Genomic DNA, 56009 nt, shown 5'->3' with positions numbered 1-56009 from the left:
CTCCCCAAGCAGTTCTTCGGTCCCGACTACCAGTCTGGCTCGGGTGGAGCCTTCGTGTTCTTCGACAACAACGCAGCGATGTGGGCTAGTCATGCGACCAGCCTAGCGACACCTCGCGGGCTGTGCGCAGCTGCGCACGCGCACTCACGTCGGCTTCCCTGCAGGTTGGTAAGGATTTTCCTCGGCCAAGGGATCGGGCTCATCGAACTCGTCGAAGGATTCAGGGTGGTCCCACACCGGGATGAGGTCCTCGTCTCCGACCGGGACTTTTCCGTACGTGTAGGGGTCCTTCCACTGCCCCATTGCCCCGTCGCGGATGGGCAGCTGGCGGCTTGCTGAGGTGAATGATTCCCCGCCGGGGAGCCGGAAGCGGAGGATGCTGGGCGCCTGATCATCTGCGACGATGGTCATGGCGCCGGAGGTTACCAGCGCATGGCATCCGGAGCAGAGGGGAACGAGGTTATCGAGGTTGGTGAGCCCGCCTTTAGACCACTCGTGGATGTGGTGAAACTCCAGGAAGTGAGTGTGATTGCAGCCCGGTGTGGCGCATTGGTGCCCCCAGAGGGTGAGGAGTGCGACCTCCTGAGCGGAGCTGACTGTTCGCGCGCTGCGGGTGAGCTTGAGGTGGAGGCCATCTTTATCCAGCAGGTGGTAGCGCTGCGATCCATTGACAATGCTTCGGATCAAGTCAGAGGACTGGGCGGCAGGTTGCCCGGGGAGGGTGGCGCGGCCGTCAAGCGTTGTGAGCACGTTGACCTGCGCACCGGGCGCGCGCACGCTGCTGCGGGGCTGGCAGCGCACCACGTTGATCATGCCGAGGAAGGCGTGCAGCATGCTGTCCAACATGGGTACCCCGAAGCGTGTCGTCGAAGGCTGCTCGGGAGTGTCAGGTTTCGCTGCGTCCAAGAGCTTGTCCACGCCTTCGCCTTCTAAGTCTTGTGGCGTGATCCCGTTGAGCCCGCGGAGGTTTGCCAGCTCCCCGATCTTCATGGAGGCCAGAAACCGGGCCGCGTTGTCGGGATCCAGCTCGCCCCAGTAGCGCAGAGAACCGGTCTCCTCATCTATGACCACGCGCAGAGTGTTGCGCGCTTTCCGCTTGGACGTGCGTTCGCGGCCGCTGAGTGCCTGTTCGAGCTCGGGGTAGGCGTGTAGTTTGGCCAGCGCGACGAGTTCCTCTTCGTTCTCGCTGGTGAGGTAACGCAGTAAGAGGCGGACTTTGGAATAGGAGATGTCTCCGCTGAGAAATCCGGCACTGAGCAGGGGGTACTCCCCCAGACGGTTGCCCACGTTGATGTACTCGAGGGCAGTTCGGCGGGATAGGTCCTGGGTGCGCATGAGCCAGGTGGCGGTGTTTGGGGCACCGTGCTTCTTGGACAGTGCACGAAGGTGGAATTGGGCCACCATGAGGATGAATTGAGCCTTGTGGATGGTGAGGGTGCGGTGGGCGGAGGAGATGGCTTTGGTGAGGTCGGAGTTGCTCATTGCGGTGATGGTGGAAAGCATCAGGGCATCCTTGGGGAGCTCGTTGTTGTTAGCAATTTACTCGAACAACTGCACGATAACATGGGGTCCCGACATGAGATTTCCGAAGCTGTTTAGACTGGTCAGGGGCCTAAGGTGTGCGCAGCTGCGCACCCTTTTCCTTCGCGAATGGCGTACTGTTATCCGCATGCCTAGACCCTCACGTTCCTTGGTTGTGATCGCCCTGGCGGTCTACCTCACCGTCATGGTGTCCTTGACCATGCTCAAGGCGTTCTACCGGATCGGATACCTGTGGGATCCCGCGAGGCAGCGGCAGCGAACCCTGCGCCTCATCCCCTTCGAGGACATCATGACCGCCAAGAGTTGGTTCGCCCCACTCTTCGGCTACGTGGGCAATTTGGGCTTCTTCATTCCCTTCGGCATCCTCGTTTATGTCCTCGTGTACCAAGTGGTGGCCCGCCCGGTTGTCACCACGGTGCTCGCGGGCCTGGCAACCAGCCTGACCATCGAGGTAGCGCAATACATATTCTCGCTGGGTTATTCGGACGTAGACGATCTCCTTATGAATACCCTCGGCGGCTTTCTCGGTGCCGTCGTTGCGCGCGCCATGGGCCCTCGTTTCCACCTGCTGTGGGTCTGGCTGGCGTTGATCTTGGGGTTGGTATTCGTCGTGCTCGTGGGGTTCGGGGAGCGGCTGGGCGATTCGTCGAAGGTAGTCAACGTCGAATAGTGACTCGCCTCACTTTCCGGCGGGGTAGGCTCGGAAATAGTCGGACTACCAAGGGAGATTTACCATGTCCATCGTCAATGAGAAGGCCCGCCAGCTTCTGGAGGAGGCCTGCGCTGCCGAGAACGGGCGCGCGGCGAAACTGCTGGTCAACGACGGTCCCCTCCGTCAAACCGTCATCGCCTTGAAAAAGGGAACAACCCTGCAGGAGCACAATTCCCCTCCCGCCGCTTCCCTGTTCATGTTCAGCGGCACTATTGCGGTGCAGGGTGAAGAGGAGTCGACGATTGGCGAGGGCCAGCTGGTCACCTTCATTCACCAGCGCCACGCCATCGCGGCTCTCGAGGATTCCGTGTTCCTCTTGACCACGGTCACGGGTATCTAATCGACGGATGGATCCACTCGATGAACTTCGCGCCCGCCGACTGATCGCTCAGGGCCTTGCGCCCTCCGCCGCCGCCCCGCGGCTCGACTCCGCCACCGCGGTCACCACGCACCTCCTCGCGCTGCAGGGACAAAACTATCGCGCGGGGATCCGCGCCATCGCACTGCGGTGTTCGCTTGACGACGCCGCGGTGCTCGCGGCCGTCGATAAGCATCGGGTAGTGCGGGGGTGGCCGCAACGCGGCACCCTGCACTTCATGCCGGCGGAGGACGTGCGGTGGATGATGGGCCTGTGCAGCGTCCGGATCGCGCGTGGTTTGGCGCGCTGGTCGGAACAGATGGGGTTGTCCCCCACGGCCGTGGATGAGGCGCGGGCGGCCTTCCATGCCGAGCTGAAGCAGAGGGGTCCGCACGATCCTCTCCCCCGCCTGGAGGCTTATGGTGTGCTGGCGGCGGCGGGAGTTGATCCCGGCGACGGTCGGGGGCCTCACTTGATGCGAGCTTTTGGCGGTGAGGGCGATGTGGTGCAGGGGCCACGAATGGGCGCGCAGGATACGTTTATGCACGTAGACCAGCTTCCCGTTGCGCAACGGGAGGTAGAGGACCCGTTGGAAGAGATGGGAACCCGTTACGCACGATCGCATGGGCCGGTGTCCGCGAAGGATCTGGTGTGGTGGTCCGGGCTGACAGTGCGGCAGTCGCGGGCGGCGCTGGCTGCGGCGCGTGGGGTCATGGCCTGGGGTGAGGATTATGTCATGGCCGATTGGCAAGCGGACGTCACCACCGCGGAGCTCGCGGAAGCGCTTGACCGCGAGTACACCTTGCCAGCGTTTGATGAAATCTTGCTTGGATATGGGGATAAGTCGCTCATTTTGGCAGATGAGCACCGGCCCAATGTTCTCACCAAAAATGGGTTGAGCTGGCCCTTTACAGTGGCAAATGGGGTCGTCACCGGTCGGGCCGCGCAAGCCTAGAAGATGTAAATCAGGAGAGCGATGATCAGCAAAATGCCGACGATGGTCCAAATGAGTCCGCTTCCGCGCATGTCCTTCTCCTTTCTAAGGGGAATGTTTCTTCCATATTACCCGAGGACTATTGCAAGGCAGCTTATGGGTTGGTGAGGTAGGCGGTCGCGTGGGGGATTGCTTCGGCAATCCGCGACGCCGACGTGGGCGCCGGACCGTAGGGGGTTTGGGCGGATAGCCAGGCCGCGATGCTGTGAATACTTGCCCCAACGGAGGCCATTGCCTGCGCATGGGACGATGCCATTAGCGCGCCGAGAATGCCCGCGAGTACGTCACCTGAGCCGGCGGTGGCTCCCCACGACGAACCAGCATCCACCGAATTTACGTGGCCAAGTGGGGATGCGATTACGGTGTGTCGGCCTTTGAGAAGTACATCGCACTCTAGGTTCCGTGCCAGAGCGAGAACCGCGCCGATTCGATCTACTTCCGGATCCGGGATGTCAGCCTCTAGGGAATCGGCGAGGCGGCGGAATTCTCCGAGGTGGGGAGTTAATAGAGTATTCGCAGGTCGGGACCGCAAAAGTGTGCGCAGCTGCGCACTTTTGGAGAGGAGAGTGAGGGCATCTGCGTCGATAACCACAGGCTCGGGGCACCCGAGGAGTTCTGCTAGTTCGGCTTCTGCCACGGCATCGGTACCTCGCCCGGGGCCGACGACCCAGGCCTGTACGTGGCCGGTTTTGCTCACTGATTCGGAAATCACTACCTCCGGTAGAGCTCGCACGATGTCGTCTTTTAGCGGACCTACATACCGCACCATCGACGGCGTGGAGCGAACTGCGGCGGAGGTGGCCAGGTAGCCCGCCCCCGGGTAAGCGGCGCTTCCCGCACAAATTCCGACGACCCCGCCGGAATACTTGTCATCGTCGGGGCGTGGTTCGAGGGATCGGAGGTGAGAGGGCATCAACGTGCGCAGGGGCTCGGGCCAGTTGAACTGGTCAGCCGGAGCGGCTCGCCACGCGAGCAGAGGTTGTTGTTCTTCTTGCCTAGCGGTCGTCCACAGGGCTTGCGCCAAGGACCGACCCTCGCAACGGAGGTCCGCGTAGATAACCTCGCCGCACGCGGGAGAAACAGCGTGGGCGCGCCGCAAGCCCCCGAACGTGACAGTGACGTCGGCGCGGACGTGTTGAGGAATCGGCCGTCCGAGGGTTTTGCCGTGGGTGAAATTCAAGGGCACCGCCGATGCTGGGACAGACCCATAATCGGTATCCACGCCGGATGGCACATCGACGGATAAAATGGGGAGCGAAAATTCCTCAGCATCCGAGAGCCAGTGTGCCAAGTTCTCTCCGAGTCCACCGGAACCGCCGATCCCGACGATGCCATCGATTACCAGGCGGAAAGGCCTGAGATCGCTTGGGAGGGCATCCAGCACGGTGCCGCCGGCGGAGGTGAATGCCTCGAGTGCGCGCTCATGCACACGCCCGAATCGACCAAGAAGAACCGCGTCGACTCGATGGGTGTTGCAGAGCTCGGCCCCGGCGTAGAGTGCGTCGCCCCCATTGCCACCCGCGCCGACGAGCAGTAGAACTCGGCCGTCATCTGACGGCTCGCACATCGTGCGAGCCGCAACCGCAACGATGTGCGCCGCCTGGCGCATGAGCTGATCGGGGGCTGACTGGGCGTCGATAAGCTGTTGTTCCGCCGCGCGGACCTGGGCAACCGTGTAGACGTAGGTCATGTGGGCGAGTGTAGTTAGCGGTAACGTGTGTCACCATGATGCAGCCCTACAGTGCGGAGCACTGGTCAGCGTTGGCCGCCACGGTGGTGGTTACTGTTGTGCTCCTGAGTTACGCGCGGCGCAATGGAGACGGAAATTACGTCACCATTACCGGATGGGTGCTGTTGATCGTGTCGGTGGCGTGGTCCTGCTGGGATATGCAGCCCGCGCTTTTCGATGTTCACCGTTCCCTGCCTTTTCACCTCTCCGACCTGACCCGCGTTCTCGCGTCACTGGCGCTGATTACGCGCCACTGGTGGTTCCTCGCCCCGACGTATTACTGGGGGCTGACGCTAAATACGCAGTCGATAATCACCCCCGACCTCAGCTACGCGTTTCACCCACTTTCGGAATACATCATGTATTGGGTGCTGCACATAGCCGTGTTCACGGTGCCCCTGGTTATGGTCTTTGGCCTGGGGCATCGCCCGAGGTGGCGCTGGTTGCGGGCCACCGCCTGGTGGTCAGCCGGGTGGATGGGCGCGACGATGGCCTTCAACGCTGTCACTAACAGCAACTACGGTTACCTCAACGGCCGCCCGCCCGTTCCATCCGCACTGGACTACATGGGTCCGTGGCCCTGGTACCTCGCTGTCGGGCTGGGACTGCTCGGCACTGTCTGGGCTGGAGTGATGACGTGGCCTTTCGAGCGTCGGGCTGGCTCAGCTCAGCGCCAATTCGCGTAGGTAGTGTTCACCTTCTCCACGAGGGTAAGCACGTCATAGGACGCGACCAGCTCATCATCCTGGTTGAACAATTGGGCATCCCAGCAGACCTCGCCGTACTCATCGGTGACACGCGGGGTGATGCGCTTTGCGGTTAGCTCCACCCGCACGGAATCGCCATAGGTGACCGGGGTAATGAAGCGCAGATTTTCCAGCCCATAGTTCGCCAACACGGGCCCCGGGGTCGGCTCGACGAACAGGCCAGCCGCCCAGGACACGAGCAGGTAGCCATGTGCCACGCGCCGGGGGAAGAAGGGATTGGCGGTCGCTGCCTCCTCATCAACGTGTGCGTAGAAGGTATCTCCGGTGGTCTGGGCAAACTCGAGGATCTCATCCAGGGTGACAGTGCGCAGGTCAGAGGCGAATTGATCCCCAAGCTGCAACGTAGCCAAGTCCTTGCGGAAGGGATGGATGGCGGTGCCGTTGGCAACATCTGCACGGGTGACCTTGTTCACGGCCGCCCCCCGCACCCACTCGCCAGTGATTGCCGTCAGGTGATCGGGGGAGCCTTGGATGGCCGTGCGCTGCATGTAGTGCTTCACTCCGCGAATGCCGCCGAGTTCCTCCCCACCGCCTGCGCGACCGGGGCCGCCGTGGACGAGGTGGGGAAGGGGAGAGCCGTGACCCGTGGAGGAGGCAGCATCGTCGCGGTCGAGGAAGTGTAGACGACCGTGGTGGGCACCAATGCCGTGCGCGAATCGGGCGGCCAGCGCGGGGGAGTGAGTGATCACGGAGGCCACGAGCGAGCCGCAGCCACGGGCGGCCAGCCGGATGGCGTCGTCGGTGTCGGTGTAGCCAAGGATGGAGACGAGGGGCCCGAAGGCTTCCACTTCGTGTACGGCGTCCACGTCCGGGTCGGTGAAGGAGAGGATGGTCGGGGCGAAGAACGCGCCCTCCCGCAGGTTGCTGCCGCCGGTCACCACCGTGCCGCCAGCCGAAATAAGCTTATCGACGGCCGCCCCCACGTCGTTGCGCTGTTCCACCGACACCAGCGGTCCCAGAGTTTTCGCTTCCACCCGCTCGCGGAGGGCTTGGGCAACGGTGTCGACGAGGGCGGTGGGGACGATGGCGCGACGCACGGCGGTGCACTTTTGCCCCGCCTTGGCGGTCATCTCCACGTAGAGGGTCTTGATAAACGCGTCGAACTCGGGGGAGTCGACGGTGACGTCCTCGCCGAGGATGGCGGCGTTGAGCGAGTCGGCCTCGGCGGTGAAGCGGACGCCGTTGTGCAAGACGTTGTCGTGGGAGCGCAGCGTGGCGGCGGTGGCGGCGGAGCCGGTGAAGGCGACGTGATCGCGGTAGTCGAGGTGATCGAGGAGGTCGCGGGCGGAGCCGGAAATGAGTTGCAAGGATCCCTCGGGGAGGATGCCGGACTCGGCCATGAGGCGCACGCAGGCGGCGGTGACGTACCCGGTCGGAGTGGCGGGCTTCACCAGCGTGGGCATCCCGGCGATGAAGGCGGGAGCGAACTTCTCCAACATGCCCCAAACGGGGAAGTTGAAGGCATTGATCTGCACGGCGACGCCGGGGAGGGTGGTGTAGATGTGGCTGGCCACAAAGGAATTATCGCGGGAAAGCACCTCGGTGGGGCCATCGATGATGACGTGCCCGTTGGGCAGCTCGCGACGGCCTTTCGAGGAGTAGGTGAACAGCGTGGAAATGCCGCCGTCGATGTCAATGGCGTTGTCGCGAGGGGTGGCGCCCGTCTTCGCAGCCAGTTGGTAAAGCTCGTCCTTGTGCTCGTCGAGGTAGAGGGCGAGCTCCTTGAGTTTGAGGGCGCGTTCATGGATAGTGAGCTCGCGGAGGTGCCGTTGGCCGACGTCGCGGGCGTAATCGATGGCGCCGGCGAGGTCGAGGCCCTCGGTGGAGACGGTGGCCACGAGCTCACCCGTAGTGGCGTCAAGGACGTCCGTGACGCGGGATGGTTGGGTCGGGGTGACCCACGATCCGGAAAGGTAGCTGGGGACGAGGTGAGACATGGTTGTCCTTCCTAAACTAATTAGTGACCGACCGTACGGTAGGGATTGCGGGTTAGTATAATCTAGATCACAAAAGAATGGAGCAGCATGGAACCGTGGACCATTGAACTGGGAGAACTCGACAAGAAGATGGGTGTCACTGTCATCGAGCAGTCCCCCGAGAAGGTGGTGGCCACCATGCCTATCGACGGAAACCGCCAGTCACTGGGACTACTCCACGGAGGGGCGATGGTCGCGATCGCGGAGGCCGTCGGATCCTGGGCCGCGGTCATCCACGCTTCGACCATGGGCAAGGTGGCCGTCGGGGTGGATATCAACGCCACCCACCACGCTTCCGGCCGGGAGGGGATGGTCACCGCCACCGCCACCGCCATCCGCCTGGGTAGGACGCTGACCAGCCACGAGGTGACCATCACAGACGACGCAGGGCGGCGGCTGTGTACGGCACGGATCACCAACGCGATCGTCGATAAGCATTAGCGATATTCGTAGAAACCCTTGCCGGACTTGCGACCGAGTTCACCGCGGGCGACCATATCGCGCATGAGCTGCGGCGGAGCGAAGCGGGCGCCCAAGGAAGACTCGAGGTATTCCGCGATGCCCAAACGCACGTCGAGGCCGACGATATCGGTGAGCGCGAGCGGACCGACCGGGAACTTGTAGCCGAGAACCATGGCCTTGTCGATGTCTTCCGCGCTGGCCACGCCCTCCTCGACCATGCGGATTGCCTCAATGGCGATGGCAACACCGAGGCGGGATGAAGCGAAACCGGGGGAGTCCTTGACCACGATCGGTGTCTTGCCCAGGCCCTCCACCCAGGATTTCGCATCGGAGACCAGGGAGGGGGGCGTGGAGTCGGCGACGACGATTTCCACGAGCTTCGAGGCGGGCACCGGGTTGAAAAAATGCAGGCCGATGACGTCATTGTCTACTATCCCCGCCAGGTCGGTGACGGAAAGCGACGAGGTATTCGTGGCAATGACTGCAGCAGGGGTGTGTTCGGCGATCGTCCGGAAAGAACTAATCTTCAGCTCGATGGACTCGGGCACCGCTTCGATGACCAGGGGATGGAAGGCGAAAGCTGCGGGGTCGGTGGTCACGGTGAGTCGATCCATCCACTCCTCCGGGGACCCCTCCGCGCCACGGGCAAAGGAACCGGCGACGTCCTGAGCAATGCGCTCGCGGGCGGCGGTGACGGCGGCGTCATTGACATCAACGACCGTCACGGAAGCACCGGCGGCGAGGAAAGAATGGGCGATTCCCGCGCCCATGCGGCCGCCACCGAGGACGCCGACTTGTTTGGGGATACTCATGCTACTTCTTCTTTCGGTCGAGGAATGCCTGCATACGGTCGAACTTCGCGTCCGATTCGAAGAGGATGGCCTGGGCAATGTTGTCCACCACCGGGTGAGCGGCCGCCGGCATCGCCATCACCTGCTTGCTCAGGCGCACGGCGAGCGGATCGAGGGCGGCGATGCGATCGGCTAGGCGCTGCGCGGCGTCGAGGAGGTCGGCGGGGGAGTGCAGCTCCGTGACCAGGTGGAGTTCCAATGCCTCGCGGCCGGACAGCAGGCGACCAGCCAGGAGGATCTCCTTGGCCACTGCTACGCCGACGAGCTCCTTGAGCCGCCAGAGCCCACCGGCCGCAGCGATGATCCCAAGATTGGCCTCGGGCTGACCGAAGGTGGCGTCCGGGGTGGAAATCCGGAAGTCGGCGGCCAGGGCTAGTTCGAGGCCACCGCCCAACGCATATCCGTCGACGGCCGCGATCACTGGCGAAGGCAACTGCGCGATGCGCTGGAAGATGGCGTTGTTGATGCCGCGGAGAGCATCGTCGCGCCGGCGTTCGCGCAGCTGACCGATGTCCGCTCCCGAGGCGAAGATGCCCTTGCCCTTGGCCTCACAGCCCGTGATGAGGAGGATCTTGGGGTTGTGCTCGAGGTAGGAGCAGACGGTGTGGAGCTCGCTGACCATCTGCTCATCGATGGCGTTGCGCACCTCCGGGCGGGTGAGCTGAACCAGGAGCCGATCATCCGATTCGCTGACGGTCAGGGCACTAAATTCAGAAAATGACATGGGCTTAGACCTTCTCAATTGCGATGGCGGCACCCTGGCCGACGCCGATGCACATCGTGGCGATGCCGCGCTGGCCGCCCTCCTGCTCGAGGCGGTTGAGCAGGGTGATGGCGATGCGAGATCCCGAAGAACCCAGCGGATGGCCCAGCGCGATGGCCCCGCCCCAGGCGTTGACCTTGTTCTGATCGAGCTCTAGCTCACGGATGCATGCCAGGGACTGGGAGGCAAAGGCCTCGTTGAGTTCGATGGCATCAACGCTGCCAATGTTCCACCCGGCCTTTTCTAGGACGCTGCGCGTTGCAGGGATCGGCCCCAGTCCCATGACTTCCGGTGCTAGGCCCGCGTTCGCATTCGCGACGACCCGGGCGCGGGGGGTGAGACCAAAACGCTCGATGGCGCGCTCGCTGACGACGAGGATGGCGGAGGCGCCGTCGTTAAGCGACGAGGAGTTGCCCGCGGTGACGACCTCGCCGCCCTCGACCACTGGGCGCAGCCTGGCCAGGACCTCCGTCGTCGTGCCGGGGCGCGGCCCCTCATCGGTATCGACGAGAGTGATGTTGCCCTTGCGATCAACGATCTCAACCGGGACGATCTCGGGGGCAAATCGCCCGGCCTCAATGGCGGCGAGGGCGCGAGCCTGGGACTGGGCGGCGAAGGTGTCGGCATCCTCGCGCGAAATATTGCACACCCGCGCGACCTCCTCGGCCGTCTCCGGCATGGAAAACGTCGTCTTTTCTTGGCTTGCGAACTTCGGGTTGACGAAGCGCCAGCCGATGGAGGTATCGAAGGTCTCGCCAGGCTTCGCAAAACCGCTGCGCGGCTTTTCGACGACCCACGGAGCCCGCGACATCGACTCCACTCCGCCGGCGACAACGACATCCGCCTGCCCTGAGTTCACCATCGCCGTGGCCAGGGCAATCGCCGACATCCCGGAGGCGCAGAGGCGATTGACGGTGATGCCGGGGACGGAATCCGGGTACCCAGCCAGCAACCAAGCCATGCGGGCGACGTTACGATTCTCCTCACCGGCACCGTTGGCGTTGCCGAGGATCACCTCGTCGACAGCCGACGGGTCGATGCCCGCATCTTCGATGACGGCGCGGATGGTGAGGGCGGCGAGGTCATCCGGGCGGACGGAGGAGAGGGCTCCGCCGTAGCGGCCGACGGGGGTCCGGCGGCCGGAGACGAGATAGGCGTCAGTGCTCACTGGGGGCTGCTCCTTGGAGGTTTCGAGGCGGTGGTTTAGTGGCCGTGAAAGGTGGGACGGCGCTTTTCGTTGAAGGCGGCGAATCCCTCCGCATAGTCGGCGGAGGAACACAGCCGACCCTGCGCGAGGTTTTCTTCGTTGACCGATTCCCACAGGCCACGGCGTTGATCGCGAATGTCGTGGACGAGTGTGCGGCTGGCCAAGAAGGCTAAGGTGGCGCCCTCGGCTGCGCGGGCAGCCTTCTCGCGGGCGAAGTCGAGGAGCTGATCGGCGGGGATTGCCCGGGAGAATAACCCAGCGTCCACCGCCTCGCGACCAGAGATCATGTCACCGGTGACAATAAGGTCCATGGCGCGGTGGGCTCCCAGGCGCTCCACGAATAGGGCGTGCCCGCCTGAGTCGAGAGTCGCGCCGAGGTTGGCGAAGGGGGAACCGAACGTGGCATCCTCGGCGACATAGGCAATGTCACTGGCGATGACCAGTCCCAGACCGACCCCGAGGCAGACCCCGTGGACTGCCGCGAATGTCGGGGCGGGGAAGGTGCTCATCTGCTGCAACACGGGGGTGACCTTGTTGGCGAGGTAGTCGGTCGCGTCATCTTCAGCCGGGTCGAGGCCACGGATGTTGCGGCCGGCGCTAAACGCCTTTCCCTCGCCGCGCAGCAGGAGGGAGCGAACGTCGCGCTCGGCGGCTTCTGCGTAGGCCTGGGAGAGCTCCTGCAGGTCAGATTCCGTGAGGGAGTTCAAAGCCCGCGGGTTGTTGAGCACTATTTCGGCGGTGCGGCCGTCGATGAGGAGATCGATCATTGTGGCTCCCGGTTAGGCGTCGTAGTCGACGGTGATGGAATCACCGGTCGGTCGGGTCTGACAGGTGAGGACATAGCCGCGTTCCACCTCGTCCGGTTCCAGGGCGTAATTCTCATCCATCGTGAACTCACCCTCGATGACTTTTGCCCGGCAGGTACCGCAGACGCCGCCGGCGCAGGCGAAAGGCACGTCGGGGCGGGCACGCAGGGCGGCGTTGAGGACCGTTTCGTGGGCCGAAGCGGGGGACTCGATGCTGCCCGACAGTCCATCAAGCTGGAAGGAAATGGTGATGTTCCTTCCCGCCGGATCAATGATGACGGGGCGGCCGGTATTACCCTGCTGGGGGCCGTCGGAGGGCTTACCGGTGGAGAAGAGTTCGAAGCGGATGTTGTCACTATCGACGTCGCGTGCGGCCAGCTCGTCGCGGACCAACTGGACCATCTCGAAGGGGCCGCAGAGGAACCACTCGCGGGCTTCTTCCGTGAGGATGACCTTGTCCAGCAAGATCTTCAGCTTTTCGTCGTCGATACGTCCCGAAAACAGTGGGTTGACACGTTGCTCGCGGGAGAGGACGTGGTGGACGGCGAAGCGGGTGGGGTACTTGTCCTTGAGGTCGCCGATCTCTTCGGCGAACATCACGTCGCTGCCACCCTTGTTGGCGTAGACCAGCTCAAACGTCGCGGTGGGGGAGCCGGAGAGGAGCGCCTGGGCGATGGACATGATGGGGGTGATGCCGGAACCGGCGGCGATGGCCACGAGATGGGGGGCACCGCCGACGTCGGCAAGCTCATCTTTGAGCAGGGCCTGCGCATCGTTGAGGGAGGTCACGCGGACGCGGGAAGTAAAGGCCCCCTGGGGGTTCATGACCTCGATGACGGTGCCCGGCTGCAGCTCATCGTTAGCCCAGGTGGAAAAGACTCCACCGAGGTCGCGCTTGATGGCGACCCGGATGATCCCGGATTGGGGAATGTCGCAGATGGAGTAGGAGCGACGCACTTCTTGGCCGTCGATGGTGGCGCGGAGGGCAACGTACTGGCCGGGGACGTAGTCGTAGTCCGCGCGCAGTTCCTCGGGGACCGCGAAGCTAACCTCCACGGCGTTGTCGGTCAACCGACGGACTTCAGAGACCTTGAGGGGCTGGAACTTCGCCCTCTGCTTGGTGGATTCGGGAGCTGACATCAGTGCACCTTGAAGTAGTCGAAGGGCTCGAAACAGGCCTCGCAGCTGTAGAGCGCTTTGCAGGAGGTCGAGCCGAATTGGGCGAGTTTCTTGGTCCGGGTGGAACTGCAACGGGGGCAGGGGACCGGAGTTGGGGGAGCCAACGTTAAGGGGATCGGGCCCTGGGGAGTAGGCGAGGAGGAATGCTGGGGAGGGGCGATGCCGTACTCGCGTAGCTGTTCACGCCCCTGCTCGGTAATCCAGTCGGTGCTCCAGGCGGGCTGAAGCACAAGGTCCACCACAGCATCCTCGTAGCCGGCGGCGGCGAGGACTTGTGCTACTTCCCGGCTGATGTGGTCCATGGCCGGACACCCCGAATAGGTCGGGGTGATGGTGACCACGGCGTGGCCGTCGATGATGGCCGCGCGGCGCAGGATGCCCAGGTCAGCGATGGAGATGACCGGAATTTCCGGGTCCGGAACTGACGCGGCGATGTCCCAGACCCGGGCATCCGCCGGGTCGGTGGGGCGCAGGGGGTGGGCAGACATGATGATCACCAGGTTGCGCCGGGATGCTGGCGGGCGAAGGACTGCATCTCGAGGAGGATGTAGCCACGCTGCTCGGAGAAGCAGCCGGTGCGGTGTCCGGACATGGCCTGCGGGGTGGTGGGGACCTCTAGCCCGGCAGTCTGTAGGACGTGGGCGATGCGCTCGTCGAATTGTTCGCGCAGGCTGGAGGACGCAACCGCGATGCCTTTCTCGGCGAGGGTGGTGTGGATGGGCAGGTCTTCGAAGAGCTCGGCGAGGTAGGGCCACATGTAGTACAGGCCCTCCTCGATCCGCTGCTTGGAGTAGTCGGTGCCCAGACCCAGGCGCAGAACCCACTGGTTGGCGTGGTCGACGTGGTACTCGACCTCCTTGATGGCCTTCGCAGCGATGGCGGCGATGGTCGGATCAGTGGATTCGAGCAGGGCTGAGTACAGGCCGTACATGTAGTAGGAGGCGAGGAGCTGGCGGGCGATGGTCTGGCCAAAGTCGCCGTTTTCCTGCTCCATGAGGCGGGCGGAACGGAACTCCTCTTCGTCGCGGAAGTAAGCGAGGTCGTCTTCGGTCTGGTTCGTGGCTGTGCCGGCGTAGGAGTAAAGGAAACGAGCGTGGCCGATGAGGTCGAGCGCAATGTTGGCCAGGGCGATGTCCTCCTCCATTTCCGGGGCACGGGAGATCCACCAGGTCAGGCGTTGGCCGAGGATGAGGGCGTCGTCGGCAAGCATGGCGGCGTAAGCCGCGACATCCGGGGTGGCTACGGCACCGGAGTGCTGAACGTCTTCCGCAGTGAGCGATTCGCCTTGAGTCTGGCGGGTGGCGGAGTCGACGGAGGCGAAGTTATTCACAGGTGCGGCACCCCTTCGGACTTGTCATAGTAGGTGGCGTGGCGGTAGTTCTTGCCGGAGGCGGACTCGAAGTAGCCGCCCTTGGAGTCGGGATCGGAGGAGGTCACGGCCTCGGAGGGCACAACCCAGACGGAGGTGCCTTCGTTGCGACGGGTGTAGAGGTCGCGGGCGTTGCGTAGGGCCATGGTGGCGTCGGGCGCGTGCAAGGAACCGGCGTGGACGTGAGACAGGCCACGGGAGGATCGGACGAAGACCTCCCACATCGGCCAAGACTGCTGATCGGACATGAGGGCAATGCTCCTTTTATGTAAGTGCTAGGCGATGAGGTGGGAGTCGGCGGCGCGGGCGGTTTTCTCGGCGTAGGCCGCGGCTGCCTCCAGCACCCAGGCGCCGTCGTCGAATGCTTGTCGACGCCGCTGCATCCGCTGCACGTTGCACGGTCCTTCGCCGTGGATGACGGCTTTGAACTCGCTCCAGTCCAGCGGGCCGTAGTCGTAGTGGCCGCGTTCCTCGTTCCATTTGAGGTCGGGGTCATCGAAGGTGAGGCCTAGGGCTTCGACCTGGGGGACGATCATGTCGACGAAGCGTTGGCGCAACTGGTCATTGGAGAAGCGCTTAATCTTCCACTCCATGGATTGCTGCGAGTTGGGTGAATCCTCGTCGGGTGGGCCGAACATCTGCAGGGCGGGGCCGTAGAAGCGGTTGATGGATTCCTGCGCCATGCGCTTCTGCGCCTCGGTGCCATGGGCGAGTTCGTAGAGAATCTCCCAGCCCTGGCGCTGGTGGAAGGACTCCTCCTTGCAGATGCGGACCATGGCGCGCCCGTAGGGGGCGTAGGAGGCGCGGCAGAGGGGGACTTGGTTGCAGATGGCGGCGCCGTCGACCAGCCAGCCGATCGCTCCGATATCCGCCCAGGTACGGGCCGGGTAGTTGAAGATGGAAGAATATTTCGCGCGGCCGGTGAGCAGTTGATCAACGAGCTCGTCGCGGCCGGTGCCCAGGGTCTCGGCGCCGGAGTAGAGGTAGAGGCCGTGGCCGGCTTCGTCCTGGACCTTGGCGATGAGGATGGCCTTGCGCTTGAGGGAGGGTGCGCGGGAGATCCAGTTGGCCTCCGGTTGCATGCCGATGATCTCGGAGTGGGCGTGCTGGGAGATTTGGCGGGTGAGGGTCTTGCGGTAGGCGGCGGGCATCCAGTCGGTGGGCTCGATGCGCGAATCCTCGGCGATGATGCGGTCGAAGGCCTCTTGGCCTGCAGTATCTGCTTCGGGGAGGGTGCTGGTAGTCACTTGGTTACGTCCTTTGCTGGAGAGGTCGATTAACCGATCGTTCGGTCAGTATATGGACGAGTGTGATCTATGTCAATTTTTTTGGGGCGGCTTTCTGGCGCTGATTTACCGGCGGGGGATCGTGCGGGAGGTTCCCCGGAACTCCGTGATCACCTTGCCGTTGACGGTGAGGGTGACATCCGTAATGCCGTTGCGTCCCCAGGTGCGACGTTCGACGGCGTGACCCTCGACCACGTCCCCCTCGAAGGCGGGTGCGATGTAGTGGATGCCAACCTGGGCGGCGACCGCCACCTCGCCGTGGGAGTTGCAGGCGCCGGCGAATAGGGAGTCGGCGAACGTGAACAGGTAGCCGCCTTGGGCGGTGTGGTGGCCGTTGCACATGTCGGGGCGGATGGTGAAAGTGCCACGGGCTTCGCCCGGGCCGAGGTGAGTGATGATCATGCCAATGCCTTGCGAGGCACGGTCGGTCTCAAACATGGTGCGCACATGCTCAAACTGGGGTCCGGTGGCGACGCCGGGGGCGAGAATAGGGGTCATGGGGAGGCTCCTAAGACGGTCCGATACTGACCAGTTGGTCAGTATTGAGCGGAGAGTCTACGTCATCCAGGCGACTGCCAACCGGGGTGCGGCTGCTTAAATGGGGGAGATCGAGTGAAATCCCATGTGAGGAGAATGGCATGCCGCTGTCAGGAAATTCGGGCGGCCGGGGTCGTCCCGGTTACGGCCGCGAGGACGTCATTCGCATTGCCGTCGAGGTATTCAACCAGCATGGTTACGAGGCAACGTCGATGGGGACCCTGGCGGGACGCCTAGGGCTGAGCAAATCAGCGATCTATCACCACATCACCTCTAAGGAGGAGATCCTGGTCGAGGCCACCGACAAGGCTCTCGCCGAACTGACCACCGTGATCGAGTCCGCCACGCATGAGGCGGGGAGCACGGTCGAGAAGCTGGAGTTGCTGGTGGCTGGCTCTACCCGCGTGCTGTGCGAGTACCCGGCCTATGTCCGGTTGCTGCTTCGCCTGCGGGGAAACACGGACGTCGAGATGCAGATCCTTGAGCGTCGGCGTCGGTTGACGCAGGAGCTTATCGACGTCGTCCGCGATGCGCAGGGCGAAGGCCTGGTCACCGACGAGTTGGAGGCGGGGGTGATTGGTCGCCTCATTTTCGGCATGATCAACTCGATTGTTGAGTGGTATCGCCCTGGTGGAAAATGTACGCCCGAGGAAATGGCAGCCATTACGCCACGTCTGGTCTTCGACGGGATCCTGCTTCGCAAGGGCTAACCCCAGGGGGTGAGGAGGGTATCGGCGCGCTATGCTGCGCCGATGTTCTGATTCGGGGGTAATATCCGGGTGGAAGCTGAGAATCTTTAGGACCATTTAGCGCAAATGTGTTGCACGTTACACGCGTGCGGTTGTAACCTGTGCCACATGCTCGCTGACCGATTGGTCGGTAAGTAATTGGTAATCAAGTTTGCCAATCGCCTGTACCCGACTCACTTGGCGGGCATAGAAAGGACTACGCAGTGGCTTCCTCCACCGACATCACTTCCACCATCCATGGGCCCCAAACCAGCATCGAGTACGCCTCGCGCGATGAAATCACTGCGTTGCAGACCGAGCGCATGAAAAACACCCTGCGCCACGCGTACTACAACGTTCCGCATTACAAGCGAGACTTCGATGCCCGGGGTGTCCACCCGGATGACTTCAAGGAACTCAAGGACATCGGTCTATTCCCCTTCACGGACAAGGCCATCCTGCGTTCTGAGTACCCCTTCGGCATGTTTGCCGTGCAGAAACACCAGATCGCCCGAATCCACGCCTCATCCGGTACCACCGGCCTGCCCACCGTGGTGGGATACACCCGCAAGGACATCGAGACCTGGGCCGAGCTCGTCGCCCGTTCCCTCAGTGCCGGTGGGGTCCGCCCCGGTGACCGCGTGCAGGTGACCTTCGGCTACGGGCTGTTCACTGGCGGGCTGGGTCTGCATTACGGCGTTGAAAAGCTCGGAGCCACTGCCATCCCAACCTCGGGCGGGCAGACCGACCGCCAGCTGCAGATCATGCGTGATTTCCAGCCGGACGCGATCGTCGGCACGCCTTCCTACATGCTCAACGTCCTCGACCGAATGCGGGCGGAGGGCCTGGACCCGGAAAACAGCCCAATGCGAGTGGGTATCTTCGGTGCCGAGCCCTGGACCGAAGGAATGCGCCAAGATCTAGAGACCGGTTTCGGAATCGACGCCACCGATATTTATGGGCTGTCGGAGGTTATGGGTCCGGGCGTGGCGCAGGAGTGCATTGAGACCAAAGACGGCCTGACCTTGTGGGAAGACCACTTCTATCCTGAGATCCTTCACCCCGAAACTCAAGAGCCGGTGCCAGACGGCGAGCTCGGTGAATTGGTGATCACTCCGCTCACCAAAGAGGCTTTCCCGGTCATCCGCTATCGCACGCACGATCTCACCCGCCTGCTGCCCGGAACCGCCCGTTCCATGCGCCGCCTCGGACGCATCAGCGCCCGCAACGACGACATGATCATCCTCCGGGGAGTGAACTGCTTCCCTTCCCAGTTCGAAGAACTCATCGTGGAGGACAAGAATCTCCGCCCCCGCTACCAGTGCATTCTTAGTAAACGCGGGCGTATGGACCACCTCACCCTCGTGGTTGAACACGCCCCCGGTCGCACGGCAGACGAGATCACCAACTCTCAACTGCACCTGCGCAAGCTCATCAAGGACCGCATCGGTGTCTCTGTCGATGTCGAAATCCGCGACACGGTCGACTCTGGCGAAGGCAAAGCCAAGCGCATTGTCGATAACCGTCCCCAGAGCTAACCCCCTTCTTCTCTTTAGCGCACCCGCCAGGCCGGCGGCAGCTGTGGCTGCCGGCCTGCTCGGGCTACCAGAAAGTAGCTGAGATGACTACCGCTTCCTCACCCGTCACCGCCCCGCCCACTCCGGAACCGATTACTAATGAGCACCGCCGTGTCCTCGCCGGCGCCATGGTCGGCACCACCATCGAGTGGTTCGATTTCTTCATCTATGCGCAGGCAGCAGCCCTGATCTTCGCTACCCAGTACTTCAATCCGGCCTCCAACGACAATGCGACCATGGCGCAGATCGTATCCTGGGCGTCGCTGGGTATCTCCTTCCTCTTCCGCCCGCTCGGCGCGGTGATCGCCGGTCACTTGGGTGACCGCCTGGGCCGCAAACCTGTTCTTGTGGTCACGTTGCTGGGCATGGGTGGCGCGACCGTCGCCATGGGTCTGCTTCCCAACTACGCAGCCATCGGCATTGCCGCGCCGATCATCCTCGTGTTGCTGCGCATCATGCAGGGCCTGTCCGCAGGTGGCGAATGGGGCGGCGCCGCCCTCTTGGCCGTCGAGCACGCCCCGGTTCAGCGCCGCGGATACTTCGGATCATTCCCCCAGGTTGGCGTCCCTGCAGGCATGCTCCTGGCTACCCTGTTCATGCTGGTGCTCTCCGCCACGCTGACCACCGAGCAGTTCGAGGCGTGGGGCTGGCGCATCCCGTTCGTTTCCTCACTAGTGCTCATCGTCGTCGGGTACCTCATCCGCCGCCTCGTGGAGGAATCCCCCGTCTTCGCCGAGCTGGAGGATTTGAAGAAGAAGTCCTCGGCGCCGCTGTCGGAGCTCTTCCGCAACCACACCAGCAAGGTTGTCCTCGCCGCCCTCATCTTCGCAGGCGTTAACGCGGCCGGTTACATGGCCATCGCCTTCATCGTCTCTTATGGCACGAAGAACGTCGGCTACGACCGCACCACTACCTTGGCGGTCACCTCGGCGACGGCTATCGCCTGGATCATCTCGACGCTGGTTTTCGGCGGGCTTTCTGACACGATCGGCCGCAAGCAAACGTTCGCCCTCGGCTACATCGGTGCAATCCTGTGGGCGGTGCCGATGTGGTTGCTCGTTGACTCGGGCAATGTCGCGCTCTTCATCCTCTCGATGGTGGTGCTGGGCATCCTGCTCGGGGCGACGTATGGCCCGCAGTCCGCGCTGTACGCCGAAATGTTCCCGCCAGAGGTCCGCCTCTCCGGCGTCTCCATCGGCTACGCCATCGGCTCCATCATCGGCGGTGCCTTCGCCCCGATGATCGCCGCACTGCTTCTCGACGCCACAGGCACCTCCATCTCCATCGGTATCTACATCGCGGTGGTCTCGCTCATCTCACTCATCGCGGTGCTCAAGGTGCCGAAGGGCATCCAGGGCAAGCCCCTGAACTAGTCGGGTTGGCAGCCGGGACACCAGAAGAGGTTCCGGCCCTCCATGACCTTCTCGGTAATGGTGGTCCCACACACGAAGCAGGCTTGGCCGGCCCGGCGGTACACATAAACCTCTCCGCCGTGGTCGTCCTTGCGGGGCTCGCGGCCCATGGCCTCCGGGGTGTGTTCGGGCCGGACGGTGTCAATGCGTCCGGCCCGAACTCCGTCGTTCATGAGACCGACGAGGTCAAACCAGACGCTATCGAACTCATTACGTTCGAGCTGATTGCCGGGCCTAAAGGGCGAGATGCCGAGGCGGAAGAGGGTTTCTGCTCGGTAGATGTTGCCCACCCCGGCGAAGAGTTTCTGGTCCATGAGCTGCGAACCGATGCTGCGCTTCGAGCGGGAAATGCGGGGCCAGAGGCGATCCGGGGAGGCGTCATCGCGAATCGGGTCCTCGCCCAACTTGGCTGCGGCGATGTCGTACTCGGCGTCTGTAATCAGCCGGCACCATTGCGGCCCCCGCAGGTTGGCGGCCTCGTCGCCGTTGTCGATGCGCAGGCGGATCTGTCCCCACACGTCCGCGGAAGGCTCGAAACGCATCTCCCCGATGAGGCCCAAGTGGATGTAGAGAATGTGCTCGGAGTGAGGGGCATCGACGTCGATGAACAAGTGCTTACCGATGGCTTCTGCCTGGGCGATCCGCGCGCCGTCGATAAGCGATGCCTCGGCGGCGAACCTCCCCTGGGGGGAGGTGATGCGCAGGTCGCGGCCAGCGTAACGTTCGTTGAGCTCATTGGCTAGGCGGTGGATGACGTGACCTTCGGGCATGCGCACAGTGTAATGCCGACGCGGTAGGGTCGGCGTTAGACTGTTCGCATGCCACATGCCATCGGATTCGACCGCGACCGTTACATCGAGATGCAGTCGGAGCACATCAATGCTCGCCGCCGCGAGATCGGCGGCAAACTCTACCTCGAGATGGGTGGCAAGCTTTTCGACGACATGCACGCCTCCCGCGTGCTGCCCGGCTTCACGCCGGACAACAAGATCGCGATGTTGGAGCGGATCAAGGAAGACATCGAGATCGTCGTCTGCCTCAACGCCAAGGACCTCGAGCGGCAAAAGGTGCGCGCCGACCTTGGCATCCCCTATGAGGAGGATGCACTACGCCTCATCGACGTGTTCCGCGAGCGTGGCTTCCTCGTGGACAACGTCGTGATCACTCAGCTCACCGACGACAACCCCATGGCGCAGACCTTCATCGATCGCCTCGAGCGACTCGGGATGAAGGTGTCTCGGCACCGCGTTATCCCCGGCTACCCGGCCGATACCCGGCGGATCGTGTCGGAGGAGGGCTTCGGTGTCAACGAGTACGTGGACACAACTCGCGATGTCATCGTGGTCACTGCCCCCGGCCCAGGATCTGGCAAGCTCGCCACCTGTTTGTCGCAGGTTTACCACGAGTACCAGCGCGGAGTGCGCGCCGGCTACGCCAAGTTTGAGACCTTCCCCATCTGGAACCTACCGCTCGAGCACCCCGTCAACCTCGCCTACGAGGCGGCTACCGTCGACCTGGACGACATTAACGTCATCGATCCTTTCCACCTCGCAGCCTACGGTGAGCAGGTCACCAGCTATAACCGCGACGTGGAGGTCTTCCCGCTGCTCAAGACCCTGCTGGAAACACTCGCGGGGACCAGCCCCTACCAGTCGCCGACGGACATGGGCGTGAACATGGCGGGCTACTGCATCTCCGACGACGCCGTGTGCCGCGAAGCCTCGCGCCAAGAAATCATCCGCCGCTACTTCAAGGCGCTGGTGGATGAGCGCAGGGAAGAACTCGATGACACGTTGTCCTCGCGCGTCGCGATGGTGATGAGCAAGGCCGGCTGCCACGTCGAGGACCGCGTCGTCGTCGCCCCCGCGCTGGCGGTCGCCGAGCACACCGGGCTGCCGGGTGCGGCCATGGAGTTGGCCGACGGCACCATCATCACCGGCAAGACGACCGAACTGCTGGGTTGCTCCGCCGGCATGCTGCTCAACGCCCTCAAACACCTCGCGGGAATCGACCGGGAAACCCACTTGCTCTCCCCGGAATCCATCGAGCCAATCCAGACGCTCAAAACCACCCACCTGGGCTCGCGCAACCCGCGCCTGCACACCGACGAGGTGCTCATCGCCTTGTCCGTCTCCGCTGCGGGCAGCGACGAGGCTCGCCGGGCCTTGGCCGAGCTGAAGAACCTCAGCGGCTGCGAGGCGCACACCACGACGATCCTGGGTTCCGTCGACGAGGGGATCTTCCGTAACCTCGGTGTGCTGGTCACCTCCGAGCCGGAGTACTGGCGCAAGTCGCTGTATCGGAAGAAGTAAGCTAACTGCTGTGTCCCTCAGCAAAATCCTCCTGTACTACCGCTTTACCCCCATCGCCGACCCGAAGGCGGTGATGCTGTGGCAGCGCGATCTCTGCGAATCCCTAGGTCTGCGCGGCCGCATCCTCATCTCCGAACACGGCATCAACGGCACCGTCGGCGGCGACATCGCCGCGTGCAAGAAATACATCCGCAAAACGCGCGATTACCCTGGCTTCAAGGACATGGAGTTCAAGTGGTCCGAGGGTGGGGCGGAGGATTTTCCCAAGCTCAGCGTCAAGGTCCGCGAGGAGATCGTCGCCTTCGGCGCCGTCGGGGAACTGAAGGTCGATGAGGGTGGGGTCATCGGGGGAGGCGTTCACCTCAAGCCCGAGGAGGTCAACGAGCTTGTCGACGCCCGCGGGGACGACGTCGTCTTCTTCGATGGCCGCAATGCGATGGAAGCGGAGATCGGCAAATTCAAGGGGGCCGTGGTGCCCGACGTGCGCACTACCCACGACTTCCTCGCGGAGATCGAGTCGGGCAAGTACGACTGGATGAAAAACCGCCCCGTGGTTACCTACTGCACCGGCGGCGTACGCTGCGAGATCCTCTCCTCGCTGATGAAAAACCGTGGTTTCGAAGAGGTCTACCAAATCGACGGCGGCATCGTCCGTTACGGCGAGAAGTTTGGCAACCAGGGCCTGTGGGAGGGCTCGCTGTACGTCTTTGACAAGCGCATGCACGTCGAATTCGGCGAGGATTACCGGGAACTCGGCCACTGCATCCACTGTGGGGCGGCGACGAACAACTTCATCAACTGCCGCAACGAAGACACGTGCCGCCAGCAAGCCCTCGTGTGCGAGTCGTGCGCCGCCTCGCCCGCCACGGACCACTGCGGCCGCGCCGAATGCGTTAGTACCCTAGGGCTGGGATAAGGATCTGGCCAGCGGTGATGAGCCAGACCATGCAGAAGGGCACCATCACCCAAAACACGCCCATCCACGGGCGCCAGCGGGTGTAACTGTTGAGTTTGCGGGTCATGATGATGGCGCAGCCCAAAACGCCGACGATGGGGACGATGCTGGTCACCGACGGCCACACGATCTGCGCCGTCCGGGTGCACAGCCACTCGGCCTCTCCCGCTACGCAGGCCGGACCGCCGAGCAGGCGGAAAACCAGGAGCAGGCCCAAGCCAAGGGCGAAGGTAATCGCCGGAATGGCAACGAGGAATTGCAGGGCCTGGCGGGTCGACTGCCGATTGCGTTCAGCCTGAATCACGGGGTCCAGCGAGGACGCCAATTCCTCGGGCGATTGCGGGTCCGGGGGGCGGAGGTTGGCGAAGTCCGCGTCCGCCGTCAGGTCATTTTCGGGATGCTCGAGGAAGCCGCGCCAACCCCACCGACGATTGCCGTCGGGATCGTGGTCACCGGGTCGCTCCTGATTCATGCTCCTCACTGTAGACGCTCACTAATGGGTGGGTGCCGGGCGGATAACCACGGGAACCTCGACGTGGCGGAGGAACTCCGTGGCCGTGGAGCCCAAGAAGACGCGTTCGAAGGCGCCGGGTGGGTCCGAGCTGAGGACGAGGAGGTCGCCCTTCTTCCACTTGAGGGCGTCGATTGCTCCCGACCAGCCGGAACCCGTGCCGATTTCCGAGTCGACGTCCAGCTCAGGGAAGGCATCGTGCACCGAATCGTGGGCGCGGTCGAGCATCGCGAGGGAGTGCTCCCGCCACTCATCGACCAACTCGCGGGTGAAGTCGACCTTGCTGTTGACGGGGGCGTCGGCTATCCCGGAGGGGGAGAAGGCGAGAATGCGCAGCCCGACGGCCCACTCCTGGGCGATCTTGGCGGCATAGTGCAGCGATTCGTCCCGCTCGTCGCCCTTGCTCTCTAAGTAGGCCAGGTTGACGCGAGTGACGCCGCGCTTGGAAAGTTTCACCGCGCGCGGGGCCAGCGCCAACGGGCGGGGAGAAGAGTGTAGGAGGGCATCGGTCGTGGAACCGGCGAGGAAGCGGCCCTTGGGGGCAGCGGCGTCGGAGCCCAAGATGACCAGGTCCGCGTCGAAAGCATCCGCGGCCTCGGTGAGCAGCACCGTCTCGGAGGGCCCATCGGCGAAGACACTGATTGTCTCGTCCCAAAAATGCTTATCGATGCCCGCGGCGGTCAGCGCCCGCTTCACCGCTGCTTCGCTGGCAGCGGCCTCCTTGTGGAACCACTTGCGGTACTTCCCGCCTAGCTTGCTCAACGAGGTGGCAGGCCAGGGGCGAACGAACGTACTGACCACACGAATGGAGACGTTCGTGGTCCGGCTGAGCCAGGCCGCTAGTTCAATCGCCTCGGTGCCGGGCGAGTCGGGGCGCCAAGCGATGAGGAGCCGGGCGGGCTCGGCAGGCTCGGAGGTATCAGAAGCAGGGGTATGGGGTGCCATGACGGACCCAATTTTTCCGTCTAAGCGTTGTTCGTGTCAATAAGATCCGCCCCATAGACCTCCGCCAGCTTGTTAATAACCTCCGCCAGCTCCGATGCCCGCTCCAACTCCGAGTCATCGAGGGTGGAAATCATATCGGCGAGGTACTTGGTGCGCTCATCGCCGACACGCTTGAGCTCGCTTTCCCCCAGCGGGGTCAACGCGACGCGCACCCCGCGCCGATCATTCTCGTCGCGGATGCGATCGACCAATTCCCGCTGCTCCAGCTGGTGAAGGGCATTCGACGCGGTGGGCATCCGGATACCTTCCCCGCGAGCGATTTCGCTGATGCGGGAAGGTCCGTTGTCCTTGAGGCGGGCCATGATGGACAGCTGGGGTCCTGTCAGGTCCGACTGCTCGGCGATGCGGAAGTACATCACGTAGAGCTTTGTCAGCGCCGGGCGAATCCGGGCAGCTATGTCCTCAGGGTTCGGTTTTGTCATAGAACCCATGATAGACACGTTTGCACTTAAAACGGTCTACATACTATTCATCGGCTCCGATGATGAATGCCTCGAGCTGCGCGCGGGCCTCATCATCGCCCAACTGCACCGGCGGCGACTTCATCAAGTAAGCGCTGGCAGGGAGCACCGGACCTGCGACTCCGCGGTCGAGGGCGATCTTGGCCGCACGGACGGCGTCGATAATAATGCCAGCCGAGTTCGGCGAGTCCCACACCTCCAACTTGTACTCCAGGTTGAGGGGGACCTCGCCGAAGGCGGTGCCCTCGAGTCGAACATAAGCCCACTTGCGGTCATCGAGCCACTCCACGTAATCCGAGGGGCCGATGTGGACGTTGCGGTCCTCGGTCTTTCCGGCGAGCGGCGAATCCACCAAGTTTGACGTCACAGCCTGGGTTTTGGAGATCTTCTTCGACTCCAGCCGGTCGCGGTCGAGCATGTTTTTAAAGTCCATGTTGCCGCCGACGTTGAGCTGCATGGTGCGCTCGAGGCGCACGCCGCGGTCCTCGAAAAGCTTGGCCAAGACCCGGTGGGTGATGGTGGCTCCCACCTGGGACTTGATGTCATCGCCGACGATGGGCAGACCGGCGTCGCGGAACTTTTTTGCCCACTCGGGGTCGGAGGCGATGAACACCGGCAGGGCATTGACGAAGGCGCAGCCGGCGTCAATGGCCGCCTGGGCGTAGAACTTATCGGCCTCCTCCGAGCCGACCGGGAGGTAGGAGACGACCACATCGACGGCGGCGTCGCGAAGCACGGCTGCCACATCAATCGGCTCGGCGGAGGATTCGACGATGCTCTGGCGGTAGTGAATCCCCAACCCGTCGAGGGTGGGGCCACGCTGGACGGTGACGCCGGTGGGCGGGACCTCGGCGATGGTGATGGTGCAATTCTTCGACGCCCCGATGGCCTCCGCGACGTCGGTGCCCACCTTCTGCTCGTCCACATCGAAGGCGCAGACGACCTCCACATCACCGACGTGGTATTTGCCAAACTCCACGTGCATGAGCCCGGGGACCTTCTCATCGGGGGAGGCATCCCGGTAGAACTCGATGCCTTGCACCAAAGAAGTGGCGCAGTTACCAACGCCCACAATTGCTACGCGAACCTTACTCATTTACTAATTCACTCCTTGAGACTGGCGGACAGCGGTCGCTGATCGCGCTCGAGGCCTCATCCTAAGGTGCTGAAGTGCAGATTTAGGTGAGGTGAACCTTCCTTACCGATCAAGTACCTCGGCTTCGGGGGCGGCGGTATCCTGGCTGGGTGGTTGAGTATCGCAACGAAGTGTCGCATCGCTGGGAGCGTCATTCCCTGCTGGCAGGCTGGCGAGACGGCAGTGTGACGCGGGAGGAGATCTGCGACGCTGACTTCCTCCTCATTACCGCCGCCCGCTATCATGGCCAACCCGCCGGATACCCCTGCCCCGTGTGCGAAGGCGAAAATCTACGCGTTGTGCTGTGGATTCACGGAGATCAGCTCGGACGCATGTCGGGCACCGCGCGCAGTAGCGAGGAAATCGAGGCGATTGTCAGCGCGGGCCGCGAAGCAGTCGTCCACACCGTCGAAGTCTGCCCGGACTGCCGGTGGAACCATCTCCTCAACGCCGCCACGGCTTATCCGGGGGCGTGAGCGGGCACACCTTGCAGTGGCAAAGGATTCCCCAGGATGGGCTAAAGGAAGTAGTGTTCACTGTGTTAACAGTGTCATCGGCTATAGCGGGGACGACAGGTGTCTGAAGAGAAGAAGAACAAAGCCTCCACCGGCAAGCCCACCCCCGGGCGTGGGCGCACGGTACTCAAGTGGGTGCTAGGCATGATCGCGGCGATGATCCTCATCCCGCTGGGCGTATTTCTCGTCGCCTACACCACATATGACATCCCGCAGCCCGAGGAGCTGACCTCCAAGCAGGTCTCCACCATCAACGCCTCCGACGGGCAGACGGAGTTGGCTCGCATCGTGCCGCCGGAAGGAAACCGCCGGCAGGTGCCGCTTAGCGACGTCCCCGAATCCGTCCAGAACGCGGTCCTCGCCGCCGAAGACCGCGAGTTTTGGACCAACAGTGGCTTCTCCGTCACCGGCTTCGGCCGCGCGGTCATGGGGCAGTTGACCGGCAACGATTCCGCCGGTGGTGGTTCCACGATCACCCAGCAGTACGTGAAGAACACGCTGGTGGGTAATGATCACTCCTATGTCCGCAAGGCCCGCGAGCTCGTCTACTCGATCAAGATGACCAACGAGTGGAGCAAGGAAGACATCCTCGCCGCGTACCTCAACACCGTCTACCTGGGCCGTAACGCCTACGGTGTCGAGGCCGCCTCGCACGCCTACTTTAATAAGCCCGTCAACGAGCTAGGCCCGGAGGAAGGCGCGCTGTTGGCCGCCACCATCCAGCTCCCGAGCCAGCTCGATCCGTGGAACAACCCGGAGGGCGCTGAGACCCGCTGGAACTACGTCCTCGACGGCATGGTTGATATGGGTGTGCTCCCCGCCGAGCAGCGCGCCGGCATGGTCTTCCCCGAGACCCGGAACCCCGCCGAGTACTCCGCCTATACCGAAGCGACCGGTACCAACGGCATGATCAAGAACCACGTCATGGCCGAGCTTGATCGACTGGGCATCACCGAGGAAGACGTGACCACCCGCGGCCTGCGGATCACCACCACGATCGACATGCAGGCTCAGAACGCCACCCTCAACGCCGTGGCCACCCAGATGCCGGGCCTCCAGGAAGATGCCCGCACCGCGGTCGCCTCCGTGGAACCCGGCTCCGGTGCCGTGCGCTCCTACTACGGCGGCGACGATGCCGCCGGGTGGGACTACGCTGACGCTGGCCTGCAAACCGGCTCGACCTTCAAGATCTTCGGCGTGGCCGCCGCCCTCCAGCAGGGCCGCCCGCTGAGTTCGATGTACTCTGCGGCCCCCGTGGCCATCCCGGGTGGCATCACGGTGAACAACTTCGACCGCTCGACCCCCGCGCCGTCCACTGTCGCCGACGCCCTCAAGCACTCCTACAACACCACCTTCATCCGCCTGCAGCAGGATCTGGCCAACACCACCCAGGACACCGCAGACATGGCCCACGCCTTGGGCGTCGCGCGGTCGATCCCGGGCGTGCCGGAGACGCTGACGGAGAACGGCGGCCAGCCCTACGAGGGCATCATCCTCGGCCAGTACCAGTCCCGTGCCATCGACATGGCCACCGCGCTGGCCACCCTGGCCAACCGAGGAATTTGGCACGAGACCCACTGGGTTGAGCGGATCGAGACCGGCAACGGCGATGTCCTCTACCAGCATGAGAACGGAGGCGGCGAGCGCCGCGTCTCCCAGATCGTGGCCGATAACCTGCTCTCCGCGATGCAGCCCATTGCCGCCTACTCCAACGGCAGCAACCTCGCCGGTGGGCGCCCCTCGGCGGCCAAGACCGGCACCGCCCAGCTGGGCAACACCGGCCTGAACAAGGATGCCTGGATGATCGGCACCACCCCCGACCTGGCCACGGCCGTCTGGGTGGGTACCGCGGACAACACTTCCGCCATCTTCAACGAGTGGGGCGGCAACATGTACGGCGCCAACACCCCGGCCCGCATCTGGAAGATGACCCTGGACGGGGCACTCGAGGGCAAGGAAATCAAGTACTTCGCTGATCCGGCGCCCATCAACTTCGGTATCGGCCCGCCGCCGATGCCCTACATCCCGCCGACGAGCACCTCGCAGGCACCGTCCTCCGAGGAGGAGACGCCGTCCGAGACTCCGGAGGAAAACCCGGAGGCGACTCCGCCGGGTATCCGCCTGCCCGAGCTGCCGACCTTGCCGCCCCCGCCGACTGACGGTTTGGAAATCGCGCCGGGCATCGTCATTCCGGGTCTCTTACGCCAGTAAACCGGTGGAGAGAACTATCTCGCGGGTCTCACCCGCAGAGACCGAGCTGCTGGCCGCCGGGCTCACCGACTTCCTCGGTGGGCCCGTCGGCCGATTCGCGGCGGTGGGTCGCCAACGGTGGTGGACGCCCCTGCGCGTACTCATCTGCACGGCCCTGGTCTTTCTCTCCTTTGGCTTCCTATCCAAGGCGAATTGCCTTCAGGGCACAGTCGGCGAAGACGGGACCGCGTCGCTGAATTGGTCCGGCAACCGCCAATATGTCTCCGCCTGTTATAACGACATCGTCCCGCTTTACAGCGGGCGCGGACTGGAACAGGGTGGCTTCCCCTACGCCTTCTCTTGGCAGGAGGGTGGCCTCACCCGTTACCTGGAGTACCCCGTTCTCACGGGCCTGTTTCAGGGTTTCCTCGGGTGGCTGGCCCGCCTCAGCTACCCGCTTATCGACGCCCTCCCGGGCGCCGTCCCCGCCGCCTCCTGGTACTTCGCCCTCACCGCCCTGGCGATGTCGGCGCTGTGGGTCCTCACCATCCGCCTCGTCGCCGCACTAGCTGGTGATCGTATCTGGGATACCGTCCTCGTCGCCGCTTCCCCGCTGGTCATCGTCCACGCGTTCACGAACTGGGACATCCCCTCCATCACGGCGATGGTCGGCGCTGTGTATCTGGCTAGCCGTGGGCGCTACGGCTGGGCCGGGGTGCTCATCGGGGTGGGCACGGCGTTGAAGCTGTGGCCGCTATTCATCCTTGGCGCGTACCTCGTGTTGGCGGTTCGGTCCCGCCGATTCCGGCCCTTCCTCTCCATGCTTGCTACCTCGGTGGGCACGTGGCTGGTCCTCAATTTGCCGATCATGATCGCCTACCCCGAGGCGTGGAACGAGTTCCTCCGCCTCAACCGCGAGCGCTCCTGGGAATGGACGACGATCTACGCCATCGTCTCCCGCCTCACCGGCTGGGGCGGATTCGATGCCGCTGGCACCACGCCCGTGATCCTCAACGCCGTTAGCTTCGCGCTCTTTATGCTGGCCTGCCTGGCCATCGCAGTCTTCGGGTGGCGCGTTGAGCGCACCCCCCGCGTCGCCGAGCTGATCTTCCTCATCCTCGCCGCGTTCTTGCTCTTCAATAAAGTCTGGTCGCCGCAGTACTCCCTCTGGCTGCTCGTCCCCGCCGTCCTCGCTCTGCCGCGCTGGCGCCTACTTGCCGCCTGGATGACCGTCGATGCCCTCGTGTGGCCCCTGCTCATGTGGCACATGCTGGGAGTAGAAAACAACGGCATCCGACACGACCTTCTCGACGCCGCCCTCATCACCCGCCTCGTCATCCTCACCGTCATGGTGGTCCTGGTCATCCGGCAGATGCTCGGGCGAGAGCCCGAGCCGGTCGCCAATAGGGGAAGATGGACCTCATGAGCACAATCACCATCCTGGGCATCAGCTCCATAGTTCTCGGAGCGCTCTGCGTTACCGGCGCATTCATCGCCTACAGCTACCGGAAGCCAGTGGGCATCTCCGTCGGCTTGGGCATCGGGGCGTTCTTCTTCCTCACCGTCATCCCGGTGATCTTGGCGGTGTTCTACGCGACGTCACCTGGCTGATCTGTTTGGCGGAGATTTCCGCATTAACAGCAGGTGGGGTACATTGGTGAGGTTGCTTGACGCAACAGACCCTCCTGTCACGCCCACAAGGGGCGTGGCCGAATTCAATTACTAGACCATAGGAGGTGATGAGGTCCGTGCGTCACTACGAAATCATGATCATTCTGGATCCGAGCCAGGATGAGCGCACTGTAGCCCCGTCCCTGGATAAGTTCCTGGAGATCGTCCGCAAGGAAGACGGCAAGGTTGTGAAGGTTGATGTGTGGGGCAAGCGTCGTCTTGCTTACCCGATCAACAAGAAGGACGAGGGCATCTACGCCGTCGTCGACCTCGAGTGCGAGTCCGCGACCGTTCTTGAACTCGATCGCGTTCTTAACCTGAACGACACTGTCCTGCGCACCAAGGTGCTGCGCGCCGACGCCTAAGAGCGGATACTAGTTCCAAACCAGGCACGTCATTAGAACAGTCACGAGAACTCGCGTAGCAGGAAGGTAAGAACACATGGCACAGGGAGATACCAACATCACGATCGTCGGCAATGCCGTCAATGATCCTGAACTCCGTTTCACCCCCTCGGGTGCAGCGGTGGCCAACTTCCGTATCGCCTCTACTCCCCGTCGGTTCAACTCTCAGACGAACCAGTGGGAAGATGGCGAAGCACTGTTCCTCACCTGCAACGTGTGGCGCCAGGCCGCTGAGAACGTCGCTGAGACGATCTCGAAGGGCATGCGCGTCATCGTGACCGGCCGCCTCCGTCAGCGTTCCTTCCAGAACAAAGATGGCGAAAGCCGCACTGTGTATGAGATTGAGGTCGACGAAGTCGGCCCTTCCCTCAAGTACGCCTCTGCTCAAGTCAACCGCAACCCTCGCGAGGGTGGCGGCAACTTCAGCGGCGGTGGCGGCGGAGGATTCCAGCAGTCTCAGAACAGTGGTGGTTTTGGCGGCAATCAAGGCCAGCAGTCCCAGGGTGGCTTCGGCGGTGGGCAGCAGTCCCCGCAGCAGCCGCAACAGGGTGCTGGTGGCCAGCAGCAGACTCCGAACAACGACCCGTGGGGTTCCGCCCCGCCGGCCGGTGGCTTCGGTGGTGCCGCTGATGATGAGCCTCCGTTCTGATCGAGCAGATTTTCACAACCACAACAGACTTTCCCGCCCCGCACTCCGTGCGTAGCGGCGGGACACACAACGAAAGGGAGGGATCATGAAGCTGATCCTCACCGCTGCCGTTGAAAACCTCGGAGTCGCTGGCGACATCGTCGAGGTCAAGAACGGCTACGGACGCAACTACCTGCTTCCCCGCGGTCTGGCCATTGTGGCCACCCGTGGTGCCGAGAAGCAGATCGAGGGCATCCAGCGTGCCCAGGAGGCTCGCGGTATCCGCGACCTCGACCACGCCCGCGCAGTCCGCGAGCAGCTGGAGGCCCTCACTGGCGTCTCCGTCGCTGTCCGCACCGCCGACAGTGGCAAGCTCTTCGGCTCCGTTAAGGCTGACGACATTGCAGATGCCGTCAAGAAGGCCGGCGGCCCCACCTTGGACAAGCGCAACATTGAGCTGCCCAAGGGTCTCGTGAAGAAGACCGGTAACTACCAGGTTCAGGTCAAGCTCCACGATGACGTGACTGGCAAAATCAACTTTGAGGTCGTCGGCGCGTAATACACGCGCCTGACGGCGGCAGGTTTCCCTACCCGGGATGCCCTGCCCAACGACAACAGCGGACCTACGGCCCCACTGGATGACTGGTGTTTCATCAGTTCTCCCGGTTGGGGCCGTACGTCTGCCCAGGCTGGGGTCGGTCATCGGTGGAAAACTGTGGATAACTCGTGGTGATTCATCTCTCGGCTACCCCCGGGACCACCGCTAGCTACGTCTGCGTGAGGTTTAGCGGCCCGAGGCGGACCTGTCAAATGGCCAGGTAGAGCCAATTATTCACTGGCCAGGCCTAGTTCTTCACAGCCCGGATTACTGGTGTGACCTGTGACTATGCTGATGTGTGTTTGTTGATAGTTCACGGTTATCCACACGTTTTCCACAGGTGTGCGCACAAGGTGAGACACGAACGGGCCGTTCACCTAACGTTGTCCACAGGGGCTGTGGATAACGTGCCCGTTTCGGGGCGTCATTTTTGAGAATTTCTGTGCAGTTTCGCGTCGGGGGTACCCCACGAAGGGTGAGCCGGACAGGCTTCAGCCCACTACACTTCGAGGGGGCAGTGCGCGATGACAAGCGGAAGGAAAGAAGGCGACATGACTTCGGGATTTAACGGAGCGAGCTTCGACGACGACTACGTTCCGCCCGCCGAACCCTCGGAGGATTTTGGGGTTCCGCTGCCGCCGGACGATAACGCACTGCCTGTACGGCAGGCGTCGTCACGCCCCCGCCTTCAGCGGGACAAGGCGGCGGCCGCGCAAGCAGCCTTCAGTGAGTTCCGCAAACCTCCGCATGACCGTGAAGCGGAGCAAGGTGTCCTAGGCGCCATGCTGGTCAGCCCGAACACGGTGATGGAAATCATCGGGGACTTGGGCCCCGAGGACTTCTATCACCCGGCCCACCAGCTGATCTTCTCCGCGATGATTGATCTCTTCGGAGAGGGCATCAACATCGACCCGGTGATCGTCTCAGCCCGCCTCGATCGGCATAACGATCTTGAGCGCGTCGGCGGGGCGCCCTATTTGATCACCCTCATGTCTTCCGTGCCCACGGCGGCTAACGCTCGCTACTACGCGGACATCGTGGCCGAGAAGGCCGTCCTGCGTCGCCTGGTGGACGCCGGTACGCGCGTCGTGCAGCTGGGCTATGAAGGATCCGAGGGTGCGGAGCTGGACACTGTGCTGGACATGGCCCAGCAGCAGGTGTTCTCGGTCGCCCAACGCACAGAGACCGAAGACTACGCCGTGCTGGCCGATGTCATCGACCCGACGATGGAGGAACTCGACAAAATCGCCAACCTGGGTGGACTCGCCCAGGGCGTTCCGACCGGCTTCGTCGACCTCGACAACCTGACCAATGGGCTGCACGGCGGGCAGATGATCATCGTCGCCGCACGACCTGGTGTGGGTAAGTCGACGATTGCTCTGGACTTCATGCGCTCGGCCTCAATCCGCCACGGCAAGGCCTCCGCTATCTTTTCCCTGGAAATGAGCAAGTCCGAAATCGTGATGCGCCTCATGTCCGCTGAGACGGAAATCAAACTTTCCGACATGCGCGCCGGACGGATGACGGATGACCAGTGGACGAAGCTGGCCAACCGCGTCGGGCAGATCGCCGAGGCCCCGTTGTTCATCGACGATTCCCCGAACCTCACCATGATGGAGATCCGCTCTAAGGCCCGCCGCCTCAAGCAGAAGCACGATCTCCAGCTCATCGTCCTCGACTATCTGCAGCTGATGAGCTCGGGCAAAAAGGTCGAGTCCCGCCAGCAGGAAGTCTCCGAGTTCTCCCGTCAGTTGAAGCTGCTAGCCAAAGAGCTCGATGTCCCCCTCATCGCGATCTCGCAGCTTAACCGTGGACCGGAAGCCCGCACCGATAAGCGCCCCCAGCTCGCCGACCTCCGTGAGTCCGGTTCGCTGGAGCAGGATGCTGACATGGTCATGTTGCTCTACCGGCCGGATTCCCAGGATAAGGAAAACGAGCGCTCGGGCGAGGCGGACATCATCTTGGCCAAGCACCGTGGTGGCCCCATCGACACTGTGACGGTGGCGCACCAGCTGCACTACTCGCGTTTCGTCGACCTCGCGCGCGGCTAGCGCCCTCGCGCCTCCCGGGCAGCGATCCGAGTGACCGAGATAATTGAGACCGCTGCTATCGCCGCACCTATGAGGAAAACCGTGGGGTAGCCAATGATCGGCCCCACGAGGGAGATGACGAACGGTGCGAAGAAGCCGAGGTAGGTCAGGGAGTAGAAGATGCCGTTCGCTGCTCCTAAGTCCTCGGGCGGGGCGATGAGGCGGACCTCCCGCAGGCCGGAGACCATCATGATGCCGTAGGCCGCGCCGAGGACCACACCGGCGAGGACGACCAGCCACGGGGAGAGGGTGACGGCGACCGCTACGGAGAGCAACATGCCGATGACGACGAGCCCGAGTCCGAGAATGGCGGGTGGAACGAGGTCGCTGCCGAAGCGGGTGGCAACCGGTTGGATAAACACTCCGGTGAGCATCGTGACGGCGGCGACGAGGCCGGTGTATGCGATCGGCCACGCTAGCTGGTCGATGACGAGTGCCGTGAGGGCGGCGAACGCGGTGGTCACGGCGCCGAAACCCCATGGCGCCCAGGCTGCAACTGCCCAGAGGAAGCGAGAAGAGAGGACGCTGCGGGGGAACCAGGCGCGTCGGCGTGCTCCGGGGTGGGCGGCGCCGCCGGGGGCTCGCCAGGCTAGCGGCGCGATAATCGCGAGCAGGGCGAGGTGGACGAGGTAGGGCAGCAAGTCGGGGCGGGGGAGGAATTGCGCTACCAGCCCGCTGGCAAGCGGGCCCATCCCGAATCCCGCGGAGAGGAAGACCGTGGCGCGGCGGGCCCCCACGTGGACCGGACCTGTGGAGACTTCCTGCAACCATGCGGCACCCGCGGCCATCACGAGTCCCACCGCCATGCCGACGATGAAGCGGCCCGCGGCTAGGAAGACGAAAGACCCACCGACGCCGGCGCACAACACGAGGGACCCGAGGGCGCTGAGCAGCAGGGCGGGGCGGACCATGGCGCGGCGACCGCGGACGTCGGAAAGCGGACCGCCGATGAGGAGGGCGGGGATGAGTCCGGCGGCGTAGATGCCCAGGAGGAAGGTGACGTCCGATTGGGTGAGCCCGGCGACCTCGCGGTAGGCGGGCAGCAATGGGGCGAAGAGGTTTGCGCCGAAGGCGATGACGAACATGCCGAGTCCGATGCGGAGCCAATCGCGAATGGCCATCTCGCCCCCTAACTGACGGTGTGAGCTTCCCGACAACGCTAGCGGAAGAGGGAGGTCAATGCGGTCACCCCTGGATTGGGGTGGTGGACAGTGAGTGGATTCGGGGAAGGGATGAACCGCCCTCCGCAGCGCCGCGTTACCCTGCATCTTTGCAGCCTTTAGGTAAACCTATTTAAGGGCGTAGTTACTTAAGGTTGGCTTAGCAATGGTGCTTGAGCTGCGCAAACTCTCCTACGATGAGGCCTCACAGAGTAAACAACGATGAGCACCCAAGGAGGGGCATCATGACTACCCGCATGGACGAGCACATCTCCGTCGAGCACACCGAGCGCGCCACCATCTTGCATCTCCCGCGCAGCCTCGATGCCATCGCCGCCGCCACCCAGCCGGAGACGCTTATCCAGCGCATCGCGCGCTGGTTCGCCTAGCCGTCGAGGACCTTGCCACGCTGCTCGGGGAGCGTGAGGGTGGTCAGCGCCGCTATGGCAAAGGACACGGCGAACAGTCCGAAGAGGAGGACCGAGCCACCAAAGAGCAACAGCGGCGGCACGATGAGGGGAGCGGAGATGGACGCCAGGCGGCCAAATCCGGCGGCCGCGCCCGTTCCCGCGCCGCGGATATGGCTGGGGTACAGCTCGGGGCCGATGGCGTAGAGAGCTCCCCAGGCGCCCAGGTTGAAGAAGGACAGCAGGCAGCCAGCCAGGATGATCGTCCACTCAGCGTCGGCATTGCCGAAGAAGATGGCGGCCGCGGCGGAACCAGCGAGGAAGGTCGCCAGGGTGGAGCGGCGCCCCCAGGCCTCGATGAGCCAGGCGGCGACGGCGTAACCGGGCAGCTGGGCAAATGTGATGATCAATGTGAATTGGAAGGATTTAACCAGCGTAAAACCGTCTGCCACTAGCAGCGAGGGAATCCAGATGAAGGCCCCGTAGTAGGAGAGGTTGACGCAGAACCACACGATCCATAAGGCGGCCGTGCGGCGGCGCAGACCCGGTGCCCAGATGGACGTGGCGTCGTCGAAGTCTTCCCGGACGATGGTGGGGTCGGCGAGGAGGGCGGCGTCGATACGCGAAAGCTTTTCGGGGTCCACTTGGGCCTCGAAGGAGGAGACCACCTCCTCCGCCTCAGAATGACGGCCCTTGTCTTCGAGGAAACGGACGGACTCGGGAAGGCCGTGGCGGATGACCAAGGCGTAAACGGCGGGAATCATTCCCAGGGCGAGGGCCCAACGCCAGCCATTGTCGGAGGAGGTGACCACGAAGGCGCCGATCATTGCCGCGGCGATCCAGCCGACCGCCCAGAAGGCTTCGAGGATGACCACCATGCGTCCGCGTACCCGGCGGGGGGAGAACTCGGAGACGAGGGTCGAGGCGACGGGGAGCTCGGCGCCCAAGCCAAGGCCGACAATGAAGCGCAGCGCGATGAGGACCGCGAGGCCACCGGCGAGGGCGGACGCGCCTGTGGCCAGGCCGTACACCAGGAGGGTGAGGGCAAAAACTTGCCGACGTCCGATCTTGTCGGCCAGCAATCCGCCAAAGGTGGCGCCCACGGCCATCCCCACGAAACCGATGGAACCGAGCCAAGAAGTCTGAGTGGGGCTCAAACCCCAGTGGACGGCCAACGCCGCCATGATGAAGGAGATCAGGCCGACGTCCATGGCGTCGAGGGCCCAGCCGACGCCGGAGCCGAGGAGTAGTCGGCGGTGTTTGGGGGTGACCGGCAGCCGGTCGAGTCTTTCGTTCCTGGTCAACTGGTCGCTCATGGTGGGAAACACTACTCCACGTCGAGCTCAGTGCAGGGCGTTAAATCCTCTCAGGCGCAAGGAGTTGCTGACCACGAAGACCGAGGAAAAGGCCATGGCAATTCCCGCGAGCATCGGATTGAGGAACCCAAGGGCCGCGACCGGGATGAGGATCACGTTGTAGGCGAACGCCCAGAACAGGTTGCCCTTGATCGTGGTCAGGGTCTTACGGGAGAGCCGAATGGCGTCGACAGCCGAGCGGAGGTCATTGTTCATGAGGGTGATGTCGGAAGCCTCGATGGCGACGTCAGTGCCTGCGCCCATGGCCAAGCCGAGGTCCGCCTGCGCGAGGGCGGCGGCATCGTTGACGCCGTCGCCCACCATGGCGACGTTTCGGCCTTCTTGCTGCAGGCGCGACACGACGTTGACCTTGTCGGCTGGCATGACCTCGGCGATAACTTCTGCGGGATCGATGCCCACTTCCCGGGCCACCGCCTGGGCGGCGCCCGCGTTGTCGCCGGTCAGCAGCATCGGGGTCAATCCCAACGACCGCATCGCGGCGATTGCCTCGGCGGAGCTGGGCTTGACGGTGTCGCGGACGGCGATGATGCCGGCGACGGCGGCGTCGATAAGCACGACCACGGGCGTGGCACCCTCGGCCTGGGCTTGCGTGAACGCCTGCTCCAGGTCGGCGGGCAGGTCTTCGGTGGGCCGTCCCACCGTCACCTGTCGGCCTCCGACGGTGCCGGTCACTCCGACCCCAGGTTCGTTGCGGAAGTCCGTGACCTGCGGGGGTACTGCAACCTCGGCCGCAATAGCCCGGGCGATCGGGTGCTCGGAGGCCGATTCCACGGCGGCGGCCGCCTCCACGACCTCAGTCGAATTGAAGCCGGTGGCGGGTGTGACTGAGGTGACAGACATGGCACCTTCGGTGACCGTGCCGGTCTTGTCCATGACGATGGTGTCCACGCGCCGGGTCTGCTCGAGTACCTCGGGGCCCTTAATGAGCAGACCCAGCTGCGCACCGCGACCCGTACCCACGAGCAGGGCCGTGGGGGTGGCTAGCCCGAGCGCACAGGGGCAAGCGATGATGAGGACGGCGACGGCGGCGGTGAACGCGGGGGCGAGCCCGCTGCCCAGCAGCAGGTGAGCCCCAAAAGTGAGCACGGAGACCGCGATGACGACAGGCACGAAGACCTGGGAAATGCGATCCACCAGCCGCTGCACCGGGGCCTTCTGGGCCTGGGCAACGCTCACGAGCTTGGCCATCTGCGCCAGAGTCGAGTCTTCGCCCACGCGGCTGACCTCGACGAGTAGGCGCCCGGAGGTGTTGATCGTGGCGCCGGTGACGCGCGAACCCGGTCCGACGTCGACGGGGAGGGATTCGCCGGTGAGCATGGACTCATCGACGGCGGAGCGGCCTTCGGTGACGGTGCCATCGGCGGCGATCTTCTCCCCGGGGCGGACGACGATGGTGTCGCCGACGGCGAGGGAGGAGATGGGGATGCGGGCCTCGCGGCCGTCGCGAAGCACGGTGGCATCCTTTGCCCCCATGTCGAGCAGGGCGCGCAGTGCCTCGGAGGAGCGCCCCTTGGCGCGGGTCTCAAACCAGCGGCCGAGCAGGAGGAAGGTGATGACGACCGCGGCGGTCTCCAGATAGATCTCATCCATCGTCGAGTCCGAGGGGAACAGATGCATTTCCATCTTCATGCCCGGGTGGCCGGCGTGCCCGAAGAACAGTGCCCACAGGCTCCACAGGTACGCCGCCGTCGTGCCTAGGGAAATCAGCGAATCCATAGTGAAGGCGCCGTGACGCAGGTTGGCCAGGGCGGCGGTGTGGAAGGGTGCGCCGCCGACGACGTAGACGAGCGTCGCCATCGTCAGCACCGCCCACTGCCAGTTGGTGAACTGGAGAGCGGGAATCATGCTGAGCAGGACAATCGGCACCGTCAGGACGGCGGATCCGATGAGCCGCCGCTTGAGGTCGGCCGCCTCGCTCTGGCGGGCTGCCTCCTGGGGGCTGATGCTTATCGACGCCCCCGTCGGCGCCCCCGTCGGCTCGGCCTCGGGTGGAGTCAGCTCGAAGGCGTCGTACCCGGCGCCGCGCACCACGTCGATGAGCTTGTCAGGGTCTGCCTTGGCGGGGTCGTAGGTGATGGCCGCGGATTCCGTGGCGAAATTGACCGTGGCCTCGACTCCGTCGAGTTTGTTGAGCTTTCTTTCGACTCGGGCGGAGCAGGAGGTGCAGGTCATGCCGGTGACTCCCAGGTCGAGCTCGAGGACGTCGGCGGCAGGTGCGGTGCTAATCATGGTGGACCCATCCGTTGGGGATCTAATCTATGGCCACCACGTTATACCCCTATGGGGTATCTGGCAAGGGTTCTCCGGGGCTGGCAAGGGTTCTCCGGGGCTGGCTAGTCGTCCTGCTTCACCGTGTAGCCAGCATTTTCCACGGCCCGGATGATATCGGCATCAGTGAAGGCGACACCGGTCACGGACACGCGCCCGGTAGCCAGATCGACCTCTACGCCCTGGGTGCCTGGCAGGTCACCAATCTCCTCCTCAACGGAGGCCTTGCAATGCTCACAGGTCATGCCTTCGACGACGTAGTTCTTGATCATGGCAGGGTTCTTCCTCTCGTGCCCCGGCCGCCTTCCATGCTCCGAGAAAACTCCCCGGGGGAATATTGAAGGGCCAGGTAGGGTTGTGACAAAAGAGACTGGATCGCTCCGGTCCGCTAATGACCTTACAAAACGGCTAGTCAGGAGTAATCAATTGGCCACCATTGACGTTACTGAAGCAACTTTCGAAGAGACCGTCACCGCCGAGGGTATCGTCCTCGTCGATGCATGGGCCAGCTGGTGTGGCCCATGTCGCGCTTTCGCCCCGACCTACGAGAAGGCATCGGAGAAGCACACCGACGCAGTCTTCGCCAAGCTAGACACCGAAGCTAACCAGGGTATCGCCTCTGCGCTGCAGATTCAGTCGATTCCCACGCTCATGATCTTCCGCGACGGCATCATGGTTTACCGCGAGGCAGGCGCATTGCCGCCGGCCGCGCTGGAGGATTTGGTTACCCAGGTCAAGGACCTCGATATGGATGAGGTTCGCCGCCAGGTCGCCGAAGCCAACGCCGCTAGCGACGCAGAGCAGGGCTAAATCCCTTCCGCTCGTACAGCCGCCCCGAGAGATCGGGGCGGCTTTGCTGATTCTTGGTTGATTTCGCAGGCGACGCACTGGGCCCGTTCTCTCTAAACTTGTTTAAAGGATCCGGATTCCCGGGATCGACAACACTGCAGTGAGAAAGCGAGACCCCCATCATGGCTAACCCGCTGAGCAAGGGCTGGAAGTACCTCATGGCCTCTTTCGACTCGAAGATCGACCAGAACGCCGATCCAAAGGTCCAGATCCAGCAGGCCACCGAAGCCGCCAAGCAGCAGCACCAGCAGATCACCGAGCAGGCGGCCGCCATCATCGGTAATAAGAAGCAGCTGGAGATGAAACTCGACCGCCTGATTAAGTCCCAGGCGGAGCATCAGGAGCAGGCCCGCACCGCCATCATGGCCGCCGACAAGGCCGCCGCCGATGGGGATGCGGTAAAGGCCCAAGAGTTCGGCAACACTGCCGAGATCTTCGCCACTCAGCTCGTTTCCGTAGAGCAGCAGCTGGAGGAGACGAAGGCTCTGCACGAGCAGGCCACGCAAGCCGCCGCCCAGGCGCAACAGCAGCAAAAAGAGTCCGAGATGCGCCTCAAAGAGCAGCTGGCCCAAATCGATCAGCTGCGCGCCCAGGCCGATCAGGCTGCCATGCAGGAGCAGACCACGCGGGCAATGGACACCATGAGCGAGCTGCGTCCGAACGACAACGTGCCGACGCTGGACGCAGTGCGCGACAAGATCGAACGTCGATACGCAGAGGCTCTCGGCGCGCAGGAACTGGCCCAGCACTCCGTCGACGACCGCATGGCCGAAATTGCCACCGCCGGCACTGACATGAAGGCCGCGGCGCGCCTGGCGGAAATCCGCGCTTCCCTGGCGGGAGAGTCCGCGCCGGAAGCCATTGAAGCAGGCGAGACTGCTGAAGCGTCAGAGGACGAAGCCGTCGTGGTGGAAGAAGTGGGCGAAACCGAGGAGAAGAAGGACTAACCAAGTCCCCTTCCCCTAGGTTTTCTAGGACTCGCGGCGGTAGCTCACCAGCACCCCGCGGATCCCCGAGTGGAAGCCGTCCCGGAGATTGACGCGCTGGGTCTCGCTGAGCGTGTACTCGTGCAGAGTTTCGCACGCGAATTGCAGCAGGGGCCGATCGATCTCGGGGGGAAGGCCACCGCCGGAGAGCAAGTGCGCTTGGTCGCGCTGATCGATGGTGGCGGCATTCTCATACCACCAGGTCGCATACTGTTGGCCCACGTCGAAGGGGGTCTGGAAACCGGCGGATGTCCACACCTCTTCCGGCAACGGCACGTAGCGCGAACGCAGCTTGCGGCGCGGTGCCATCATGGACGGTTTGGGAATGGAAGCCGGAGTGGGAGCAACCGAGGACTCCTCCGCGAACTCCTTCGGTCCAGGCTTCGGAGTCTCCCGGGAGAGCTCCTGCTCTACCGCGGAGCGCTCCTCTTCGGGAGTGTCACGCTCCGGGGTGTATTCCGCCTGCGCGGTTGGGGTAACCGGGGTGGGCTCCACGACGTCGCACATTTCAACATCTGAAGGTGGGGCGGATGCTGGTTCTGTGGTAGCAGCGGGGATGGGGGGCGACTGGTCCTGGCGAGGTTCCGGGGGCAGAAACGAGGGGATTGCCCCGTTCGGGACGGTGGTCATGCCGGGTTCCTCGAAGGGTTCGGCATCACCAAGCGGCCGGGAGCGAACGACCGGCGGCAGCGGGCCCTCGAGCACTTGCAACTGCATGGCGTCGGTGAAATCCTCGCGCGGGTCGAGGATAGTGGTGGAATCGCAGGCGTGGCGCAGCGCGGCGGACATGGAGTCCCAGCCGAATCCGTACAGGTGCACGCGGATTCCGTTTTCGGTGGCTTCTTGGACGCCGGGGATCATGTCGGCATCGCCAGAAACGAGCACGAAGTCCGAGAACTGCTGGCGGACCGCAGCGGCAACCATGTCCGCTACGAGGCGGGTATCCACTGCCTTTTGAGTGCGGCGCTCGCCCCACTCGATGAGTTGGCCCGCGCGCAGCTGCACGCCGTCGCAGGTGCGTAGCGCGCGTTGGTAGCGGTGTGGACCATTGTCGGGGATGCCGTCGTACCACAGCTGCCGATGGATGGGTTGGCGGAGTTGATTTTGGACCATCGAGTCGAGGACATTAACCACCTCCGGGAGGTCGATTTCTAATTGGGCGCGGGCACCCGTCTCCCACGAGTTGTAGAAGCTCGCGAGCAGGTAGGAGGTGTCAACGAGGACCAATGTGCGTTCAAGCATGGCTCCTAATTTCTATGTTTGTCGGGGATTCTAAGTCGATTTGTTCATTACCAGCATGCCCTAATTGGGGCTGTCACGTCGATGTTGGTCCCCGAAAGTGCGCTGAGCCTTGTGCAGGTGCATTTACGGACCTATAGTTAGTTAGCAAACTAACCAACCAACCAACAGGGAGGTGGTGCATGGACGACTCGACGGCCCCGTTGTTTCGACAGATCGCCAACCTCATCGAAGATTCCATCGTCGATGGCAACCTACCTGCCGGCTCCCGTGCCCCCTCAACCAACGAACTGGCCGAGTTTCACCAGATCAACCCGGCGACTGCGCGGAAAGGCATCACCCTCCTCGTCGAAAGCGGGGTGCTGGAAAAGAAACGCGGTATCGGCATGTTCGTCACCGACAAGGCTCGTGACATCATTCTCGCGCGCCGCAGCGAGGAGTTCGCCGCCTCCTACCTGGTCCCGCTTATCGACGAGGCCGTCAAGCTCGACATCACCCGCACCGACATCCACCGACTCATCGACGCCGTTGCAGAAAGCCGAGGTCTCTACCGATGACCACCCCGCTGATCCATGCCAGAGGCCTCTCCGTCGGATACGGCCGCGGCCAGGTCGTCTCCGATCTGGACTTCTCACTTGCCGCTGGCCAGGTCCACGGCCTCATCGGCCCCAACGGTGCCGGTAAAACCACCCTCCTCCGCGCCCTCGCCGGGCGCCTGCTTGTCGACGGCCGCCTCACCGTCTTCGGTGCCGCGCCCTTCGACAATCCAGTTGTCCTGGATCGCACCGTCCTGGCCGGTATCGACGCTCCGCTTCCTGAGGGATGGAATCTAGAGAAAGTATGCGTGGTTGGCGCGGCCCGCCACCGGGGTTGGCGGGCTGAACGCGCCGAGGAACTCGCTCGGCGCTTCGAGGTACCCCGCCACACCTCATATTCCCAGCTCTCTCGCGGCCAAAAATCCGCCGCTTCCATTGTTTATGCCTGCGCAAGCGGTTGTGAACTCATGCTGCTCGACGAACCCTACCTCGGCTTCGATGCCGGCAAGCGGGAGGCCTTCTACCGCACCCTCCGCGAAGAAATGGAAACTCAGCCCCGCACCATCGTCATGTCGACACATCACTTGCATGAATCGGAGCGCCTTCTCGACAGCATCCTCTTCATCGACTCGGGTTGTGTCCGTATAAACGGCCCAGTGGGAGACATCGCCGAGCGCATCATCGAGCTAACCGGACCCGCCGAGGAGATCGATCACGTGCTCAATCGACTAGGCGTGAGGGAGCTATCTCGAACCGATATGAGTTTGGGCAGCCGAAGCATCGTCGACCTCCGCGAGAAACCAGAGCTTATCGACGCCGTCTTCGATCTCGCCTGCCACAATGGCGGTCGCGTGCGCGTCGCTGAGGTCACCCTCGAGAAGGCGGTCGCAGCTCTGGGTGAGGAGGAGAGATGAACTCGGTAGCTCACCGGTGGAGAATGGCCCGCTACCTGCTGTTAACCCCTCAGAACATCATCAACTTCCTTATCTTCGCCCCGGCGGTGACCTTCAATGCTGCCACTGTCGGTGGCTGGTGGGGACTACTGCTCATCGTCATCTATCCCGTCCTTCGCCCAACCTGGGAGCCCTATGAGGCGTTGGGTCTGAACAAGGCGACCTGGCGCCGGCACCGGCGGCTGGCCGTGACCGCAGTGGCACCTTTGCTGCTACTCGAGGTCGCGTTGCTGTCCCCGGCAGATCCCCGTTGGGTACTGCCGTCCAGCATTCTCGCCTTGTGGCTTATTGCCATGGTGTGGCCAGGGCAGCCCACCCGGAGCATCGAACGGCTGCTTGTTTCGGGTGATACTCCGAGTGAATCCACCAAGTCCGCAATCATCTACCGGCCGCAGGCTCTCACCTGGCTGATGACGTGGGGCGGCGGGCTCGCCTTGCTTTTGCTCCTGGCGGCGCTCTTTTACACTCGTGGTAGCTTCCTCGACGGGGCGATGCAGGTCAGGCTAATCGTGTGGTTAGCGACCATAGTCGGGTCACTATTCGGAATGAGCGCGATTGGTCGCTCGCTGCGGGACTGGCAAAGCATGGGAGGAACCAGGAAGGACTGGGCGAGCGCATCGGCTTTTGCCGGACTTCTGAGCGTTGGATTTAGCGTCCTCGTAGCCGGAGTCGACCACCTCCTCCTCTTTCCTGGGCACCTCGACGAATCACTGAGCTTTGTTGTCCTCGGATTCCTCGCGCCTCTTTTCGCCCTCACCTTGGAGCTGACCGATCGCAGAACTTGGCCGGTCGCCCTCCTCTTATCTACTGCTGCCGGTGGACTGGCCCTGTCCCTGCTGTTTGGCCTCATCAGCGGTTGGGTAGGCGTGGCAGCTGCAGCTACCTTCTATTTGGCCTTCTCCGTTTGGCTTCCGACCATGGCTCGTCGATTCACGCCCTTCGGCGGCGGCATGAGTGATTGGCTCGGATTGAACGCTAAACCTTCGACATAGTGCAACCGATTTCTTAGCTCTGACCTGGGGAGTTGTGTTGGTCTGGGTGGGTGTGTAACTTTAATGAAGTCAGCGCGACCGACAGCGCCCCGCAGACAGAGACTCGCAAGAGGATCTGGAGTGCGTGCAGGCGAGAGGAAAACAGGCCCTGACCAAACATTTTAGCTAGCCTGCTATCACGGCTGTGCCCTTGTGGGGGTGTGGTTGGTGTGGTGTGGTGATGTTGTGTGAGAACTCAATAGTGTGCCAATGTACTTTTGTTTGTGATGATGATTGTGCTGTTGGCCAGCTGTGCCCTCCGGCGTGTTGTTTGGTGGGTGTGGTTGGTGTGTGCCGGGTGGTACCTCTTCTTGGATCGGGTGCCACGGTAAATAACGCGCCATGTGCATGTCCTTGCCTGTGTGGTGGGGTGTGTGGGTGGTGAGTGTGTCCGGTACGTGCAGTGATGTATATCGTTGTCGTATATTTTTTTGCCCACCTTGTATCTTCCCCGTCGGGTTGTGGGGGTGGGTGTGAGCAGTTGATGATTTTTTAATCGTTGGTTGTTTGTTTTTTGGTTGGGTTTTGGGCTCTGCCTGGAATTGTTTCTTCTGAAATTTTTTTATGGAGAGTTTGATCCTGGCTCAGGACGAACGCTGGCGGCGTGCTTAACACATGCAAGTCGAACGGAAAGGCCTCAGCTTGCTGGGGTACTCGAGTGGCGAACGGGTGAGTAACACGTGGGTGATCTGCCTCGTACTTCGGGATAAGCTTGGGAAACTGGGTCTAATACCGGATATAACCTTCCTTTAGTGTGGTGGGTGGAAAGTTTTTCGGTACGAGATGAGCCCGCGGCCTATCAGCTTGTTGGTGGGGTAATGGCCTACCAAGGCGTCGACGGGTAGCCGGCCTGAGAGGGTGGACGGCCACATTGGGACTGAGATACGGCCCAGACTCCTACGGGAGGCAGCAGTGGGGAATATTGCACAATGGGCGCAAGCCTGATGCAGCGACGCCGCGTGGGGGATGACGGCCTTCGGGTTGTAAACCTCTTTCGCTAGGGACGAAGCTGCCCTTTGTGGGGTGGTGACGGTACCTGGATAAGAAGCACCGGCTAACTACGTGCCAGCAGCCGCGGTAATACGTAGGGTGCGAGCGTTGTCCGGAATTACTGGGCGTAAAGAGCTCGTAGGTGGTTTGTCGCGTCGTCTGTGAAATTCCGGGGCTTAACTCCGGGCGTGCAGGCGATACGGGCAATACTTGAGTGCTGTAGGGGAGACTGGAATTCCTGGTGTAGCGGTGAAATGCGCAGATATCAGGAGGAACACCAATGGCGAAGGCAGGTCTCTGGGCAGTAACTGACGCTGAGGAGCGAAAGCATGGGTAGCGAACAGGATTAGATACCCTGGTAGTCCATGCCGTAAACGGTGGGCGCTAGGTGTAGGGGTCTTCCACGACTTCTGTGCCGTAGCTAACGCATTAAGCGCCCCGCCTGGGGAGTACGGCCGCAAGGCTAAAACTCAAAGGAATTGACGGGGGCCCGCACAAGCGGCGGAGCATGTGGATTAATTCGATGCAACGCGAAGAACCTTACCTGGGCTTGACATATACGGGATCGCCGCAGAGATGTGGTTTCCCTTGTGGCTCGTATACAGGTGGTGCATGGTTGTCGTCAGCTCGTGTCGTGAGATGTTGGGTTAAGTCCCGCAACGAGCGCAACCCTTGTCTTATGTTGCCAGCACGTTATGGTGGGGACTCATGAGAGACTGCCGGGGTCAACTCGGAGGAAGGTGGGGATGACGTCAAATCATCATGCCCCTTATGTCCAGGGCTTCACACATGCTACAATGGTCGGTACAACGCGTTGCCAGCCCGTGAGGGTGCGCTAATCGCTGAAAGCCGGCCTCAGTTCGGATTGGGGTCTGCAACTCGACCCCATGAAGTCGGAGTCGCTAGTAATCGCAGATCAGCAACGCTGCGGTGAATACGTTCCCGGGCCTTGTACACACCGCCCGTCACGTCATGAAAGTTGGTAACACCCGAAGCCAGTGGCCCAACCTGTTTACAGGGGGGAGCTGTCGAAGGTGGGATCGGCGATTGGGACGAAGTCGTAACAAGGTAGCCGTACCGGAAGGTGCGGCTGGATCACCTCCTTTCTAAGGAGCTTAAATATTTTTCTCACTCACGTTGAGTAGTCACCATTTTCTTGCTGGTCACAGTTGTGGTCGGTGGGTGTGTGTCTGGTGGGTGGTTGGTGGTTGGTGGTCACAAGTGTTGACCCGCCATCGTAAATTATCGGGTGGATCGCATACCACGTGTGGTTGACAGGTGATTGTTGTCGCAAGCGTAAATTATGGTGCATTGGCATGCTGTTGGGTGTCTGGGACAACATCGTTTTTGTTGTTTCGTGATCATGTCTGTGTCGCATCGTCGTGTCTGACCTGGGTTTATGTCCTGGTGGGTGGTGGTGTGGTGTGGGGGTGGTGTGTTGTGTGAGAACTGTATAGTGGACGCGAGCATCTTTATTTTTGGTAGAGAGCATTTTGTAAGTGTTTTGTGTTGTGTGTTCACCGCACACGCGCTGGTTGCCTTGGTTCCTTGGTGTGCCCTTTTTTTGGGTGGGCTGGGGGTTGGGTGGTTGGTGTGTGTGGGTGTGTGTTTGTGTAAGGGCACATGGTGGATGCCTTGGCATGCTGAGCCGATGAAGGACGTGTGAGTCTGCGTTAAGCCTCGGGGAGTTGACAACTAAGCGTTGATCCGAGGATGTCCGAATGGGGGAACCCGGCCATCGTTATGGGTGGTCACCTCACGATGAATTCATAGTCGTGGTGGAGGTTGACGCGGGGAAGTGAAACATCTCAGTACCCGCAGGAGAGGAAAATAAATAATGATTCCGCTAGTAGTGGCGAGCGAACGTGGATGAGGCTAAACCGTGTGTGTGTGTGATACCTGACAGGGGTTGCGCATGCGGTGTTGTGGGATGCACCTGTGGTGGGGCTGTTGACCCGCCGCGCATTACTATGAGTTGAGCGGAAGTGGTTTGGGATGGCCTGCCGGAGTGGGTGAGAGTCCCGTACGTTAATAGCTTGTGGTGTGTGTTGGTGTTGTCCCGAGTAGCAGCGGGCTCGTGAAATCTGCTGTGAATCTGCCGGGACCACCCGGTAAGCCTAAATACTCAGTGTGACCGATAGCGGATAGTACCGTGAGGGAATGGTGAAAAGTACCCCGGGAGGGGAGTGAAATAGTACCTGAAACCATGTGCTTACAATCCGTCAGAGCACCTCTTGTGTGTGATGGCGTGCCTTTTGAAGAATGAGCCTGCGAGTCAGCGGCATGTCGCGAGGTTAACCCGTGTGGGGTAGTCGTAGCGAAAGCGAATCCTAACGAGGGTGTTGTTAGTGGCATGTCCTGGACCCGAAGCGGAGTGATCTACCCATGGCCAGTGTGAAGCAGAGGTAAGACTTTGTGGAGGCGCGAACCCACTTAGGTTGAAAACTGAGGGGATGAGTTGTGGGTAGGGGTGAAAGGCCAATCAAACTCCGTGATAGCTGGTTCTCCCCGAAATGCATTTAGGTGCAGCGTTGTGTGTTGCTTGCTGGAGGTAGAGCTACTGGTTGGTTGAGCGGGACGACAATCTTAGCAATGTCAGCCAAACTCCGAATGCCGGTTAAGTTGAGCACAGCAGTGAGACTGTGGGGGATAAGCTTCATAGTCGAGAGGGAAACAGCCCAGATCGCCGGCTAAGGCCCCTAAGCGTGTACTAAGTGGAAAAGGATGTGGGATCGCGAAGACAGCCAGGAGGTTGGCTTAGAAGCAGCCATCCTTGAAAGAGTGCGTAATAGCTCACTGGTCGAGTGGTTCTGCGCCGACAATGTAGTGGGGCTCAAGTACACCGCCGAAGCCGCGGCAACAACCCGCCTTTTGGGGTGGGTGTTGGGTAGGGGAGCGTCGTGCACAGCTGTGAAGCGTTACCGTGAGGGGGCGTGGAGTGTGTGCGAGTGAGAATGCAGGCATGAGTAACGATTGATGAGTGAGAATCTCATCCGCCGGATGACTAAGGGTTCCTGGGTCAAGTTCGTCTTCCCAGGGTGAGTCGGGACCTAAGGCGAGGCCGACAGGCGTAGTCGATGGACAACCAGTTGATATTCTGGTACCCGTGTATGTGCGCCCATGTGTGAATCAGTGATACTAACCGCCCGCGATCATCGCCTGACTGCAGTTTTGCTGTGGTTGGTGGTGTGAGTGCGTGGGGCCTGAACTGGTAGTAGCCAAGTGATGGGGTGACGCAGTGGGGTAGCTAAGCCACTTATTGGATTGTGGTGTAAGCGTGTGGCACGAGGGGAGTGGTAAATCCGCCCCTCATTTAGTGTGAGGCGTGATGCGTAGCCCCTTTGGGGTGAAGTTGGTGATCCCGTACTGTCGAGAAAAGCCTCTAGCGATGTATGTATATGGCCCGTACCCTAAACCGACACAGGTAGTCAGGTAGAGAATACTAAGGCGTTCGGGTGAACTGTGGTTAAGGAACTCGGCAAAATGCCCCCGTAACTTCGGGAGAAGGGGGGCCACTGTTGGTGACACATCTTTGCGGTGTGGTTGCTGGTGGTGGTCGCAGAGAATAGAGGGAAGCGACTGTTTATTAAAAACACAGGTCCGTGCGAAAACGTTGAAGTTGAGGTATACGGACTGACGCCTGCCCGGTGCTGGAAGGTTAAGAGGACCTGTTAGATCTCACTTGTGGGGTCGAAGCGGAGAATTTAAGCCCCAGTAAACGGCGGTGGTAACTATAACCATCCTAAGGTAGCGAAATTCCTTGTCGGGTAAGTTCCGACCTGCACGAATGGCGTAACGACTTCCCTGCTGTCTCAACCACAGGCCCGGTGAAATTGCAGTACGAGTAAAGATGCTCGTTACGCGCGGCAGGACGAAAAGACCCCGGGACCTTCACTATAGCTTGGTATTGGTGTTCGGTTCGGTTTGTGTAGGATAGGTGGGAGACTTAGATCATGTGACGCTAGTTGTGTGTGAGTCGTTGTTGAAATACCACTCTGATCGGATTGGATACCTGAACCTTGGCCCATGATCTGGGTTGGGGACAGTGCCTGGTGGGTAGTTTAACTGGGGCGGTTGCCTCCCAAAATGTAACGGAGGCGCCCAAAGGTTCCCTCAGCCTGGTTGGTAATCAGGTGGTGAGTGTAAGTGCACAAGGGAGCTTGACTGTGAGAGTGACAGCTCGAGCAGGGACGAAAGTCGGGACTAGTGATCCGGCACCTACTTGTGGAAGTGGTGTCGCTCAACGGATAAAAGGTACCCCGGGGATAACAGGCTGATCTTCCCCAAGAGTCCATATCGACGGGATGGTTTGGCACCTCGATGTCGGCTCGTCGCATCCTGGGGCTGGAGTAGGTCCCAAGGGTTGGGCTGTTCGCCCATTAAAGCGGCACGCGAGCTGGGTTTAGAACGTCGTGAGACAGTTCGGTCTCTATCCGCCGCGCGCGTAGAAACTTGTGGAAGGCTGTCCCTAGTACGAGAGGACCGGGACGGACGTACCTCTGGTGTGCCAGTTGTTCCGCCAGGAGCAGGGCTGGTTGGCTACGTACGGAAGGGATAACCGCTGAAAGCATCTAAGCGGGAAGCCTGTTTCGAGATGAGGTTTCATGTGAGGTCCCCTGGAGATGACGGGGTTGATAGGCCAGATCTGGACGCATTGTAAGGTGTGGAGGTGACTGGTACTAATAGACCGACGAAACACACGCGCACGCTTGAGTGATTGAGTGTGGTGGTGTTGCGCAACGTAACAAAAATAAACCAATGATCGCCCTTGTGGTGGTTGGTTCGCGTCCATTATGCAGTGTCTGACACAACACATCGTGTCACGAAACAGTTCACGTGCCTTGCCTTGTGTGGGGTGGGTGGTGTTGTTTCGGTGGGTGTGTCGGTGGTTGATGGCAGCAGGGAAACGCCCGGTCCCTTTCCGAACCCGGAAGCTAAGCCTGGTTGCGCTGATGGTACTGCACCTGGGAGGGTGTGGGAGAGTAGGTTACCGCCGACGCTAAAAATTTAACAAGAAGTTGGAAGGCTCTGTACGATTGATCCCTTGGTGGGTTGGTGGTACAGAGCCTTTTTCTTTTGCATGCATGCCAAAAGAGGGTGGGTTAGCTATTGGCATCGCCGGTGACACCACAACAACGAGAAGTTGATTGTCGCGCACCTGGCGCTAGCTCATAGTCGGAAACAGCCGTGACGGCGCAGCAAAACTCCGCTCCTTGCCACTCAGAGGATCGATGAACCTGAGCCCGCTAGCCCTTAGATGCATGGGAACGCGGAAGTCTTCTTCGGCTTCGGTGTGGATGCGTGGGTACACGGGATCGCCGATAATCGGCACGCCGGCGGCCCACATGTGGAGACGCAGCTGGTGCGTCCGACCTGTTTTCGGTTGGAGCACATAGCGACCCTGGGGTTCTAGGGGGCCGTGGACGCTAGTCAGTGCTACTTGTTCATCGGGAGCGACTGGCTGCACGACGAGAAGTGTTGTGTGTGCATTGGGCTCTCCGGGGGTGATGAATCCTTGAATGTCGCCGGGGGTTTTGATCATGTGTGACGACCAGTCCAAGGGGGTGGTGAAGTCTCTGAGTGGAGCGATTGCTTCGTAGGTTTTCGTCACGGCGCGATCAGCGAAAAGTCGTTGATAAGAACCGCGTACTTCCTTCCGGAGGGTGAAGAGTAGGACCCCGGAGGTGAGACGGTCGAGGCGGTGGGCGGGAACGAGCTCGGGTAGATCCAAAAGGCGTCGGAGCCGGACCGTCACGGTTTCGGTGATGTGTTTGCCACGAGGCATGGTGGCTAAGAAGGGTGGTTTGTCTACGACGAGAATGTCTTCGTCGCGATGGAGGATGTCGATCTTGTACGGGACTGACGGCTCGGGGGCCGGCATCCGGTAGAAGAAGACGTCTTCACCCGGATATACGATTGTGTCTGGTTCGAAGGGGACGCCGGAACGGCGGACGACCAGGCCGGCGTCGAAACGCTTGTGTAGGGCTGTGCTGTCGTCGGCAGGATGTCGGTGACGTTGAGTGCTGATGAGGTGCTGCACGAAGTCCCATGCCCGAATGGGAGCAGCGTCGGCGGGCAGGCGGGCGCGCGTGGAAGTCAGCCCGTCACGGACGGGCAAGGGCGAGCGCTGGCCGCGTGGTTGAGCTACCCTGTTATTCATGAACTTTGATGCCATCCTCGAACAGGCTACCGCTTTCTCCTCTGAGGGTATCGGTAAGATGCTCACGGACTTCGCTAAGGTCATCTACGGAATCCTCTTCCCCGCGAACTCTGACGCCGCCACACACGTCCCGCTCGCCCCCTAACTGGTACTAACCTCTGCCCAAGCTAGGATGGGCGGCGCTACAATTGACATAGACACCGAAGAAAAATCGATCCTTAACATGAAAGGGCGATCGAAATGACTAAGGAAGACATTGTCGTCGTAGCAGTCGACGGCTCTGAAGCCTCGCACAACGCAGTTCGTTGGGCCGCCAATACCGCTAATAAGCGCGGGATTCCGCTGCGTCTGGCATCGTCGTACACTATGCCGCAGTTCCTCTACGCCGAGGGAATGGTTCCGCCACAAGAATTATTTGATGATCTTCAGGCTGAGACCATGGAGAAGATCGATCAGGCTCGCGTCATTGCTCATGAGATCGCTCCCGACATCAAGATCGGCCACACTATCGCCGAGGGCTCGCCGATCGACATGCTCCTGGAAATGTCGAAGGACGTCACCATGATCGTCATGGGCTCCCGCGGCTTGGGCGGCCTGTCCGGCATGGTCATGGGTTCGGTGTCGGCGGCAGTCGTGTCTCACGCTGAATGCCCCGTTGTTGTCGTCCGCGATGACAATCCGGTGCAGGAAGCGACGAAGTACGGTCCTGTCGTCGTGGGCGTCGATGGTTCTGATGTCTCTCAGAGGGCCACGGAGATTGCTTTCGCCGAGGCGGAGGCACGTAATTGCGAGCTCGTGACCGTCCACACCTGGATGGACATGCAGGTTCAGGCATCTCTGGCTGGATTGTCTGCGGCGCAGCTCCAGTGGGAAGAGGTTGAGCGCGAGCAAATCGAGATGCTCTCCGAGCGCCTGGCTCCGATGACGGAGAAGTACCCCAACGTTGAGGTGCGGAAGGTCATTACCCGCGATCGCCCGGTTCGCGCCCTCGTCGAGAATTCCGAAGGAGCCCAGCTGCTCGTTGTTGGCTCCCACGGCCGCGGCGGTTTCAAGGGCATGCTCTTGGGGTCGACCTCGCGCGCATTGTTGCAGTCTGCACCCTGCCCGATGATGGTTGTTCGTCCTATCGATTCTTAAAGATAGTCCTGCCCGTTACCCGCATTCCCCTCCATGGGGTGCGGGTTTCGTGTTTTTCGGGAAGCTGGCAAATGCGATGTGACGCTGGGTGTCAAGTAGTTGTGAAGAAAAAGGGGGGGTGACTACTGGGCAAGGACGAACTCCTCAGGCGGCTTAGCAAGATTGATCGTCACCGCATGCGGCACCGTCCAGACCTTCGGCGGGGCATGAAACCGCTGGCGATGATCACGGTAATAGACACCCTTACGACGCCGACGGTGCTCCAACGTCGCCACCCATTCACCGGTGAACACCTCCTCAGGAGTAAACGACGCTATCCCCGAATGATGATCAGTAGTGTTGTACGCCTCGATAACAGCCGCGATAGTCTCATACGCCTGGGTGATATCGGTGTAGACCTCCAACGCCAAACGGTGCCGCTTGACAGTACGGTGCAATGACTCACACTGCGGGTTATCGTTGCTCACCGACGGACGGATCAACGATTGAGTCACGTTGTACCTCCCCAGCAGGGCAGTCATGGCCTTGCTGGTCATGATGGACCCGTTATCTGAATGCACGATCTTCACCGTGCCGATCCCCTGATCAACGAGGCACTGCTCAATGAGGTCGGTAGCAATCACGGTGTCTTCACCAGGCTGGATTGTCCATCCAACGATCTTGCGCGAATACAAATCCATGACCTGATACAGTGCCCATTTCTGACGGACCAAGCTCCCTAGAATCCAGGTCACATCCCACACAAACACCTGCCCCGGTCCCGTCGCCGTGACCTGCGGTACCGGGCTGCGTGCCGGGCGGGTGCGTGCCCGTGGCACCGGTGTGAACGCGCGCATCATCCGGGCCAGACGGTAAAAACTTGACTGTGATCCCAGGTAGGGTTCCCGCCGGTCATCTACGTGACGCCAGTAGATCTCAGCCACGCTTAACCCTTCCGCCCTACCGGCGGTCAGCAGGGCGCGAATCTTGTCCTTTTCCTGATCACTGAGTCGAACTAACCCGCACCGCTGTGTATGCGGGATCGGGTTGGTTACGCGTGGTCGGGGACGGTGGCGGTAGTGGTAGGTCGATTCCGACAGGCCTACCAGGTCAAGGGCGTTTTTCTTCGTCCACCCAGCAGTACGTAGCTTCGTGAGGATGTCTTCTTCCTGCTCTTGCAGGTGTTCTAGGGTTGTGTGCTCGGCTGGGGTGAGTTGTTTTCCGCCACGTCGACACGCGTGCCAGCTTCCTGCATGGTGGCGATAGCTTTTCCCAAGGCGCCGATCACTTCTTTAAGTTCGGTAATACTCGCCGAATCCGTCTCGGCTTGGGTGTCGCGTTGATGCTCAGCGGTAGTAGCACAGGCTTCGGCGGTAGCGAGTCTGTCGGTGAGGTCGGTGATGGTTGCCTCCAGCCGTCGGATTTCAGCGGCGTCATCGGTGGTCATGCTGCCAGTTAAACGTGGTCCACGCCCGGTGGCAAGATCCCCGTCGGCGGTCAGTGCCACGAACCGGCGCATCTGAAAGCGGGAAATACCGTGGACGGCGAGGTAGGTGCCTTTGTACCCGTGGCGGGTGGTTGTGTAGGCCAGGGCGTGTTCCCTCATCTGCTCAGTTGTCCATTCCTGTTCGATTGTGGGTGGGATGGTCACGGTCATGGTCGTCTCCTTAGAAGCGGGGGAAATAGCTTCACAACCAGACTGACAGCAAGGGTGACGCTGAAAAACAAAACGTTTCGGAAGCATAGTCACAACGATCCGGTCACGATACTTGCTTAAACGTGCATTTCCTTCCTATCCATGCAAAGCTGTACATGTGATCGCTGGATGGCACTTTCACGTGAGCTGCCAGGGACCGACATAGCTCAATATCGGTTGGCGCCAATGCTGGCTGAGTGAAACGAACGTGAGAAGGAGAACAAAATGCCTGGTCTGAGTTTCTTGGGTTGGATTATCATCGGCGGCCTCGCTGGTTGGGTTGCTTCCAAGATCAAGGGCACCGACGCCCAGCAGGGCATCCTGCTCAACATCATTGTTGGCGTCCTGGGTGGCCTCCTCATTGGCTGGCTGCTGGGCTTCTTCTTCGATGTGGCTGCAGGTGGATGGATTTTCAGTTTCTTTACCTGCCTCCTCGGAGCGGTCATTCTGCTCTCTATTGTGCAGGCGGTCCGAAAGTAAGACCGAGCACCTCAGCGCCCGTTGCTTCCCTG

54 protein-coding genes and 3 rRNA genes (1 of these 57 only partly in view) are annotated in these 56009 nt (G+C 61.9%); 30 read left to right on the top strand and 27 right to left on the bottom strand.

Annotated elements, in window-relative coordinates:
- A protein-coding gene (locus CATRI_RS12935) for an MDR family oxidoreductase (protein WP_290218289.1) crosses the window boundary here: on the bottom strand, window positions 1–93 show its start. 897 nt of this gene lie to the left of the window's left edge; only the first 93 of its 990 coding nucleotides appear in the window; the start codon lies at window positions 91–93; its stop codon lies off the left edge, out of view.
- A 51-nt stretch (window positions 94–144) separates the two neighbouring features.
- On the bottom strand, window positions 145–1503 hold the full coding sequence (locus CATRI_RS12930; protein ID WP_290218286.1) for an HNH endonuclease signature motif containing protein: 1359 nt from the start codon (window positions 1501–1503) through the stop codon (window positions 145–147).
- A gap of 166 nt (window positions 1504–1669) precedes the next feature.
- Between CATRI_RS12930 and CATRI_RS12925 the strand changes: the two genes are divergently transcribed.
- The 3 genes from CATRI_RS12925 to CATRI_RS12915 all read left to right on the top strand — a co-directional run bounded on the left by CATRI_RS12925 (window position 1670) and on the right by CATRI_RS12915 (window position 3567).
- Window positions 1670–2212, top strand: a complete 543-nt coding sequence (locus CATRI_RS12925; RefSeq protein ID WP_290218285.1) for a VanZ family protein — start codon at window positions 1670–1672, stop codon at window positions 2210–2212.
- A 64-nt stretch (window positions 2213–2276) separates the two neighbouring features.
- Window positions 2277–2594: a cupin domain-containing protein gene (locus CATRI_RS12920; protein ID WP_290218283.1), complete on the top strand. Its 318-nt coding sequence runs from the start codon at window positions 2277–2279 to the stop codon at window positions 2592–2594.
- A 7-nt stretch (window positions 2595–2601) separates the two neighbouring features.
- Window positions 2602–3567, top strand: coding sequence for a winged helix DNA-binding domain-containing protein (locus CATRI_RS12915; protein WP_290218281.1), 966 nt, complete (start codon window positions 2602–2604; stop codon window positions 3565–3567).
- Window positions 3568–3700: 133 nt separating this feature from the next.
- Here CATRI_RS12915 and CATRI_RS12910 read toward each other — a convergent pair whose 3' ends face one another.
- Entirely contained in the window at window positions 3701–5296 is a 1596-nt protein-coding gene (locus tag CATRI_RS12910; protein ID WP_290218279.1) for a bifunctional ADP-dependent NAD(P)H-hydrate dehydratase/NAD(P)H-hydrate epimerase, read from the bottom strand.
- 35 nt (window positions 5297–5331) lie between these two features.
- Between CATRI_RS12910 and CATRI_RS12905 the strand changes: the two genes are divergently transcribed.
- A complete protein-coding gene (locus CATRI_RS12905) occupies window positions 5332–6021 on the top strand; it encodes a YwaF family protein (protein WP_290218276.1) in 690 nt (229 codons plus the stop codon).
- Here CATRI_RS12905 and paaZ read toward each other — a convergent pair.
- Window positions 6003–8039 (bottom strand): phenylacetic acid degradation bifunctional protein PaaZ, encoded by a 2037-nt coding sequence (gene paaZ, locus CATRI_RS12900; protein ID WP_290218272.1) that lies wholly within the window; start codon window positions 8037–8039, stop codon window positions 6003–6005. The genes CATRI_RS12905 and paaZ overlap by 19 nt on opposite strands.
- Window positions 8040–8126: 87 nt before the next feature.
- Here paaZ and CATRI_RS12895 point away from each other — a divergent pair, with 87 nt between their 5' ends.
- Window positions 8127–8519, top strand: coding sequence for a PaaI family thioesterase (locus CATRI_RS12895; RefSeq protein ID WP_290218270.1), 393 nt, complete (start codon window positions 8127–8129; stop codon window positions 8517–8519).
- Here the strand turns inward: CATRI_RS12895 and CATRI_RS12890 are convergent.
- The 10 genes from CATRI_RS12890 to paaI form a co-directional block, all read right to left on the bottom strand.
- Window positions 8516–9352, bottom strand: a complete 837-nt coding sequence (locus CATRI_RS12890; RefSeq protein ID WP_290218267.1) for a 3-hydroxyacyl-CoA dehydrogenase family protein — start codon at window positions 9350–9352, stop codon at window positions 8516–8518. The two genes, CATRI_RS12895 and CATRI_RS12890, sit on opposite strands and share 4 nt — an antisense overlap.
- Window position 9353: 1 nt before the next feature.
- Window positions 9354–10115 carry an enoyl-CoA hydratase/isomerase family protein gene (locus tag CATRI_RS12885; RefSeq protein WP_290218264.1) on the bottom strand — a complete coding sequence of 254 codons (762 nt, stop codon included), beginning with the start codon at window positions 10113–10115 and terminating at the stop codon, window positions 9354–9356.
- A gap of 4 nt (window positions 10116–10119) precedes the next feature.
- Window positions 10120–11322: a thiolase family protein gene (locus CATRI_RS12880; protein WP_290218261.1), complete on the bottom strand. Its 1203-nt coding sequence runs from the start codon at window positions 11320–11322 to the stop codon at window positions 10120–10122.
- 35 nt (window positions 11323–11357) lie between these two features.
- The gene (locus CATRI_RS12875) at window positions 11358–12128 is read right to left on the bottom strand and encodes an enoyl-CoA hydratase/isomerase family protein (protein WP_290218260.1); all 771 of its coding nucleotides are present in this window, start codon (window positions 12126–12128) and stop codon (window positions 11358–11360) included.
- A 12-nt stretch (window positions 12129–12140) separates the two neighbouring features.
- Window positions 12141–13307: a 1,2-phenylacetyl-CoA epoxidase subunit PaaE gene (paaE, locus tag CATRI_RS12870; protein WP_290218258.1), complete on the bottom strand. Its 1167-nt coding sequence runs from the start codon at window positions 13305–13307 to the stop codon at window positions 12141–12143.
- Window positions 13307–13834 carry a 1,2-phenylacetyl-CoA epoxidase subunit PaaD gene (paaD, locus tag CATRI_RS12865; protein ID WP_290218256.1) on the bottom strand — a complete coding sequence of 176 codons (528 nt, stop codon included), beginning with the start codon at window positions 13832–13834 and terminating at the stop codon, window positions 13307–13309. Before paaD ends, paaE begins: the two co-directional genes overlap by 1 nt.
- Window positions 13835–13839: 5 nt before the next feature.
- Window positions 13840–14676 carry a 1,2-phenylacetyl-CoA epoxidase subunit PaaC gene (gene paaC, locus CATRI_RS12860; RefSeq protein ID WP_290218254.1) on the bottom strand — a complete coding sequence of 279 codons (837 nt, stop codon included), beginning with the start codon at window positions 14674–14676 and terminating at the stop codon, window positions 13840–13842.
- Entirely contained in the window at window positions 14673–14963 is a 291-nt protein-coding gene (gene paaB, locus CATRI_RS12855) for a 1,2-phenylacetyl-CoA epoxidase subunit PaaB (protein WP_290218252.1), read from the bottom strand. The genes paaC and paaB overlap by 4 nt, the downstream gene beginning before the upstream one ends.
- A gap of 27 nt (window positions 14964–14990) precedes the next feature.
- Entirely contained in the window at window positions 14991–15962 is a 972-nt protein-coding gene (paaA, locus tag CATRI_RS12850) for a 1,2-phenylacetyl-CoA epoxidase subunit PaaA (RefSeq protein WP_290218251.1), read from the bottom strand.
- Window positions 15963–16067: 105 nt separating this feature from the next.
- Window positions 16068–16499, bottom strand: coding sequence for a hydroxyphenylacetyl-CoA thioesterase PaaI (paaI, locus tag CATRI_RS12845; protein WP_290218249.1), 432 nt, complete (start codon window positions 16497–16499; stop codon window positions 16068–16070).
- A gap of 140 nt (window positions 16500–16639) precedes the next feature.
- Here paaI and CATRI_RS12840 point away from each other — a divergent pair, with 140 nt between their 5' ends.
- The 3 genes from CATRI_RS12840 (at window position 16640) to CATRI_RS12830 (ending at window position 20216) form a co-directional block, all read left to right on the top strand.
- Window positions 16640–17248: a TetR/AcrR family transcriptional regulator gene (locus CATRI_RS12840; RefSeq protein WP_290218246.1), complete on the top strand. Its 609-nt coding sequence runs from the start codon at window positions 16640–16642 to the stop codon at window positions 17246–17248.
- Window positions 17249–17490: 242 nt separating this feature from the next.
- Window positions 17491–18804, top strand: a complete 1314-nt coding sequence (locus CATRI_RS12835) for an AMP-binding protein (protein ID WP_290218243.1) — start codon at window positions 17491–17493, stop codon at window positions 18802–18804.
- An 83-nt stretch (window positions 18805–18887) separates the two neighbouring features.
- Window positions 18888–20216 (top strand): MFS transporter, encoded by a 1329-nt coding sequence (locus CATRI_RS12830; protein ID WP_290218240.1) that lies wholly within the window; start codon window positions 18888–18890, stop codon window positions 20214–20216.
- On the opposite strand, the gene CATRI_RS12825 is transcribed toward CATRI_RS12830, so the two are convergent.
- A complete protein-coding gene (locus CATRI_RS12825; protein WP_290218239.1) occupies window positions 20213–21025 on the bottom strand; it encodes an Fpg/Nei family DNA glycosylase in 813 nt (270 codons plus the stop codon). The two genes, CATRI_RS12830 and CATRI_RS12825, sit on opposite strands and share 4 nt — an antisense overlap.
- 48 nt (window positions 21026–21073) lie before the next feature.
- Between CATRI_RS12825 and CATRI_RS12820 the strand changes: the two genes are divergently transcribed.
- Window positions 21074–22567, top strand: coding sequence for a DUF1846 domain-containing protein (locus CATRI_RS12820; RefSeq protein WP_290218237.1), 1494 nt, complete (start codon window positions 21074–21076; stop codon window positions 22565–22567).
- 10 nt (window positions 22568–22577) lie between these two features.
- Entirely contained in the window at window positions 22578–23483 is a 906-nt protein-coding gene (gene trhO, locus CATRI_RS12815) for an oxygen-dependent tRNA uridine(34) hydroxylase TrhO (protein WP_290218235.1), read from the top strand.
- On the opposite strand, the gene CATRI_RS12810 is transcribed toward trhO, so the two are convergent.
- Genes CATRI_RS12810 through CATRI_RS12795 form a run of 4 tightly spaced genes read right to left on the bottom strand, consistent with a single transcriptional unit; the run spans window position 23461 to window position 26595 of the window.
- Entirely contained in the window at window positions 23461–23994 is a 534-nt protein-coding gene (locus tag CATRI_RS12810) for a hypothetical protein (protein WP_290218234.1), read from the bottom strand. The two genes, trhO and CATRI_RS12810, sit on opposite strands and share 23 nt — an antisense overlap.
- A gap of 21 nt (window positions 23995–24015) precedes the next feature.
- Window positions 24016–24978 carry a universal stress protein gene (locus CATRI_RS12805; protein WP_290218231.1) on the bottom strand — a complete coding sequence of 321 codons (963 nt, stop codon included), beginning with the start codon at window positions 24976–24978 and terminating at the stop codon, window positions 24016–24018.
- Between the two features lie 20 nt (window positions 24979–24998).
- Window positions 24999–25460, bottom strand: a complete 462-nt coding sequence (locus CATRI_RS12800) for a MarR family winged helix-turn-helix transcriptional regulator (RefSeq protein ID WP_083985775.1) — start codon at window positions 25458–25460, stop codon at window positions 24999–25001.
- A 43-nt stretch (window positions 25461–25503) separates the two neighbouring features.
- A complete protein-coding gene (locus CATRI_RS12795; RefSeq protein ID WP_290218228.1) occupies window positions 25504–26595 on the bottom strand; it encodes an inositol-3-phosphate synthase in 1092 nt (363 codons plus the stop codon).
- A 149-nt stretch (window positions 26596–26744) separates the two neighbouring features.
- Here CATRI_RS12795 and CATRI_RS12790 point away from each other — a divergent pair, with 149 nt between their 5' ends.
- The 8 genes from CATRI_RS12790 (at window position 26745) to dnaB (ending at window position 34691) form a co-directional block, all read left to right on the top strand.
- Window positions 26745–27110: a DUF5318 family protein gene (locus CATRI_RS12790; protein ID WP_290218225.1), complete on the top strand. Its 366-nt coding sequence runs from the start codon at window positions 26745–26747 to the stop codon at window positions 27108–27110.
- A gap of 99 nt (window positions 27111–27209) precedes the next feature.
- On the top strand, window positions 27210–29360 hold the full coding sequence (locus tag CATRI_RS12785) for a transglycosylase domain-containing protein (protein WP_290218222.1): 2151 nt from the start codon (window positions 27210–27212) through the stop codon (window positions 29358–29360).
- Window positions 29361–29364: 4 nt separating this feature from the next.
- On the top strand, window positions 29365–30765 hold the full coding sequence (locus CATRI_RS12780; RefSeq protein WP_290218219.1) for a glycosyltransferase family 87 protein: 1401 nt from the start codon (window positions 29365–29367) through the stop codon (window positions 30763–30765).
- Complete coding sequence (locus CATRI_RS12775) at window positions 30762–30950, top strand: hypothetical protein (RefSeq protein ID WP_290218216.1); 189 nt, start codon at window positions 30762–30764, stop codon at window positions 30948–30950. The genes CATRI_RS12780 and CATRI_RS12775 overlap by 4 nt, the downstream gene beginning before the upstream one ends.
- Before the next feature lie 137 nt (window positions 30951–31087).
- Window positions 31088–31375, top strand: a complete 288-nt coding sequence (gene rpsF, locus CATRI_RS12770) for a 30S ribosomal protein S6 (RefSeq protein ID WP_290218214.1) — start codon at window positions 31088–31090, stop codon at window positions 31373–31375.
- 76 nt (window positions 31376–31451) lie between these two features.
- Entirely contained in the window at window positions 31452–32063 is a 612-nt protein-coding gene (locus CATRI_RS12765; protein WP_290218212.1) for a single-stranded DNA-binding protein, read from the top strand.
- Window positions 32064–32148: 85 nt separating this feature from the next.
- Window positions 32149–32601 (top strand): 50S ribosomal protein L9, encoded by a 453-nt coding sequence (rplI, locus tag CATRI_RS12760; protein ID WP_047254027.1) that lies wholly within the window; start codon window positions 32149–32151, stop codon window positions 32599–32601.
- Window positions 32602–33191: 590 nt separating this feature from the next.
- Window positions 33192–34691, top strand: coding sequence for a replicative DNA helicase (dnaB, locus tag CATRI_RS12755; protein ID WP_290218207.1), 1500 nt, complete (start codon window positions 33192–33194; stop codon window positions 34689–34691).
- Here the strand turns inward: dnaB and CATRI_RS12750 are convergent.
- Window positions 34688–35851 (bottom strand): MFS transporter, encoded by a 1164-nt coding sequence (locus CATRI_RS12750; RefSeq protein WP_290218205.1) that lies wholly within the window; start codon window positions 35849–35851, stop codon window positions 34688–34690. The genes dnaB and CATRI_RS12750 overlap by 4 nt on opposite strands.
- A gap of 284 nt (window positions 35852–36135) precedes the next feature.
- On the opposite strand from CATRI_RS12750, the gene CATRI_RS12745 reads away from it, so the two are divergent.
- Entirely contained in the window at window positions 36136–36279 is a 144-nt protein-coding gene (locus CATRI_RS12745; protein WP_290218203.1) for a hypothetical protein, read from the top strand.
- On the opposite strand, the gene CATRI_RS12740 is transcribed toward CATRI_RS12745, so the two are convergent.
- From CATRI_RS12740 to CATRI_RS12730, 3 genes are all read right to left on the bottom strand, one after another.
- Window positions 36276–37613 carry an MFS transporter gene (locus CATRI_RS12740; protein WP_290218199.1) on the bottom strand — a complete coding sequence of 446 codons (1338 nt, stop codon included), beginning with the start codon at window positions 37611–37613 and terminating at the stop codon, window positions 36276–36278. The genes CATRI_RS12745 and CATRI_RS12740 overlap by 4 nt on opposite strands.
- Before the next feature lie 27 nt (window positions 37614–37640).
- Window positions 37641–39902 (bottom strand): heavy metal translocating P-type ATPase, encoded by a 2262-nt coding sequence (locus CATRI_RS12735; protein WP_290218197.1) that lies wholly within the window; start codon window positions 39900–39902, stop codon window positions 37641–37643.
- A 104-nt stretch (window positions 39903–40006) separates the two neighbouring features.
- Entirely contained in the window at window positions 40007–40213 is a 207-nt protein-coding gene (locus CATRI_RS12730; protein ID WP_290218194.1) for a heavy-metal-associated domain-containing protein, read from the bottom strand.
- A gap of 154 nt (window positions 40214–40367) precedes the next feature.
- Between CATRI_RS12730 and trxA the strand changes: the two genes are divergently transcribed.
- The gene (trxA, locus tag CATRI_RS12725; RefSeq protein ID WP_290218192.1) at window positions 40368–40751 is read left to right on the top strand and encodes a thioredoxin; all 384 of its coding nucleotides are present in this window, start codon (window positions 40368–40370) and stop codon (window positions 40749–40751) included.
- A gap of 161 nt (window positions 40752–40912) precedes the next feature.
- Window positions 40913–41737: a PspA/IM30 family protein gene (locus CATRI_RS12720; RefSeq protein ID WP_290218189.1), complete on the top strand. Its 825-nt coding sequence runs from the start codon at window positions 40913–40915 to the stop codon at window positions 41735–41737.
- 24 nt (window positions 41738–41761) lie between these two features.
- On the opposite strand, the gene CATRI_RS12715 is transcribed toward CATRI_RS12720, so the two are convergent.
- Complete coding sequence (locus CATRI_RS12715) at window positions 41762–43018, bottom strand: NYN domain-containing protein (RefSeq protein ID WP_290218187.1); 1257 nt, start codon at window positions 43016–43018, stop codon at window positions 41762–41764.
- Between the two features lie 179 nt (window positions 43019–43197).
- Here CATRI_RS12715 and CATRI_RS12710 point away from each other — a divergent pair, with 179 nt between their 5' ends.
- The 6 genes from CATRI_RS12710 (at window position 43198) to rrf (ending at window position 51524) form a co-directional block, all read left to right on the top strand.
- On the top strand, window positions 43198–43572 hold the full coding sequence (locus CATRI_RS12710) for a GntR family transcriptional regulator (RefSeq protein WP_290218184.1): 375 nt from the start codon (window positions 43198–43200) through the stop codon (window positions 43570–43572).
- A complete protein-coding gene (locus CATRI_RS12705) occupies window positions 43569–44465 on the top strand; it encodes an ATP-binding cassette domain-containing protein (protein ID WP_290218183.1) in 897 nt (298 codons plus the stop codon). Before CATRI_RS12710 ends, CATRI_RS12705 begins: the two co-directional genes overlap by 4 nt.
- The gene (locus CATRI_RS12700) at window positions 44462–45496 is read left to right on the top strand and encodes a hypothetical protein (RefSeq protein WP_290218180.1); all 1035 of its coding nucleotides are present in this window, start codon (window positions 44462–44464) and stop codon (window positions 45494–45496) included. Before CATRI_RS12705 ends, CATRI_RS12700 begins: the two co-directional genes overlap by 4 nt.
- A gap of 600 nt (window positions 45497–46096) precedes the next feature.
- Window positions 46097–47631 (top strand): 16S ribosomal RNA (locus CATRI_RS12695).
- Between the two features lie 497 nt (window positions 47632–48128).
- Window positions 48129–51228: ribosomal RNA gene (locus CATRI_RS12690) — 23S ribosomal RNA — on the top strand.
- Window positions 51229–51406: 178 nt separating this feature from the next.
- Window positions 51407–51524: ribosomal RNA gene (gene rrf / locus CATRI_RS12685) — 5S ribosomal RNA — on the top strand.
- Together the 16S, 23S and 5S rRNA genes form the textbook arrangement of a ribosomal RNA operon.
- A 165-nt stretch (window positions 51525–51689) precedes the next feature.
- Here the strand turns inward: rrf and CATRI_RS12680 are convergent.
- Window positions 51690–52685 (bottom strand): pseudouridine synthase, encoded by a 996-nt coding sequence (locus tag CATRI_RS12680; protein WP_290218177.1) that lies wholly within the window; start codon window positions 52683–52685, stop codon window positions 51690–51692.
- Between CATRI_RS12680 and CATRI_RS12675 the strand changes: the two genes are divergently transcribed.
- On the top strand, window positions 52684–52830 hold the full coding sequence (locus CATRI_RS12675) for a hypothetical protein (RefSeq protein ID WP_290218174.1): 147 nt from the start codon (window positions 52684–52686) through the stop codon (window positions 52828–52830). The two genes, CATRI_RS12680 and CATRI_RS12675, sit on opposite strands and share 2 nt — an antisense overlap.
- A 95-nt stretch (window positions 52831–52925) precedes the next feature.
- Window positions 52926–53822 carry a universal stress protein gene (locus tag CATRI_RS12670; RefSeq protein WP_290218170.1) on the top strand — a complete coding sequence of 299 codons (897 nt, stop codon included), beginning with the start codon at window positions 52926–52928 and terminating at the stop codon, window positions 53820–53822.
- A 122-nt stretch (window positions 53823–53944) separates the two neighbouring features.
- On the opposite strand, the gene CATRI_RS12665 is transcribed toward CATRI_RS12670, so the two are convergent.
- On the bottom strand, window positions 53945–54745 hold the full coding sequence (locus CATRI_RS12665; protein WP_290216842.1) for a DDE-type integrase/transposase/recombinase: 801 nt from the start codon (window positions 54743–54745) through the stop codon (window positions 53945–53947).
- Window positions 54746–54987: 242 nt separating this feature from the next.
- Entirely contained in the window at window positions 54988–55458 is a 471-nt protein-coding gene (locus CATRI_RS12660; protein ID WP_290216844.1) for a hypothetical protein, read from the bottom strand.
- 264 nt (window positions 55459–55722) lie between these two features.
- Here CATRI_RS12660 and CATRI_RS12655 point away from each other — a divergent pair, with 264 nt between their 5' ends.
- Window positions 55723–55977, top strand: a complete 255-nt coding sequence (locus CATRI_RS12655) for a GlsB/YeaQ/YmgE family stress response membrane protein (protein ID WP_290218168.1) — start codon at window positions 55723–55725, stop codon at window positions 55975–55977.
- Window positions 55978–56009: the final 32 nt, after the last annotated feature.

Origin of the sequence: Corynebacterium atrinae, from assembly GCF_030408455.1 — a bacterium.
GTDB lineage: Bacteria > Actinomycetota > Actinomycetes > Mycobacteriales > Mycobacteriaceae > Corynebacterium > Corynebacterium atrinae.
This window is presented reverse-complemented; position numbering and strand designations above follow the sequence as displayed.

Bases quoted from the DNA above. Each gene is read 5' to 3' on its own strand.
- CATRI_RS12930 (WP_290218286.1), bottom strand. From the start codon at position 1,503: ATGCTTTCCACCATCACCGCAATGAGCAACTCCGACCTCACCAAAGCC.
- CATRI_RS12925 (WP_290218285.1), top strand. From the start codon at position 1,670: ATGCCTAGACCCTCACGTTCCTTGGTTGTGATCGCCCTGGCGGTCTAC.
- CATRI_RS12920 (WP_290218283.1), top strand. From the start codon at position 2,277: ATGTCCATCGTCAATGAGAAGGCCCGCCAGCTTCTGGAGGAGGCCTGC.
- CATRI_RS12915 (WP_290218281.1), top strand. From the start codon at position 2,602: ATGGATCCACTCGATGAACTTCGCGCCCGCCGACTGATCGCTCAGGGC.
- CATRI_RS12910 (WP_290218279.1), bottom strand. From the start codon at position 5,296: ATGACCTACGTCTACACGGTTGCCCAGGTCCGCGCGGCGGAACAACAG.
- CATRI_RS12905 (WP_290218276.1), top strand. From the start codon at position 5,332: ATGATGCAGCCCTACAGTGCGGAGCACTGGTCAGCGTTGGCCGCCACG.
- paaZ (WP_290218272.1), bottom strand. From the start codon at position 8,039: ATGTCTCACCTCGTCCCCAGCTACCTTTCCGGATCGTGGGTCACCCCG.
- CATRI_RS12895 (WP_290218270.1), top strand. From the start codon at position 8,127: ATGGAACCGTGGACCATTGAACTGGGAGAACTCGACAAGAAGATGGGT.
- CATRI_RS12890 (WP_290218267.1), bottom strand. From the start codon at position 9,352: ATGAGTATCCCCAAACAAGTCGGCGTCCTCGGTGGCGGCCGCATGGGC.
- CATRI_RS12885 (WP_290218264.1), bottom strand. From the start codon at position 10,115: ATGTCATTTTCTGAATTTAGTGCCCTGACCGTCAGCGAATCGGATGAT.
- CATRI_RS12875 (WP_290218260.1), bottom strand. From the start codon at position 12,128: ATGATCGATCTCCTCATCGACGGCCGCACCGCCGAAATAGTGCTCAAC.
- paaE (WP_290218258.1), bottom strand. From the start codon at position 13,307: ATGTCAGCTCCCGAATCCACCAAGCAGAGGGCGAAGTTCCAGCCCCTC.
- paaD (WP_290218256.1), bottom strand. From the start codon at position 13,834: ATGTCTGCCCACCCCCTGCGCCCCACCGACCCGGCGGATGCCCGGGTC.
- paaB (WP_290218252.1), bottom strand. From the start codon at position 14,963: ATGTCCGATCAGCAGTCTTGGCCGATGTGGGAGGTCTTCGTCCGATCC.
- paaI (WP_290218249.1), bottom strand. From the start codon at position 16,499: ATGACCCCTATTCTCGCCCCCGGCGTCGCCACCGGACCCCAGTTTGAG.
- CATRI_RS12840 (WP_290218246.1), top strand. From the start codon at position 16,640: ATGCCGCTGTCAGGAAATTCGGGCGGCCGGGGTCGTCCCGGTTACGGC.
- CATRI_RS12830 (WP_290218240.1), top strand. From the start codon at position 18,888: ATGACTACCGCTTCCTCACCCGTCACCGCCCCGCCCACTCCGGAACCG.
- CATRI_RS12825 (WP_290218239.1), bottom strand. From the start codon at position 21,025: ATGCCCGAAGGTCACGTCATCCACCGCCTAGCCAATGAGCTCAACGAA.
- CATRI_RS12820 (WP_290218237.1), top strand. From the start codon at position 21,074: ATGCCACATGCCATCGGATTCGACCGCGACCGTTACATCGAGATGCAG.
- CATRI_RS12810 (WP_290218234.1), bottom strand. From the start codon at position 23,994: ATGAATCAGGAGCGACCCGGTGACCACGATCCCGACGGCAATCGTCGG.
- CATRI_RS12805 (WP_290218231.1), bottom strand. From the start codon at position 24,978: ATGGCACCCCATACCCCTGCTTCTGATACCTCCGAGCCTGCCGAGCCC.
- CATRI_RS12800 (WP_083985775.1), bottom strand. From the start codon at position 25,460: ATGACAAAACCGAACCCTGAGGACATAGCTGCCCGGATTCGCCCGGCG.
- CATRI_RS12795 (WP_290218228.1), bottom strand. From the start codon at position 26,595: ATGAGTAAGGTTCGCGTAGCAATTGTGGGCGTTGGTAACTGCGCCACT.
- CATRI_RS12775 (WP_290218216.1), top strand. From the start codon at position 30,762: ATGAGCACAATCACCATCCTGGGCATCAGCTCCATAGTTCTCGGAGCG.
- CATRI_RS12765 (WP_290218212.1), top strand. From the start codon at position 31,452: ATGGCACAGGGAGATACCAACATCACGATCGTCGGCAATGCCGTCAAT.
- rplI (WP_047254027.1), top strand. From the start codon at position 32,149: ATGAAGCTGATCCTCACCGCTGCCGTTGAAAACCTCGGAGTCGCTGGC.
- dnaB (WP_290218207.1), top strand. From the start codon at position 33,192: ATGACTTCGGGATTTAACGGAGCGAGCTTCGACGACGACTACGTTCCG.
- CATRI_RS12750 (WP_290218205.1), bottom strand. From the start codon at position 35,851: ATGGCCATTCGCGATTGGCTCCGCATCGGACTCGGCATGTTCGTCATC.
- CATRI_RS12745 (WP_290218203.1), top strand. From the start codon at position 36,136: ATGACTACCCGCATGGACGAGCACATCTCCGTCGAGCACACCGAGCGC.
- CATRI_RS12740 (WP_290218199.1), bottom strand. From the start codon at position 37,613: ATGAGCGACCAGTTGACCAGGAACGAAAGACTCGACCGGCTGCCGGTC.
- CATRI_RS12735 (WP_290218197.1), bottom strand. From the start codon at position 39,902: ATGATTAGCACCGCACCTGCCGCCGACGTCCTCGAGCTCGACCTGGGA.
- CATRI_RS12730 (WP_290218194.1), bottom strand. From the start codon at position 40,213: ATGATCAAGAACTACGTCGTCGAAGGCATGACCTGTGAGCATTGCAAG.
- CATRI_RS12720 (WP_290218189.1), top strand. From the start codon at position 40,913: ATGGCTAACCCGCTGAGCAAGGGCTGGAAGTACCTCATGGCCTCTTTC.
- CATRI_RS12715 (WP_290218187.1), bottom strand. From the start codon at position 43,018: ATGCTTGAACGCACATTGGTCCTCGTTGACACCTCCTACCTGCTCGCG.
- CATRI_RS12710 (WP_290218184.1), top strand. From the start codon at position 43,198: ATGGACGACTCGACGGCCCCGTTGTTTCGACAGATCGCCAACCTCATC.
- CATRI_RS12705 (WP_290218183.1), top strand. From the start codon at position 43,569: ATGACCACCCCGCTGATCCATGCCAGAGGCCTCTCCGTCGGATACGGC.
- CATRI_RS12700 (WP_290218180.1), top strand. From the start codon at position 44,462: ATGAACTCGGTAGCTCACCGGTGGAGAATGGCCCGCTACCTGCTGTTA.
- CATRI_RS12675 (WP_290218174.1), top strand. From the start codon at position 52,684: ATGAACTTTGATGCCATCCTCGAACAGGCTACCGCTTTCTCCTCTGAG.
- CATRI_RS12680 (WP_290218177.1), bottom strand. From the start codon at position 52,685: ATGAATAACAGGGTAGCTCAACCACGCGGCCAGCGCTCGCCCTTGCCC.
- CATRI_RS12670 (WP_290218170.1), top strand. From the start codon at position 52,926: ATGACTAAGGAAGACATTGTCGTCGTAGCAGTCGACGGCTCTGAAGCC.
- CATRI_RS12660 (WP_290216844.1), bottom strand. From the start codon at position 55,458: ATGACCGTGACCATCCCACCCACAATCGAACAGGAATGGACAACTGAG.
- CATRI_RS12655 (WP_290218168.1), top strand. From the start codon at position 55,723: ATGCCTGGTCTGAGTTTCTTGGGTTGGATTATCATCGGCGGCCTCGCT.